This is a genomic window from Saliphagus sp. GCM10025317 (assembly GCF_042663665.1).
Classification (GTDB): Archaea; Halobacteriota; Halobacteria; order Halobacteriales; family Natrialbaceae; genus Natronosalvus.
Window position 1 is genome coordinate 396,011 of the sequence record NZ_JBHTAQ010000007.1, and the last position, 55,802, is coordinate 451,812.

50 protein-coding genes and 1 pseudogene (1 of these 51 cut by a window edge) are annotated in these 55,802 nt (G+C 65.1%); 26 read left to right on the plus strand and 25 right to left on the minus strand.

The window, feature by feature from the left end; genetic code table 11:
• Positions 1–289, plus strand: the end of a protein-coding gene (uppS, locus tag ACFQS4_RS16510) for a polyprenyl diphosphate synthase (RefSeq protein ID WP_500194495.1). The gene continues 677 nt to the left of window position 1, outside the view; the window shows 289 of its 966 coding nt (coding positions 678–966); the start codon falls outside the window, past its left edge; its stop codon occupies positions 287–289.
• A gap of 121 nt (positions 290–410) precedes the next feature.
• Here the strand turns inward: uppS and ACFQS4_RS16515 are convergent, their stop codons facing one another.
• From ACFQS4_RS16515 to ACFQS4_RS16540, 6 genes are all read right to left on the minus strand, one after another.
• Entirely contained in the window at positions 411–1,055 is a 645-nt protein-coding gene (locus tag ACFQS4_RS16515; protein WP_500194498.1) for a DUF7344 domain-containing protein, read from the minus strand.
• A gap of 573 nt (positions 1,056–1,628) precedes the next feature.
• Entirely contained in the window at positions 1,629–3,062 is a 1,434-nt protein-coding gene (locus ACFQS4_RS16520; protein ID WP_500194500.1) for an ATP-binding protein, read from the minus strand.
• Positions 3,059–4,549 carry an ATPase domain-containing protein gene (locus tag ACFQS4_RS16525; RefSeq protein ID WP_500194503.1) on the minus strand — a complete coding sequence of 497 codons (1,491 nt, stop codon included), beginning with the start codon at positions 4,547–4,549 and terminating at the stop codon, positions 3,059–3,061. The genes ACFQS4_RS16520 and ACFQS4_RS16525 overlap by 4 nt, the downstream gene beginning before the upstream one ends.
• Positions 4,550–4,661: 112 nt before the next feature.
• On the minus strand, positions 4,662–5,249 hold the full coding sequence (locus tag ACFQS4_RS16530) for a response regulator transcription factor (RefSeq protein WP_500194505.1): 588 nt from the start codon (positions 5,247–5,249) through the stop codon (positions 4,662–4,664).
• A gap of 178 nt (positions 5,250–5,427) precedes the next feature.
• Positions 5,428–6,741, minus strand: coding sequence for a helix-turn-helix transcriptional regulator (locus tag ACFQS4_RS16535; RefSeq protein ID WP_500194507.1), 1,314 nt, complete (start codon positions 6,739–6,741; stop codon positions 5,428–5,430).
• Between the two features lie 606 nt (positions 6,742–7,347).
• Positions 7,348–7,953 carry an undecaprenyl diphosphate synthase family protein gene (locus tag ACFQS4_RS16540; RefSeq protein ID WP_500194509.1) on the minus strand — a complete coding sequence of 202 codons (606 nt, stop codon included), beginning with the start codon at positions 7,951–7,953 and terminating at the stop codon, positions 7,348–7,350.
• Positions 7,954–8,208: 255 nt separating this feature from the next.
• Between ACFQS4_RS16540 and ACFQS4_RS16545 the strand changes: the two genes are divergently transcribed.
• Positions 8,209–9,522, plus strand: a complete 1,314-nt coding sequence (locus ACFQS4_RS16545) for a DUF92 domain-containing protein (protein WP_500194511.1) — start codon at positions 8,209–8,211, stop codon at positions 9,520–9,522.
• Between the two features lie 45 nt (positions 9,523–9,567).
• Here the strand turns inward: ACFQS4_RS16545 and cgi121 are convergent, their stop codons facing one another.
• Positions 9,568–10,137, minus strand: coding sequence for a KEOPS complex subunit Cgi121 (gene cgi121, locus ACFQS4_RS16550; protein WP_500194513.1), 570 nt, complete (start codon positions 10,135–10,137; stop codon positions 9,568–9,570).
• Entirely contained in the window at positions 10,137–12,530 is a 2,394-nt protein-coding gene (locus ACFQS4_RS16555) for an ATP-dependent DNA helicase (RefSeq protein WP_500194516.1), read from the minus strand. Before ACFQS4_RS16555 ends, cgi121 begins: the two co-directional genes overlap by 1 nt.
• Positions 12,531–12,629: 99 nt before the next feature.
• Here ACFQS4_RS16555 and ACFQS4_RS16560 point away from each other — a divergent pair, with 99 nt between their 5' ends.
• Positions 12,630–12,905 carry a hypothetical protein gene (locus ACFQS4_RS16560; RefSeq protein ID WP_500194518.1) on the plus strand — a complete coding sequence of 92 codons (276 nt, stop codon included), beginning with the start codon at positions 12,630–12,632 and terminating at the stop codon, positions 12,903–12,905.
• On the opposite strand, the gene ACFQS4_RS16565 is transcribed toward ACFQS4_RS16560, so the two are convergent.
• The gene (locus ACFQS4_RS16565) at positions 12,863–13,639 is read right to left on the minus strand and encodes a hypothetical protein (RefSeq protein ID WP_500194520.1); all 777 of its coding nucleotides are present in this window, start codon (positions 13,637–13,639) and stop codon (positions 12,863–12,865) included. The genes ACFQS4_RS16560 and ACFQS4_RS16565 overlap by 43 nt on opposite strands.
• Before the next feature lie 177 nt (positions 13,640–13,816).
• Here ACFQS4_RS16565 and ACFQS4_RS16570 point away from each other — a divergent pair, with 177 nt between their 5' ends.
• The 3 genes from ACFQS4_RS16570 (at position 13,817) to ACFQS4_RS16580 (ending at position 16,994) form a co-directional block, all read left to right on the plus strand.
• Positions 13,817–14,689, plus strand: a complete 873-nt coding sequence (locus ACFQS4_RS16570) for a TIGR01548 family HAD-type hydrolase (RefSeq protein ID WP_500194523.1) — start codon at positions 13,817–13,819, stop codon at positions 14,687–14,689.
• 76 nt (positions 14,690–14,765) lie between these two features.
• Positions 14,766–16,316 (plus strand): FAD-dependent oxidoreductase, encoded by a 1,551-nt coding sequence (locus ACFQS4_RS16575; protein WP_500194525.1) that lies wholly within the window; start codon positions 14,766–14,768, stop codon positions 16,314–16,316.
• 93 nt (positions 16,317–16,409) lie between these two features.
• Positions 16,410–16,994: an L-threonylcarbamoyladenylate synthase gene (locus tag ACFQS4_RS16580; protein WP_500194527.1), complete on the plus strand. Its 585-nt coding sequence runs from the start codon at positions 16,410–16,412 to the stop codon at positions 16,992–16,994.
• Positions 16,995–17,024: 30 nt separating this feature from the next.
• On the opposite strand, the gene ACFQS4_RS16585 is transcribed toward ACFQS4_RS16580, so the two are convergent.
• Both ACFQS4_RS16585 and ACFQS4_RS16590 read right to left on the minus strand, forming a co-directional pair.
• The gene (locus tag ACFQS4_RS16585) at positions 17,025–17,762 is read right to left on the minus strand and encodes a CRISPR-associated protein Cas4 (RefSeq protein ID WP_500194530.1); all 738 of its coding nucleotides are present in this window, start codon (positions 17,760–17,762) and stop codon (positions 17,025–17,027) included.
• Positions 17,763–17,899: 137 nt separating this feature from the next.
• Positions 17,900–18,490, minus strand: a complete 591-nt coding sequence (locus ACFQS4_RS16590; RefSeq protein WP_500194532.1) for a conditioned medium-induced protein 4 — start codon at positions 18,488–18,490, stop codon at positions 17,900–17,902.
• 177 nt (positions 18,491–18,667) lie between these two features.
• On the opposite strand from ACFQS4_RS16590, the gene ACFQS4_RS16595 reads away from it, so the two are divergent.
• Positions 18,668–20,815: a heterodisulfide reductase-related iron-sulfur binding cluster gene (locus tag ACFQS4_RS16595; protein ID WP_500194534.1), complete on the plus strand. Its 2,148-nt coding sequence runs from the start codon at positions 18,668–18,670 to the stop codon at positions 20,813–20,815.
• Here ACFQS4_RS16595 and ACFQS4_RS16600 read toward each other — a convergent pair whose 3' ends face one another.
• Complete coding sequence (locus ACFQS4_RS16600) at positions 20,816–21,535, minus strand: type 1 glutamine amidotransferase (RefSeq protein WP_500194536.1); 720 nt, start codon at positions 21,533–21,535, stop codon at positions 20,816–20,818.
• Between the two features lie 317 nt (positions 21,536–21,852).
• Positions 21,853–22,695, minus strand: coding sequence for an alpha/beta fold hydrolase (locus ACFQS4_RS16605; RefSeq protein ID WP_500194538.1), 843 nt, complete (start codon positions 22,693–22,695; stop codon positions 21,853–21,855).
• A gap of 173 nt (positions 22,696–22,868) precedes the next feature.
• Here ACFQS4_RS16605 and ACFQS4_RS16610 point away from each other — a divergent pair, with 173 nt between their 5' ends.
• Positions 22,869–24,029 carry an HD domain-containing protein gene (locus ACFQS4_RS16610; protein WP_500194541.1) on the plus strand — a complete coding sequence of 387 codons (1,161 nt, stop codon included), beginning with the start codon at positions 22,869–22,871 and terminating at the stop codon, positions 24,027–24,029.
• Positions 24,030–24,296: 267 nt separating this feature from the next.
• Positions 24,297–24,926 carry a DUF8528 domain-containing protein gene (locus tag ACFQS4_RS16615; protein WP_500194543.1) on the plus strand — a complete coding sequence of 210 codons (630 nt, stop codon included), beginning with the start codon at positions 24,297–24,299 and terminating at the stop codon, positions 24,924–24,926.
• A gap of 30 nt (positions 24,927–24,956) precedes the next feature.
• Here ACFQS4_RS16615 and hisB read toward each other — a convergent pair whose 3' ends face one another.
• Complete coding sequence (gene hisB / locus ACFQS4_RS16620; RefSeq protein ID WP_500194545.1) at positions 24,957–25,544, minus strand: imidazoleglycerol-phosphate dehydratase HisB; 588 nt, start codon at positions 25,542–25,544, stop codon at positions 24,957–24,959.
• A 268-nt stretch (positions 25,545–25,812) separates the two neighbouring features.
• Here hisB and ACFQS4_RS16625 point away from each other — a divergent pair, with 268 nt between their 5' ends.
• Positions 25,813–26,082, plus strand: coding sequence for a DUF8028 family protein (locus ACFQS4_RS16625; RefSeq protein ID WP_253430712.1), 270 nt, complete (start codon positions 25,813–25,815; stop codon positions 26,080–26,082).
• Positions 26,083–26,224: 142 nt separating this feature from the next.
• Here the strand turns inward: ACFQS4_RS16625 and hisA are convergent.
• Positions 26,225–26,962, minus strand: a pseudogene (gene hisA, locus ACFQS4_RS16630) (1-(5-phosphoribosyl)-5-[(5-phosphoribosylamino)methylideneamino]imidazole-4-carboxamide isomerase).
• 187 nt (positions 26,963–27,149) lie between these two features.
• Between hisA and ACFQS4_RS16635 the strand changes: the two are divergent.
• Together ACFQS4_RS16635 and fer are read left to right on the plus strand one after the other, a co-directional pair.
• Entirely contained in the window at positions 27,150–28,331 is a 1,182-nt protein-coding gene (locus ACFQS4_RS16635; RefSeq protein ID WP_500194549.1) for an inorganic phosphate transporter, read from the plus strand.
• A gap of 94 nt (positions 28,332–28,425) precedes the next feature.
• On the plus strand, positions 28,426–28,815 hold the full coding sequence (gene fer, locus ACFQS4_RS16640; RefSeq protein WP_312910167.1) for a ferredoxin Fer: 390 nt from the start codon (positions 28,426–28,428) through the stop codon (positions 28,813–28,815).
• 118 nt (positions 28,816–28,933) lie between these two features.
• Here fer and ACFQS4_RS16645 read toward each other — a convergent pair whose 3' ends face one another.
• Positions 28,934–30,028 carry an SDR family oxidoreductase gene (locus tag ACFQS4_RS16645; protein WP_500194551.1) on the minus strand — a complete coding sequence of 365 codons (1,095 nt, stop codon included), beginning with the start codon at positions 30,026–30,028 and terminating at the stop codon, positions 28,934–28,936.
• Positions 30,029–30,254: 226 nt separating this feature from the next.
• On the opposite strand from ACFQS4_RS16645, the gene ACFQS4_RS16650 reads away from it, so the two are divergent.
• The 3 genes from ACFQS4_RS16650 (at position 30,255) to ACFQS4_RS16660 (ending at position 32,641) form a co-directional block, all read left to right on the plus strand.
• Positions 30,255–30,824: a type 1 glutamine amidotransferase domain-containing protein gene (locus ACFQS4_RS16650; protein WP_500194553.1), complete on the plus strand. Its 570-nt coding sequence runs from the start codon at positions 30,255–30,257 to the stop codon at positions 30,822–30,824.
• Positions 30,825–30,886: 62 nt separating this feature from the next.
• Positions 30,887–31,552 carry an LUD domain-containing protein gene (locus ACFQS4_RS16655; protein WP_500194555.1) on the plus strand — a complete coding sequence of 222 codons (666 nt, stop codon included), beginning with the start codon at positions 30,887–30,889 and terminating at the stop codon, positions 31,550–31,552.
• 72 nt (positions 31,553–31,624) lie between these two features.
• Positions 31,625–32,641: an A24 family peptidase C-terminal domain-containing protein gene (locus ACFQS4_RS16660; RefSeq protein ID WP_500194557.1), complete on the plus strand. Its 1,017-nt coding sequence runs from the start codon at positions 31,625–31,627 to the stop codon at positions 32,639–32,641.
• 26 nt (positions 32,642–32,667) lie between these two features.
• Here ACFQS4_RS16660 and ACFQS4_RS16665 read toward each other — a convergent pair whose 3' ends face one another.
• The 4 genes from ACFQS4_RS16665 to ACFQS4_RS16680 form a co-directional block, all read right to left on the minus strand.
• Entirely contained in the window at positions 32,668–34,530 is a 1,863-nt protein-coding gene (locus ACFQS4_RS16665) for an asparagine synthase-related protein (protein WP_500194559.1), read from the minus strand.
• A 104-nt stretch (positions 34,531–34,634) separates the two neighbouring features.
• Entirely contained in the window at positions 34,635–36,605 is a 1,971-nt protein-coding gene (locus tag ACFQS4_RS16670) for an AMP-dependent synthetase/ligase (protein WP_500194561.1), read from the minus strand.
• 189 nt (positions 36,606–36,794) lie between these two features.
• Positions 36,795–38,777 (minus strand): AMP-dependent synthetase/ligase, encoded by a 1,983-nt coding sequence (locus ACFQS4_RS16675; RefSeq protein WP_500194563.1) that lies wholly within the window; start codon positions 38,775–38,777, stop codon positions 36,795–36,797.
• A 273-nt stretch (positions 38,778–39,050) separates the two neighbouring features.
• Positions 39,051–39,506, minus strand: a complete 456-nt coding sequence (locus ACFQS4_RS16680; RefSeq protein WP_500194566.1) for a universal stress protein — start codon at positions 39,504–39,506, stop codon at positions 39,051–39,053.
• Positions 39,507–39,621: 115 nt separating this feature from the next.
• Between ACFQS4_RS16680 and ACFQS4_RS16685 the strand changes: the two genes are divergently transcribed.
• The 3 genes from ACFQS4_RS16685 to glmM all read left to right on the plus strand — a co-directional run bounded on the left by ACFQS4_RS16685 (position 39,622) and on the right by glmM (position 43,033).
• Positions 39,622–40,362 carry an SDR family NAD(P)-dependent oxidoreductase gene (locus ACFQS4_RS16685; protein WP_500194569.1) on the plus strand — a complete coding sequence of 247 codons (741 nt, stop codon included), beginning with the start codon at positions 39,622–39,624 and terminating at the stop codon, positions 40,360–40,362.
• 225 nt (positions 40,363–40,587) lie between these two features.
• Positions 40,588–41,562, plus strand: a complete 975-nt coding sequence (locus ACFQS4_RS16690) for a hypothetical protein (RefSeq protein WP_500194571.1) — start codon at positions 40,588–40,590, stop codon at positions 41,560–41,562.
• A 154-nt stretch (positions 41,563–41,716) separates the two neighbouring features.
• Entirely contained in the window at positions 41,717–43,033 is a 1,317-nt protein-coding gene (gene glmM, locus ACFQS4_RS16695) for a phosphoglucosamine mutase (RefSeq protein ID WP_500194574.1), read from the plus strand.
• Positions 43,034–43,097: 64 nt separating this feature from the next.
• Here the strand turns inward: glmM and ACFQS4_RS16700 are convergent, their stop codons facing one another.
• Positions 43,098–43,271 (minus strand): hypothetical protein, encoded by a 174-nt coding sequence (locus ACFQS4_RS16700; protein ID WP_500194576.1) that lies wholly within the window; start codon positions 43,269–43,271, stop codon positions 43,098–43,100.
• A 239-nt stretch (positions 43,272–43,510) separates the two neighbouring features.
• Here ACFQS4_RS16700 and ddfA point away from each other — a divergent pair, with 239 nt between their 5' ends.
• Entirely contained in the window at positions 43,511–43,852 is a 342-nt protein-coding gene (ddfA, locus tag ACFQS4_RS16705; RefSeq protein WP_500194578.1) for a DdfA family disk-determining factor, read from the plus strand.
• A 56-nt stretch (positions 43,853–43,908) separates the two neighbouring features.
• Here the strand turns inward: ddfA and ACFQS4_RS16710 are convergent, their stop codons facing one another.
• Positions 43,909–44,841 carry a class I SAM-dependent methyltransferase gene (locus ACFQS4_RS16710; RefSeq protein WP_500194580.1) on the minus strand — a complete coding sequence of 311 codons (933 nt, stop codon included), beginning with the start codon at positions 44,839–44,841 and terminating at the stop codon, positions 43,909–43,911.
• Positions 44,842–45,045: 204 nt separating this feature from the next.
• Between ACFQS4_RS16710 and dnaG the strand changes: the two genes are divergently transcribed.
• Positions 45,046–46,419 carry a DNA primase DnaG gene (gene dnaG, locus ACFQS4_RS16715; protein WP_500194583.1) on the plus strand — a complete coding sequence of 458 codons (1,374 nt, stop codon included), beginning with the start codon at positions 45,046–45,048 and terminating at the stop codon, positions 46,417–46,419.
• 88 nt (positions 46,420–46,507) lie between these two features.
• Here the strand turns inward: dnaG and ACFQS4_RS16720 are convergent, their stop codons facing one another.
• On the minus strand, positions 46,508–46,750 hold the full coding sequence (locus ACFQS4_RS16720; RefSeq protein ID WP_500194585.1) for a DUF7533 family protein: 243 nt from the start codon (positions 46,748–46,750) through the stop codon (positions 46,508–46,510).
• Positions 46,751–46,869: 119 nt separating this feature from the next.
• On the opposite strand from ACFQS4_RS16720, the gene ACFQS4_RS16725 reads away from it, so the two are divergent.
• Complete coding sequence (locus tag ACFQS4_RS16725) at positions 46,870–47,496, plus strand: riboflavin synthase (RefSeq protein ID WP_500194587.1); 627 nt, start codon at positions 46,870–46,872, stop codon at positions 47,494–47,496.
• A 24-nt stretch (positions 47,497–47,520) separates the two neighbouring features.
• On the opposite strand, the gene ACFQS4_RS16730 is transcribed toward ACFQS4_RS16725, so the two are convergent.
• Positions 47,521–48,531, minus strand: coding sequence for a PrsW family intramembrane metalloprotease (locus ACFQS4_RS16730; RefSeq protein ID WP_500194589.1), 1,011 nt, complete (start codon positions 48,529–48,531; stop codon positions 47,521–47,523).
• A 120-nt stretch (positions 48,532–48,651) separates the two neighbouring features.
• Between ACFQS4_RS16730 and ACFQS4_RS16735 the strand changes: the two genes are divergently transcribed.
• The 5 genes from ACFQS4_RS16735 (at position 48,652) to ACFQS4_RS16755 (ending at position 54,481) form a co-directional block, all read left to right on the plus strand.
• Complete coding sequence (locus ACFQS4_RS16735) at positions 48,652–48,906, plus strand: hypothetical protein (RefSeq protein ID WP_500194591.1); 255 nt, start codon at positions 48,652–48,654, stop codon at positions 48,904–48,906.
• A gap of 154 nt (positions 48,907–49,060) precedes the next feature.
• The gene (locus ACFQS4_RS16740; RefSeq protein ID WP_500194593.1) at positions 49,061–49,438 is read left to right on the plus strand and encodes a DUF7532 family protein; all 378 of its coding nucleotides are present in this window, start codon (positions 49,061–49,063) and stop codon (positions 49,436–49,438) included.
• The gene (locus ACFQS4_RS16745) at positions 49,435–50,907 is read left to right on the plus strand and encodes a ribonuclease FAU-1 family protein (RefSeq protein WP_500194595.1); all 1,473 of its coding nucleotides are present in this window, start codon (positions 49,435–49,437) and stop codon (positions 50,905–50,907) included. The genes ACFQS4_RS16740 and ACFQS4_RS16745 overlap by 4 nt, the downstream gene beginning before the upstream one ends.
• Positions 50,908–51,161: 254 nt before the next feature.
• Positions 51,162–52,685: a phenylalanine--tRNA ligase subunit alpha gene (pheS, locus tag ACFQS4_RS16750; RefSeq protein ID WP_500194597.1), complete on the plus strand. Its 1,524-nt coding sequence runs from the start codon at positions 51,162–51,164 to the stop codon at positions 52,683–52,685.
• Complete coding sequence (locus tag ACFQS4_RS16755) at positions 52,685–54,481, plus strand: tRNA ligase subunit PheS family protein (RefSeq protein ID WP_500194599.1); 1,797 nt, start codon at positions 52,685–52,687, stop codon at positions 54,479–54,481. Before pheS ends, ACFQS4_RS16755 begins: the two co-directional genes overlap by 1 nt.
• Before the next feature lie 34 nt (positions 54,482–54,515).
• Here the strand turns inward: ACFQS4_RS16755 and ACFQS4_RS16760 are convergent, their stop codons facing one another.
• Positions 54,516–55,769 carry a GNAT family N-acetyltransferase gene (locus ACFQS4_RS16760; RefSeq protein WP_500194601.1) on the minus strand — a complete coding sequence of 418 codons (1,254 nt, stop codon included), beginning with the start codon at positions 55,767–55,769 and terminating at the stop codon, positions 54,516–54,518.
• Positions 55,770–55,802: the final 33 nt, after the last annotated feature.

The following is a 55,802-nucleotide window of genomic DNA, read 5'->3' on the forward strand; positions in this document are numbered from 1 at the left end:
CTTCTGTGCGCCGTACTGGCCGGAGTTCTCCAAAGCCGACTTCCTGCGCGGGATTAGGACCTACGAACACCGCGAGGCGTCCTGGCGACGGACGCGCGCTCGACGGGCGCTGGCGCTGCTGGGTGCCGTGAGCGAACCCGAACTCGCCGATGCGCGGGCGATCCTCTCGCGGTTTCGCGATTCCTTGCCGACGGCCGAACAGTCGGCAGTCGACGAACTCGAGAACCTGAGCGCCGATGCCGACGGACGGGTCGAAACGGTCGACTCGAACGGACGGGTGGCGGATTGATCGGCTCCGCTACCCGGTGAGAATTCGCGTAACCGCGAGTCGGCGTACCGTTCTGCGGCCTACGTACAGTTGCAACTCGAGTAGCCGTAGCGTCACCGCGACGAGCGACGATAAAAGATACTTACGACTGGTCGGTTCGGCCGAAGACGCCGTCGTTGAACTTCTCTGCCGTCATCAGGGTGTATCCCAGGAGCGCGACGGCGAACAGGATGGCCATCGAGAGCGGCGAGAAGGCCGTGACCTCGAGGATGGCACCGAGGAATACCATCGCGGAGACGCCGGTGAAGCCCACGAAGCGGCCCGACGCGAAGTCGGGGCTCGTGCTGGCGTCCGGCCCCTGGTCGTCGCCGTCCCGCTCGGCGTCGATGTATCGGTCCATCTCGTCGGCGAGGGGTTTCCGCTCGACGATGCCGCGACTCTGGTTGTAGTCGATAATCCCGGCCTTGTCCAGCTTGGGCAGGTGGGACTGGTAGAGCGGGATGTACACGCGCTGGCGCTCCTGTGAGGACAGTTGCTCGACAGTCGTGTCGTTCTCCCAGGCAGCTACCTGTTCCGCGATGTCAGGCATGCGTACGGAGTCGTCTTTCCCCTGCAAGTATTGCAGGACGAAGCGACGACGCTCGTTTTGCAGCAGGTGGAAGATTTCGTCCTTCGAAAGGGTGAGCTCTTCCTCCGCGTCTGCGTCTTCGGGCGCGGATCCGCTGATGGGGGATTCGTCGACGGCCGGTGTGTCGTGCGTCGTGGATGCGGTTCGTGACTGACTCATCATCAGGTACGATAGCGGAGAGGGTAATAAAGCGATAAACCTCATCCAGTAAATTTCGAACAGTTGCAGTGGCCTCTACAATTGTTTCCGCCGCTCGAAAACTGTTGCAGAATCCAAAACCCGCAGCAGTGGCGGCAATACCTGGAAATCGTAAACGGTGCTTACCGAGGTGTAAACGTTGCTTGCAATTTGCGTTTTTCGCGCCATTTCACGCTCTTTCGCAAACTTGCCGTGCAATAGCCCGGGACAGACGAAAGATTTATTACTGGGCTTCGGATCGGGCGCTATTAGTCAGTGTTCCTGTGTGAGGCGCGCGTTCGGCCCGTCGTCTCTACGTGTCGCGACAGGCGTCCCACGGCGGAGCCACATCGCCCTCGAGGAGTGTCGAATTCGTCTCGTCGCGCTCTCGGGTTGCAACTCACACAACGTTACACTGCGACGATGGATCGGCGCTGTACAGTACAAACTCTCTCGAGACGACGCCACTCGAGATTCGAGAGACGAGTTCTCAACCCTATGGTGCCGTGCCAGGGTACTCGCTCGTAAGACTGCCGTCGAAGCCGAGACCCCTTCTCAGGAAGGATGCAGTCCACCGATCTCGAATCGCGCGCCGGTTTCGCGCTCGCTGTCGACCGCTTCGATCTCCCACCCGTGTGCCTCGACGATTTGCTTGACGATCGGGAGGCCGAGGCCGGTCCCGTTGCCTCCGGTCGTGAACCCCCGGTCGAAAATCGTCTCGCGGTCGTCGGGGTCGATGCCGGGACCGTCGTCCTCGACGAACACGCCCGATCGTCCGTTCTCGAGCACCCCGACTCGCACCGTCACGTCGTCCCCTGCGTGCTCGATGGCGTTTCGAAACAGGTTCTCGAACACTCGCTCGAGCCGATCGACGTCCGCCTCGACGGTTCCCGACAGCGACTCCGTTCGGAGCGTTGCCTCGGGCGCGGCCACCTGCGACCAGGCGTCGTCGACGACAGCATCGAGTGAGACCCGTTCGGTGACGTCGAGCGTTTCGCCCTCTCTGGCGAGCGAGAGCAGTTCGTCGATCATCTCGCTCATCCGCTCGAGCGAGTCGTCGACCTGCTCGAAATCCTCCGGTTCGTAGCTCTCTCGAGCGATGGAGAGGTACATCTGGGCGATGCCGAGCGGATTTCGCAGTTCGTGAGCGAGAATGCTCGCGAACTCGTCGAGGCGCTTGTTCTGGCGCTCGAGTTCGCGTTTCTGTCGGCGCTGCTCGGTCACGTCGCGAAACGTTCCGATAATCTCCTCGGGTTCGTTCGCGGTGTCGATCCTGGCTGTGTTGACCTCCGCAATTCGGCGGCGTCCGTCGACGGTTCGGTACGCAACTTCGCGTTCCTCGTCCCCTGTCTCGTCCACCGGACGGAGCTGTTCGAGGACGTCGTCCGAAAACGTGTCCAGGTCCTGTAAGCACTCGCCGACGACCTGAGTGGGCTCGAGGCCCGTCTTCGCACAAAATGCCCGATTGACCTCCCTGACGAGGCCGTTGGCTCGAAAGACGAACGCCGGATCCGGTGCCGTGTGAAAGAGCGTCTGGAATCGCTCGCGACTTTGCCGCTTTTGCTCGGTGAGCGCGACCGACTCTCGCCGTTTGGCGAGGAGATCGTCGATCTGTTCGCGCAACTCGGCTTTCCTGACCGGGACCGTCACGACCGCGTCGATACAGTGACGGTCCAGCGCGACCGGCGTGTGGGACCGATTCGTGACCAGCAGGTACGGCAAGAACGTCGGTCGGACGGCTTCCTTTCGGGACGTACACCACTCCTCGAGCCGTCTAAACGCCCCTTCGTCGACGATACAGAGGTCGAACGCGACGTCGACCGTCTCTACGACGTCGGGGACGACGACGTCGTATCTCGGTGTCAACCAGTCGACGAGCAACTGCCGGTTCCGGTCGTGATCGACGAGTAACAGGACTCGCGTTCGGGGCGTGACGGCCGACTCGTCGTCGCTCGCTCCCTGCCGTTTTCCGGTCGACGGTGGAGTCATTCGCCTGGATGGAGGGTCGAATCGGGGTGGGCAGGTCGTTCGTCGGTTCGCGTCGGAATCCCGCTGAGAATGCCCTGGAGGTTCCTGAGCGGCTCGCCGACTTTGATACCGTGACTCGAGATCTCGAACTCGCGCATCGTCCGTTCGAAGTCACTCGTCCGCTTTTTCAACACACCGATGACTTTCTTCATCTCACCATCGACCTCGATATATCGCAGGAAGATGATGTTATCGGAGAGATAGCTAATGTCGACGTCGGTCGCTTCGAACTGACTCGCCACCGTCCCGACCTCCTCGACGAGAATTACGGTTACCCCCCTGGACTTCAGGTATCGGCCCAGCGAATGAAGCTTCCGAATCAGTCGTTCTCGCTCGCCACGTAGCGACAGTCGGTACCCGTTGATGCCGTCGATCATCACGATTTTCGTGTCGTTTTCCTCGACTTCGCGTCGTACCTCGTGTGCGAACTCCTCGGCGGAGCGGTTGAGCGGTTCGACCTCTTCGACGGCGAGCGTTCCGTGTTCGACCATGTTCGTGACCGGGATGTTGACGTTCTCGGCTCGCGTGAAGAACGTCTTCTTGGTCTCTTCGAACATGTAGATGACCGACCGCTCACCACGTCCGGCGGCCTCTTTCATGAACTGGGCACCGGTCGTCGTCTTGCCGACGCCAGTCGGCCCGCTGATGACGGTAATCGTCCCCCGGTCGATACCGCCCATCAGCAGTTCGTCGAACGTCGGGACGCCGGACTGGACCGTTCCCAACCCCGCATCGGCGGCCTGCTCTGGAATTGTGAGGCGGGGAAACACGTCGACGCCGTCGTCTCGAATTCGAAGCGAGTGTGGGCCCCGCCTGGCGTCCGAACCGCGAAGTTTTGGGACGGAAATCGTCCGCCCGTGTTCGGTGTTTTCGAGGTGAAACGTCCCGTCGCTCAGGAACTGGAGATCGTCGTCGGAAGCCCCCACCATGTGCTGGGACGTGAACATCACGGTGGTATCCATATTCTGTAAAAACCGCATGAAGGAGATGACCTGCTGGCGGAACTGGTACTCGTCAGGGACGAGGTGACGAAGTCGCGTGATCGGATCGATGAACACGCGACTGGGCTCGATCTCCTCGATCCGGGCGGTTACTTCGTCGGCGAACGACTCCTGGTCTACCTCGTCGGGGGAGAAGATGCTGTAGTTCTGTGACTCGCGGAACAGATCCGAACTCGGGCTCATGTCCAGAAACTCGACGGGGGACAGATCGAGGCCGACGGACACGGCGTTTCGTGTGATGTCCGCCGTGGACTCCTCGAGATTAATACAGAGGACGTCCTCTGGATCGCCGTTTTCGGTTCCTGCGAGCAAGAAGTGCAGGCCGATCATCGTCTTCCCCGTTCCGGGGCTTCCTCGTATCAGGTAGCTTCTGTTCGGGATCAATCCGCCGTCGATAATCGTGTCGAGACCGGCTATTCCGGTCGAGATTCGATCTGCTGGTGGCATGGATACGCTCGTTTCGTCGGTGTGGTGTGTGGGTATTCGTCTCTATGTCGATCAATCCTCGAGCGGTCTCACGAGATCCGATGCGTTCGGCGTCCGATGACCGACGGACGAATCAGTGGTTGCGGAACTCCGCACGGAGATCTTCGTCGTCCAGCTCTGTCGCTGTGGCCGAGAGGTCTTCCCGCAGAGAATCGACCTGTTCGGCGAGTTTCTGGTACTCTTCGTTCGAAGAGAGGTCGTCTTCGCTCTTTTTCGCCTCGAGGGACGCCTTCTTCGAGGCGAGCGAGAGGAACTGTTGCATCTGTTCGTCGTACGTCGACCGATCCAGCAGTTTCGAGACCGTCTCCCGGAGTTCGTTCGGCTCCGAAACCGGTTTTTCGAGGTACATATCGAACCCCATGTCGATGATGTCGAAGTCCGGCTCGACGGCCGAGACGATCGCAACCCGACAATCCAGGTCGCGCTCCCGAATCGTCTCCAGGAGTTCGTCACCGGAGACGTCCGGCATGCGCCTGTCGAGCAGGACGACGTCGACCCTCTCGTCGAGGTTCTCGAGCGCATCCGGGCCGCTGTTTGCGGCTTTGACCTCGTAACTCCCCTCGAGCCACCTCGCGTACGCACTGGTAATTGCGGGCTCATCGTCGACGATGAGCACCGTCCCCCCATTCGAGTCGTCCGATGTGTTTGTTGATGTCGCCATGTATTATACAGGAAATATGTTGTCGCTCGTGTCGTATTTGACGCTCTTTGGTATCTGCTTCCATACCTTAGTAATTTCGGCCATCCCAACCAATCCCGGTCTGTCCCATCCAGCGTTACCGGCACGTACACCCGATCTCGAGCGCGGCTGTGCAACCGTCAGACCGACAGCAGACGACCTATTCGCCTTTCAGCGGCGTCGTTCGTTCGCTCGACGTGCCGGATGGAGAGACGGCCGCGTCGGGTTCGTAGCCGGCGAGGAAAACGAGATTGCCGCGGCCAACCTGCACGCGCGTGATCAACCCATCTTCTTCCATGCTCGAGAGCTTGCGACTGACGGAGGAACTCGACCATTTAGTTTCCTCGACGAGGTCCGACTGTCGCATTCGGCCGCCAGACTGGGCGATCAACTGCTGGATCTGTTCTTGGTCCGTCAGCAGCGGATCGTCCGACTCGGGTGCCGCCGACGATTCGATCGATTCGCTGGTTCCGTTCGATCCGTTCTGGGATGGTGTTGGCGGTTCGGTGTCGACGTCACGGGGTGGCTGGTCCGTCTCCGTATCGGGCGATCCGTTAGTCGCAGGGCCGGTTTCGCCGCCGTCGAGCGTCCGGTCGCGTGTTTGCTTCCGAGCACTGCTACCTCCACCGTCTCCGTCGATTCTGTTGCTTCCATCGCCTGACCAGAGCGAGCTAACCCAGGTCTTGAACTCGGTGAGCGGCGAGTGTTCGTCTCCGCCGCTGTCTCGTCGCGGTTCGTGGTGGCGTTCGATGTCGGGCGCACGTTCGTGGGTCGATTGATCCAACTCTTCTCGCTCCGATGTCAACGCTGCGGCGTCTTGATCGCGATCGGGCTCGTGGGGGGCGTCCGCGCGTGACTTGCTCCCGACGAGTGTCCAGTCGTCTTCGCCGGTTTCGGTTTGACTGACCTCGGCAACGATGTCGAAGAGTACCGAGAGCGTGTTGATCGTTTCCTCGTCGTGGATCGTGGGATCCATCTGGTAGTACCCGATCGCTCCAGCAGCCTGCACGCGGTGGATGAGAATGTGCAGATATCGAAATGCAGTGTCGAAATCGATGTACTCGAGCAGGATCGTCAACGTCTGGACGGAGATGACCGACTGCCTGCCGTCGTCTTGCCAGCGTTTCAGTTCGTCGCCGAGATGGGTGACGACGTCGATGGGGTCCTGTGGGCTTGCACGGACCGTATTTATCGTTCCAGACCGCTGCTGGTCGGTACTAATCTCCTCGCCAGGTTCCGATCCGTTGTGGATGAAGGTAATTTCGTTTGGTGGGCCGTTATCGGCGGCTTCCCAGTCGGTCAACCACATGCTCGGTGGCTGCGTGTACGTCACGACAGCCATGTTCGTCCTGGACGGGTTGGTAGTCGAAAGCAGCTCCGTGAACGCTTTCGTCCCATGGGGGGTGAGCGGCGAGAGAACGAGAACGTTCGTCCCCTCTTGAATGTGCTCTCGTTTGAATTCCTCTAATTTCATACGCGTTTTAGTCACCGGTTATCATCTGACTGCTGTCCCGACAGGGACAGGGTTCCGTGTGCCCCTCATCGGTGCCTCTGACTGACCATCACCCGTCGGCTCCGTCGATGGCCGTCGCGAACGTTCGTGGTCGTACTGTCGTTTCCTCTGACGGTACCTGGCCGCCGCTGGATTACGTCGCCCATCGTTCGGTGGACGACTCGACTGAACCGCGTTACCGTTACGTTTTCTTGCCATTTGTCCAGACAGCACGCGTCTTGTCGTGATTGTACTCGTGTAGCCGTTCTCCGCTCGTCGAGGATTGGTCGCACCGTCAACCTGATCCGGATACACGCTTCCCCGGCCCACTCACGCCATCCTACGGGGGTGCTCGATATTCGTGAGGGGCCTTCCGATAGACTTGCTATCTCTGTTCCAATTCTGGGAACTGAGGGGGCTTTGTCCTTGTCCCAAAATGTTTCGGTATATCCGAGAGTGACACCATTCCGTCCCGGAACGAGGTATTCGCGCCACCGTCCCACCCGTTCCCGTGGAGATGATCACGTGTCGCCCTCTCGAGAACACTGTCCGGCCCCGTCGCGGACACGAATCAAACCGTGCTGGCCGTCACCGCCCGAACCGCCTCGAGCGATTACAGAACTCCCGGACTGCTCGGAGGAAATCCCGCTTTCGAACGTTGCGCCAGTTGACGTCGGTGAAGTACAGTTCGGAGTAGACCGACTGCCAGATCATGAAGTCCGAGAGCCGTTCGGCACCGGTCTTGATCACGAGATCTGGTTCGTCCGGGAAGATCAGGTGTGTTTCGACATCGTCGTCGTCGATCATCGACGGCTCGAGGTCGCCTGCTTCGACGTGCTCGGCGAGCGTCCGGACTGCACTCGTAAATTCGTGTTTTCCACCGAGCCCGATTCCGATCTGGATTGGCGTGTCCGCCGATTGTCGGTCGTCCGGTCCTCGGACGGCTACCGCTCGAGGGGCGTCGATTTCCTCGAGTTCGCGTCGCAGCGTCGGTACGGCCGCCGCGTCGAGCACGCTCACATAAACGGTGACGCGCTCGGCGTACTCGAAGGCCCAGGTGAAGAACTCCGCGAGCGTCTCGTAGGCACCGCGCTCGAGGAGGTCACGTTCGGTGATCACGAGTGCGACGTGAGCCGGCGGCTCACCCTCGTGGTGACGGATCCGTGCGGCGAGATACCGTTCGTACAGGCCCACGACGTCTCGTATTCCCGGCCGGCAGATACCGATTACGGTGTGAGCTCGTTCGGTGGGCGGGTTAGCAGTAGGGCGATAGTAGGGCAATAGGCGGACAGAAGTGGGACGATAGGAGGCGAGAGTGGGACGATTTTCGAATCGGCCAACCGACCGATCTGGGCCGGTTGAGCACTCGAGCGACCGAATGCGTCGCCTCGACACGCCCGGGGCAGTTGACGAACCTTCAAGTACCCCCCACAGAAAGGAATCGACACCGTGACGACACCGGTTCGACGGGCAGGAGCCTTCGCCGCACTCTGTACGCTCTCGCTGGCCGTTCCGATTCTCGGCCCGGAGCTGTCGGCCCCGATCGCCCTCGTCCTCGCGCTGGTGGCCGTCGCCGTCACCGACGGCCCCGTCTTCGATCTCTTCGCGTTTCCGGACGACTACGCCGAGGGACGCCTGTTCGGGCTCCTCACGTTCGTTCTCGCCGCGACGACGCTCGGTCTGCTCGCCGTCAACTGGTCGCTCCCGCTCTCGATTTTCGTCGGCGTCGTCTTCCTCGTGGGATACGGCAGCCTGGCGGAGACGTTCGTCCGAACGCGAACCGACGCCGACATCCTCCAGACGATCGCGTTCGGAGCTGTCGGTTCGGTCGCCGCCATCGCCGGACAGCTCGGCGCTCGGCTGGCCATCGATGCCCCGCTCGAGAGCGCGTTCCCGGTGGTCGTGTTTCTGGCCGTGAGCGGCACGTTCCTCGCGGCGTTGCTCCGCGACGTCCTGATCAGCTACGACGACCCGATCGTCCTGCTCACCGTCGGCCTCTCGCTGTGGCTCCTGTACGAACTCGAGCCGAGCGTCGGCGTTGCGGGGATATTCGTCGCCATCGCGATTACGATGGCAATCGGATACGTCTCCTACGCGCTAGGTGCGGCCTCTATCGCCGGAATGCTCACCGGTATCTTGCTCGCGCTCTTGACCATCGTCCTCGGCGACTACGGCTGGTTCGCCGTCCTCATTACGTTCTTCGGCGTGGGAAGCCTCTCGACGCGGTTTCGGTACGAGCAAAAGACCAACCGTGGCGTCGCCGAGGAAAACGACGGCGCACGCGGGAGTTCGAACGTGATCGGCAACACCGCGGCCGCGCTGGTCGCCGTCGTCGGCTTCGCCGCCAGCGAGGCCGGCCTGCTCGCCGTCGACCCCGACCTCTTTCTGTTCGCGTTCGCCGGATCGATCGCGACCGCGCTCAGCGACACGCTCTCGAGCGAAATTGGGTGCGTCTTCGATTCCCCGCGACTGATCACGACGTTCGAGCGCGTCGAACCGGGAACCGACGGCGGCGTCACCTGGCAGGGCGAACTCGCTGGCGTCGTCGGTTCGGCCGCGGTTGCGGGCGTGAGCTACGTGGCGTATCCCGGCGTCGGGCTCACGGGGGCGCTCGTCATCGGCGTCGCCGGCTTCCTGGGGATGACCGCCGACAGCATTCTGGGGGCGACCCTCGAGGGCGACGTTCTCGGCAACCAGAGCGTGAACTTCCTCGCGACGGTCACGGGTGCGCTCGCTGGTGCGGTGCTTTATGCCGTCGTCTGACCCACTTGACGCCGTCGTCTGGTTCGCTGTCCGCCGTCGTCCGAACTACTTCTCGACCTCGAGCAACGCCACCCGCTCGCAGACGAGGTCCTCGAGGCTCGCCGCCGTCGCCGCTCGCTCGGCGTAGCTGATTTCGAAGAACGAACGCAGGGTGTTCAGGTTCGGGTCCACGTTCACGTCTGTGTCTGCATCTACGTCTACATCTCCATCCGCGTCTGCGCCCACGCCTCCTTCTACCGTTTCGAGCGCCGACACGGACTCGAGACCAAATCTATCCTCGAGGTCGGTCCGGGCCGCGAGTTCGTCGCCTTCTCCGTCGACCAGCACGACCACGTCGGAGCCCCCTTCGTCGACGCCCATCTCGAGGGCGCGGTCGATCTGGCGACGTCCGGCGGCGTAGCACAGAATTTCGACGGCCCGGTCACGGGCGACGTTCTCGCCGCGCTCGGTGGCCCGATCCGCGAGGGCGACGGCTTGCTCGAGGTGGCGTCGACCCGCGACGTACCGGGCGTCGAACGCCTGGATCGTCACGTCGTGTGTCTCGCCGATTTCGCCGAGGTCCGCGATGAACGAGTCGAGGTCGTCCACGCGGAGTCGGCCCTCGAGGAGCTCCATCAGAAATCACCCAGCGATGCCTGCGTTTCGTCGTCATCGTCTTCTGCATTGGCGCCGGCGGATTCGACGCCCTCACTCTCGCTGGCGCCACCACCACTGCCGCCACTTCGGGGCGACCCGTCCGGCGCTCGCGGCTCGACGCCGTCCATCGATGGATCCTCGCGACCGGCGTTCTCGAGGACTGTTTCGGCGGTCTTCTCCCCTCTAAGTGCGCCGAGCACGATGCCCTTGTCCGCCGCCCGGAGATCCGCGGGCGTCTCGAGCCCCGCGGCGTACAGCTGCCGGGCGCGCTTGCGACCGACGCCGCGGATCCCGACCAGTTCGAGCAGGTCCTCGCGGACGCCGTGTTCGACGCGGGCGCGGGCCTCCCGCACTGCGACCGTCCACTCGCTGCCGATTTCGCCGGCCAGCGATTCGGCCGCGCCCAGGAGCCACTCGGCCGTGTCGACCTTCCCGCGAAGGTCGCCTGGCCCGATCTTGTAGCGATCCGTGAGCCGATCCTCGTCGTCCTCCTCGGCCCAGTCCTCGAGCAGCTTTCCGGTCTTGAGGGCGGCGAGCCAGTCCTCGAAGCGGGCGTCCTCGTACTCGCTCGGGGCGTCGCCGAGCAACTCGGCCTCGCGTTCGTAGAACAACTCGCCGAATTGCTCGTCCTCGCCCGACCGGAGGTAGAGTTCGTACATGTCCGGCGTGCGGGCGATCAGCTGGTACAGGCCGAGGGGCGTCGGTCGTTCGTCGGCGGATTCGAGCCCGTGGACGATTTCGGCGGCGCTCATCGGGTCGAGGTAGAGCCGCGAGACGGTGTGGCCGAGGCTCGTCGCCCGGAGCGTGACCGCCTCGTCGCTCGAGTCCGACTCGGCGAGGTCGGCCGCGGAGACGAACGCGCCCTCGTCGACGGGTTCTGTTTCGCTCTCGTTCCCGCTCCCGATCCCGCCCTCTCGTTCGATGAAGTCGTTCCGCTCGAGGTAGCCCAATACGTCGTCGGTGACGGTCTCGAGGCGGCCGGCCTCGCCCGACTGGCTGGCGTAGAGCGTATCCGAGAGAAACGAGAGTAGCCCCCCGCGCGTAGTGGCGAACCCGGACGCGACCGTGGCCAGCACGTGCGTTCGGAGGGCGGGTTCGGCGGCGAGCTTCGAGCGAACGTCCTCGGGCTCGGCCCAGACGTAGCGCTCGAAGAGGTCGTCCATCTCGTCGTGGTTCTTCGCGAGCAGGACGGCTTCGCCGTAGGGGTCCAGTCCCGGACGGCCCGCTCGCCCCATCATCTGGTGGACTTCGAGAACGTTCAGGGGCGCCATTCCACCGGCGGTGGCGTCGAAGCGCCGCCAGTCGCGAACGACGACGCGGCGAGCGGGCGTGTTGACGCCGGCGGCGAGAGTCGGGGTCGCCGAAATCACTTTCAGCAGGCGGTCGCGAAAGGCGCCCTCGACCAGCGTCCGGTGCTCGCTCGCCAGGCCGGCGTGGTGAAATGCCGAGCCCTGCTCGACGCAGGTCGCCAGGTCGTCGCTCGTCTCGGTGTCGCTCACGTCCCGAATTTCGGTCGCCAGGTCGACGAGTCGTCCTCGCTCGTCGGTCGTGAGTTGGGGACCGCTGGTCCGCGCTAACCGGCGGGCTGCCGCCTCCGCATTCCGTCGCGAGTTGACGAACACGAGCGAGGAACCGCCCTCCTCGAGAATGTCCCTGACGAGGGCTTCCTCTTGCTTCTCCGAGCCCTCGACGGGTACCTCGCGGGTCGTTCCGTCGTCGAAGTGGAGCGCGTTGCCGTAATGAACCCCCGTCTGGAGGTCGATTGGCCGCCAGTCGCTGTCGACCAGCTCGGCGTCGAGCCAGCCCGCGATCTCGTCGGCGTTGCCGACCGTCGCTGAGAGTGCGACGACCTGGAGAGTAGGGTTGAGTTGCCGCAGTTTGGCCAGCGTCACCTCGAGCGTCGGTCCCCGGTTGCGGTCGTCGATCAGGTGGACCTCGTCGCTCACGACGCAGGTCAGTTCCGAGAGCCAGTCGGCGCCGTTGCGCACGAGCGAGTCGACCTTCTCGCTCGTGGCGACGATCAGGTCCTTCGTGGCGAGCCAGTCGCTCGTCGACTCGTAGTTGCCCGTGGTGACGCCCGTCGTCACGCCGAACCGTTCGAACGCGTCGAACTCGGCCTTCTTCTCGCTTGCGAGCGCCCGGAGCGGGACGATGTACAGCGCCTTCCCGCCGCGTTCGATAGCCGACAGCATCGAGAGGGCGGCGATCATCGTCTTCCCGCTCGCGGTCGGCACCGCGGCGACGAGGCTATCGCCCTCGAGGATGCCCGCCTCGACGGCCTCAGCCTGGGGCGGGTACAGCTCCTCGATCCCCTCCTCACGGAAGTGCTCGCGGGCGCCGGGGGGCAGTCCCGCGAGGTCCTCGACGTTCATTGCCGTTCGTTGGGCCGTGCCCGGGTTTAAACTGTCGTCTCTTGGCGATAGGAGACGACGGCGAATGCGTCCGTGCTCGATGCTCGAGCGACTGGTACGATGGTTGACGACGATTCGGAGAGCAATCCGGTGGGTACTCTCGAAGGTATGGAGATAATTCACGACGAGGAAGGGGGAGAGAGCAAAGACGATAATACGGTCAAAAGCCGTGAAGAGACCGGCGATGACCGGTACGAGTCACTGAAAGGGGAGAACGCACTGGAGTCCGGGCGCGTACAGCGAGAACGCGAATCGCGTCTTGTGGCTGCATCTCGGCGGGAAATTACCATCGGTCACTCGGCTTCGTTGAGAATCGTTTCGGGTACCTCAACCTGAACCGGTTCGTTGTACTCCTCGTACTCTACGTGAACAGTGATGTTAGTGGTGCCGAACGACTTGGTCGTTGCGTTCAGTTCAACCGTGGCATGCGTGATGTACCCGTCGGTGATCCCAATTTCAGCGGAGAGTGACTCGATTTCACCGATTTCGTGCTGGTTCTTGTTCAGGTCGAACTCGGCAGCACCGCCGAGCGTATCGAGAATCTCGTCTCGGGTCTCCTGGTCATCAGGATTCGCTGTGTAAATGTACGTGTCTCCGTCCTGCTCGGGATCAGTGTCGTCAATTACGCTAAGTAAGGCTGTTGAGTCGATGTACTCCGCAGATACATTCTCCCACGGGAGTTCTTTCACGTACACTTGCTCTTCCGCGGATCGGTTCTCTTTGTATACCGTGTAGCCGTGCCCATCTTTGTACCACACTTCTCCCTCGCTCAATTCGTCGCTGTTCCAATCCCACCAATCCCTTTCAACGACTGCGAGCAGTTCCTCGTTTTCGAGGTCGTACACGACGTTGGCAGTTCTCGTGTGTCCCCATTCGTATTCACTCCCACTCCCCTCTTCGAACCGCGTGACGGTGACTGTCTCTGTAGTCGTGGCGGAGTCAGCATTCTCCACGTTATCGATGACTGCGTCTGTATCAGGAGGCCCAGGATTTCCGGCAGTGCGGTCTATGCAACCCGACGTGACGATCAGGACGGCGAGAAGAAAGACCGCAAGCGTAACGCGACTCATTAGTGATTCTAACTGATTTTTCTTCTGACTAAAACCTTAGGTAGTGAGTACTATCCGGGGACGTCTCCGAGGAGAATCTCAACCTTGTTGGCGTTTCGTCGATGAGTGAAGGCTCGAGCAATCGATCGAAATGTGAAAGTCGATACGTCCATACGGAAGGCCCACCAGACGTCAGCCATGCACGCAGACGCCGTCGTCCTCGACATCGACGGAGTGATCGTCGACGTCGCTGACTCCTACCGGCGGGCCATCGTCGAGTCCATCGATCACGTCTACGGCCGGACCATCGAGAAAGACGACATTCAGCTGTTCAAGGACGCGGGCGGCTTCAACAACGACTGGGAACTCACCGACGCTGCGGCGCTCTACCTATTGGCCAACGGCGAGGGTTTCCAGCGGTCGATCGAGGACTTCACCGACGCCATCGCCGACGCGGGCGGCGGTCTCGAGGCCGCCGAATCCGTCGTTCGCGAGGAGTGCGGCGCTCGAGCGACCGAACGAATCAAGCAGCGGTGGGATCGCGAACGGCTCCGGGACGTCTTTCAACAGCTCTACCTGGGAAGTGACCTCTACCGCGGCCTCGAGGGCGGTGAACCGGATACAGACCTCGAGGCTCGGGGGTTCATCCACGACGAGCCCCTGTTGCTCGCCGATGAGACCCGCGAGCACCTCACCGGGCGCTACGACGTGGGAATCGTCACCGGCAGGCCGGCCGCCGAAGCCGAGATCGCGCTCGAGCGCGCGGGGCTCGGCATTCCGGCCGAACACCGCTTCACGATGGACGACTGGAAGGAGGGCAAACCGCACCCACGAGCCCTGACGACGCTCGCCAAGCGCTTCGACGCCAGCGAGGTCGTCTTCGTGGGCGATACGCTCGACGACGTCCGAACTGCGACGAACGCCGACGAGGCCGACCCCGACCGCGATTACCATGGCGTCGGCGTTCTCACCGGCGGACTGACCGGTGAGGAGGGCCGCCGGAAGTACGACGCCGAGGGGGCCGCCGCGGTCCTCGAGTCGATCGACGAGTTGCCGGAATTGCTCGAGTAATCGTACCCAACCAGGTCGTCCCATCGGGGCGCACACCCGTTTTTTCTCCCTCGACGACGAGTATCGAGGCGAGACGATGGTCGAGCCCCCACCCTTCCACGATGACGAGACGCTCCCCGGCGAACCGACCTCCCCGTGGCTCGCGACGACCCCCGATGCGACCTACCCGTCGCTCGAGGGTAACGCGACGGCCGACGTCTGTATCGTCGGTGCCGGAATCACCGGCCTCTCGACGGCGTACGAACTCCGGGAGCGCGGGCTGTCGGTGATCGTCCTCGAGCGCGACCGGATCGCGTCCGGCGTGACGGGCAAGTCGACGGCGAAGGTCACGAGCCAGCACGGCCTGTGCTACGACCACCTGCGCCAGGAGTTCGGCCGGGAGACGGCGCGGACGTACGCCCGGGTCAACGAGGCGGCCATCGACACTGTCGAGTCGCGAGTCGACGACCTCGAAATCGACTGTGGGTTCGAGCGCCAGCCGTCCTATTGCTACGGCGACGACCCCGACGAGTTCCGACGAGAGGCCGACGCCGCTCGGCAAGTGGGCCTCCCCGCATCCTTCGTCAAATCGGTGCCGCCGTTCGAACGCGCCGCCGCGGCCGTCAAGTTCGACGACCAGGCCTGGTTTCACCCGCGGAAGTACCTGCTCGGCCTCGCCAGCGCGCTCGAGGGAAAGGACGGGGTCCGCATCCACGAACGAACGCGCGTGACCGACGTCACACCGGGGAACCAGCCACGCGTCGAGACCGACGGGGGAACTGTGCGAGCAAACCGAGTCGTCCTCGCCACCGGCTTCCCCCTCCTCGATCGGGTCGGCTTCTTCACCCGACTGTACCCGAAACGGTCGTACGTCCTGGGCGTTCGGCTCGAGGACGAACCACCCGAGGGGATGTACTACCGGGACGGCGACCCGTACCGGTCCGTCCGAACGTACCGCGACGATGACGAGACGCTGTTGTTAGTCGGCGGCGAGAACCACAAGACCGGACAGGGCGGGTCGACCGCCGACCGGTACCGCCGACTGGCGCGCTGGACGCGCGAGCACTTTCCCGTGGCGTCGATCGAGTACCGCTGGTCGACGCAGGACTACGTCTCGGTCGATTCCGTGCCGTTCGTCGGCCCCGCGGGTCCGGGGGCGAAACACGTCCTCGTCGCGACCGGGTTCGGGGGCTGGGGGATGACCAACGGCACCGCCGCCGGTCGGTTGCTGGCCGAGACCATCGCCGATGAGGAACCAACAGCACAGGCCCTCGAGACGTTCGACCCACTCCGATTCACGCCGAAGCCCTCGCTCCCGAAGACGCTCACCGAGAACGCCGACGCCGCGAGCCAGTTCGTCACCGACTGGGCGCGGACGCTCCTCTCGCCGGCGGTCGCGTCGATCGAATCGGGGGAAGGCCGGGTCCTGCGGCGGGGACCGAAACCAATCGCGGCCGCGCGCGACGACGAGGGCGACCTCCACGCGGTGTCGGCCGTCTGCACCCACACCTACTGCGTCGTCGACTGGAACGACGCCGAGTGCACGTGGGACTGTCCCTGCCACGGGTCACGCTTTTCACCGGACGGGACTCTGCTCGAGGGACCGGCGACCGAGGACCTCGAACCTGCAGAACGGGACCTCGAGTGACGTCGCCACGCTCGACGATCGGTGAGTGAACCGAGCCGACGGCCGTGGGACGGTACGTTTTTGCTCCTGACGACCCGACGCTCGCACACGCACATGTCCGACCTCGAGCGAGCGGCAACGGCCATTCGGAACGGGAGCCTCATCGTCTACCCGACCGAGACGGTGTACGGCCTCGCAGCGAACGCCCTCGACCCCGCGGCCGTCGAGCGCGTCTTCGAGGTCAAACACCGGGATCGATCGAAGCCGATCTCGCTCGCCGTTCCGTCGGTTCAGGCGGCTCTCGAGCACGTCCGGGCGAACGATCGCGAACGCCAGTTCATGGCCCGGTTTCTCCCCGGTCCGGTGACGGTGCTCTGTCGTCGCCGCGAGACCGTCCCCGACGTGCTCACCGCCGGCGACGAGCGCGTGGGCGTTCGGGTTCCGGATCACGACCTCGCACTCCGCCTCTGTGAACGCGCCGAAACGCCGATCACGGCGACGAGTGCCAACGTCAGCGGCCGCGGGAGCGTTCGACGTCTCGCCAACCTCGATCCCGAGGTGCGAGAGGCCGTCGCCGTCGTCCTCGAGGCCGGCGAGACGGCCGGCACCGAGAGCACCGTCGTCGACGTCGCCACGGGGACAATCCACCGGCGTGGCGCACTCGCCGACGAGATCAAGGCGTGGCTCGCCGCCCACTGACGACGCCCACGTTCTCACCGCCGGATCGCGTCACCCGAACCCAAGCAACGACCGGAGGCTCCGCGTCCGGACGCCGCAGGTGTCGGCGTACTCGCAGGCGGTGCACTTCTCGCGATTGCTGAGCCGCGGCGGTGGCTCCTCGAGTTCGCGAACGGTTCGGAGCGCCCGTCGATACTCGGCCTTTCGGCGCGTCGTCATCGGAACGTATCGAATCTCTCCGTAGGCCGGATACTCGAGCCAGGCGCCGCCGACTGGCCGCTGGTGTTCCCAGGCGAGTGCCTTCGCTGCGGCGACGGCGTGGACGCGCTGGGGTTTCCAGACGCCCTGGTCGGGCGGTTTGCCGGCGGATACGAGCGCCGGTTCGAGCGGGTCGGTCAACACCTTGTGCACGATACCGCGGCACTCCCGACCGGTGACGAGCGCGTCCACGGTAGAAGGGTCACAGGTTGCCTTCCACCGATTCCCGTTCACTGTCGTCACGTGGCGGTCGCGATTCGGCGGCGGCTGGAACCGCGTCTCCTCGGCGGCGTTCGTCAATCGATCACGGGTTCGACAGAGTCTGGCGCGATAGACGGATGGCTCGAGTTCGATCGGCTCGTCGGCGAGTGCCTCGTCGGTCGCCGTGAGGAGGGATTCGTACCGGGTCGCGAGGTCGCGGACGGCGGCGACTCCGGGTGGCGGCTCGCGGTCGTCGGCGCGTCGGGCGTAGTAGAGCTTTCGCGGACAGTAGGTGGCCGTCCGGAGGTCGCTGAACGCGACGTGTGACATGGGCGGTCTGGCCGCGTGTTACTATATAAACTGTCGGCTCGGTGGGGACGAATCGGACTGCACGGACGTGGCGCGGTCAGAAGAAACAGTCGTGCGGAGTGGTCAATCAGAAGGGAACAGCGGTACGAAGTGGCCGATCAGAAGGAGACGTCCGTTTCCATGCCCTCGGTCGCGTCCTCGAGGCCATCCTCCCGGACGTCGCTCGCCATCTTGGAGGCGAGTTCCGAGTCGGCCAGCAGGCTATCGAACTCGTCACGATAGCGGTCGTTCGCCGCTCGCGATTCCGCTTTCGCGGCCGCAACCAGACGGTAGCGCCGGATCGTCTCCGGGTCGACGTCGTACTCTTCGGCGAGGGTCGCGTCGGATTCGTCCCGTTCGCGAATCGCTACCAGGTCGATTTCGTCGGCATCGCCTTCGTCCACGAGGTGAAGCGCACATCGGGCCTCGAAGACGTCCTGTGGGTTGACCTCGAGGTCGGCGGCGATCTCGTCGTCACCGTCGCGTTCGTAGTAGCGTCTCGCGACGGTCTGTAGCTCCGCCTCCGATAACGGCGTCTCGAAGCCGTAGCGTTCGCGCATCTGTGCGATCACGTTTTCGAGGCGCTCTTCGACGGTTCGCTCGTCCTTCTCGAGCGATCCACGGGTGTCTTCCTGGGATTCGGTGACGGTCTCTTCGCCGTCGGTAACGCTGGTGAAGATGTCTCGGAGTTCTTCGGTTTTCTCGTTCATGGATGCACACTGGAGACGGGTGGATATTTAAGCCTGTTGCCGTATAGCGTTGGCCGACGGGTGAGCGAACCGTTCTCAATAAACTCTCAACGGCGTATCGATTCTCGGACGACGGCTCCGGGACACCCCGTGGACGGTGTGACAAGAGTTAAGTACGTTCTCTCCGCGTCATAGTACATGAACGTTGTCGCACAGACGGAGGTGACCAGGGAAACGTACTACGGTGTCTCCTCCGTGGAGAAGGTGCTGTTTTACTTCCTCGCCGCCGTCGCCATCCTCGTCTTCCTGTTCGGCGTCTACGCGCGGTTCGCCCGCTACGCCGAGGGAGACGACGACCCCTTCCCTCGCGTCGACGACCTCGCGAGTCGAGTCGTGGCCGCGGCGAAAATCGTCCTGACGAACGAAAAGCAGTTCAATCGCGACCTCTACGGCGGACTGATGCACGCCTTCATCTTCTGGGGCTTTCTCTCGCTGTTCATCGCGACCTCGATTCTCGCCTTCGACGAGTACGCCTACGGCCTCGTGCTCGACGCCTCCTTCTGGCACGGCGACTTCTACCTGGCCTACCAGTTCATGGTCGACGCGATGGGCCTGCTGTTCGTCGTCGGCCTCGGGATGGCGATGTACCGCCGGTACTGGGTGCAAAACGAGCGCCTGTGGGGTCGACACACTTCCCTCGAGGACACCGCGTTCGTCTGGATTCTCTTTCTCCTGGGCCTCGGCGGGTTCGTTCTCGAGGGGATTCGGATCTACGCGACCGGCATGCCCGAGTTTGAGGTGGTGAGCTTCGTCGGCTACGGCCTGGCGATGGGCCTCGGGGCGCTCGAGTCGATGGGCATGAGCGAGTCGCTCGCGACCTCGATGCACTGGTGGGCCTGGTGGTCGCACTCGCTGCTCGCGTTCTTCTTCATCGCGTGGATCCCCTACGCGAAACCGTTCCACATGCTCTCGTCGTTCGCCAACGTCGTCACGCGCGACGAGAAGGCCGGCAAGCGCCTGCCCGGCGTCCCCGCCGACCTGGACGCGACGAACGCCGAGTCTATCGACGACTTCACCTGGAAGGAGATCCTCGACCAGGACGCCTGTACCAAATGTGGGCGCTGCTCGGCGGTCTGCCCCGCGAAGGCGTCCGACCGTCCGCTCGACCCGCGAAACGTCATCCTCGACCTGAAGTCCTACCGCGAGAGCCTCGACGCCGGTGGCGAGGAACGACCGATCATCGCCGACGGGGGTACCTCGGTCATCGACGCGGAGACGATGGAATCGTGCATGGCCTGTATGGCCTGCATGGACGCCTGTCCCGTCGAGATCGAGCACCTCCAGTCCTTTACGCGACTCAACCGCCAGCTGGTCGACCAGGGTGACGTCGATTCGAACATGCAGGACGTCTTCCAGAACGTCATGCAGAACGGCAACACCTTCGGCGACTCGCCCCGGAATCGCGCCGACTGGGCCGACGAACTCGAGTTCGACCTCGCGGACGCTCGCGAAGAGGAAGTCGAGTACCTCTGGTACGTCGGCGACTACCCGAGCTACGACGAGCGCAACAAGCGGGTCGCCCGCTCGCTGGCGACCATCCTCGAGGCCGCCGACGTCAGCTTCGGCATCCTCTTCGAGGACGAGAAGTACGACGGCAACGACATCCGCCGCATCGGCGAAGAGTTCCTCTATCTCGAGCTGGCGGGCCACCACGTCGAGTCGTTCGAGGCCTGTGACTTCGAGAAGCTGATCTGCACCGACCCGCACAGCTACAACACGTTCGAGAACGAGTACCCTGAGGTCGACTTCGCGGAGTTCGCGGACGATCCGATGATGCCGTTCGAGTACGACGAGTACTGGAATCAGCACGGGGAAATCGAGGTACTCCACTGGACGCAAGCCGTCGAGGAGCTGGTCCGGGACGGCAAACTGGCGCTCTCGGGCACCGAACTCGACTACACCGTCACCTACCACGACCCCTGTCACCTCGGGCGGTACAACGACGAGTACGAGGCCCCGCGCGAACTCATCCGGGCGACCGGCTGTAATCTCCAAGAGATGCCGCGCAATCGCGCCGACTCGTTCTGTTGTGGCGGCGGTGGCGGCGGCCTCTGGATGGACTTCGACGAGGAGCCGAAACCGAGCGAGGAACGGCTTCGAGAGGCGGTCGAGGACACCGACGCCGGAGCTGGCGTCGAGAAATTCGTCGTCGCCTGCCCGATGTGCATGACGATGTACGAGGACGGGCGCAAGACCGGCGGGTTCGAAGCGGACATCGAGATCGTCGACGTCGCGGAACTGCTCGTAGAGGCGATCGGTCAGCGCGAGGCAGCGGGCCTCGAGTGATCACGCCGAGACGTTTCGAGCCCCGTCGTCCGCGGCCGCTCGCTCACGAACTTCGCGCACGAAATCGACGAAGTTCTCGAAGACGAGACTCGCCGGACGCGTCTTCGCGTGATTCTCGTCGGTGACCTCGGCGAGTAGACGCTCGCGGATTTCGGGCTCGAGGTCCTTGTTCTCGAGCAGCTTTCGCATCGTCGGCTGGTCGAACTCGGGGTGGAACTGGACGCCGAAGACGCTCCCGAGGCGATAGCCGTGGTTCGAGTACTCGTTTTCGGCCAAGGGCTCGGCATCAGGGGGTAACTCGAGGACGGCGTCGGAGTGGCTCGTGTAGGCGACGAACTCGCGGTCGATTCCGTCGAACAGGGGCGAGTCGCCGGTGTGCTCGATATGACTGTAACCGACTTCGTACTCGCCCATGTCGTCGACGGACCCGCCGAGGACGTCAGCCAGGAGTTGGTGGCCCCAGCAGATGCCCAGAAACGGGACGTCACGGTCGATGGCTTCGGCAACCCACTCCTTTACCGGCGCGATCCAGTCTTCGTCCCAGTAGACCGAAGCTCTCGAGCCCGTGACGACGACGCCGTCGTAGTCGTACGTTTCGGGGAGTTCACCGTCGGTGATGTCGAACTCGGCGAGCGAGGCGTCGAGTTCGCGTCGAAAGTTTCGTCGCGTGCTCTCACCCTCGTAGGCGGCGTTGAGCAGCGCGAGACGCACCTGTGTCATAGGTCTGTAGATGTCCTCCGGATAGTAAGGCCTTCTGCCCGCTCGCTCACGGAAGTCGCTCCCGAGAAAAACACGGGGGATGTGGTGGTTGATAGGTGGTGTGGGTGGAACGTTGACGAACGATTCGACAGACTGATCCCGCCCGTCCCCGTGCAGATTCTACTCCGGAGCGAGCGAGCATGAATTCACCGGATACCGTCAGTTCCCCAGCCGATTTTTGGTGTCAGCGCCCTCGTCTGCGACTGACACCGCTAGGGCGCTCACCGCTCGAGGCGCTGTTCAAGCCCCTCGCTCTAAGCAATCCTCGCTCGAGGCACTCACTGCTCAAGGCCATCGGTGTGGTCCTCGAGGAACCCGAACAAGTGATCGTTCACCGTCCGCGAGCGTTCGACGTTCGCGAGGTGGCCAGCGCCCTCGAGCGGAACGAACGTCCCCCTCGGAAGCCCGTCGGCGAGGTCTCGCCCGGTGTCGGGTGGGACGAGCGCGTCGGCCGTGCCGTGGAGGACTAACGTCGGCTGGGTCACCTCCACGAGCCACTTCTGGGCGTCGAACTCGGCGAGAGCGGCAAGTTGCGCACGTCGCCCGGCGGGCTCGGCGTCGCCCTCGAGACGCCAGTCCACGATGCCGTCGACGACGTCCGGCTGGCGGTCTCGAAAGTTCCCGGAGAGGGCGGACTCGAGGGTGGATCGAATCGCGTTGCGTCGGTCGTCTTGGGCGGTCGTCGCGTCACCACTCGTTTCTTCGCCGCCGTCTTCCAGCGGGTCGAACAGCGCCTCGAGGTCGAACGCCGACCCGTGTGCGGCGGTTCCCAGGAGCGTTAGCGTCTCGACGCGCCCGCTCGAGCGAGTGGCCTCGAGGGCGATGGCGCCGCCGAGTCCCAGGCCGACGACGTGGACGCTCCGGCTCCCGAGCTCGCGGCAGATGGCTTCGAAATCGCTCGCGAGCGTCTCGAGGTCGTACGGCCCGGTCGTCCCCTCGGAGCGACCGGTGCCCCGGAGGTCCCAGACGACAGTCTCGAAGGGGCCTGCCAGGGAGGCGTGTTGCCAGCCCCAGAGCCAGCCGCCGAGGCCGGCCTCGTTGACGAAGACCACCGCTGGCCCCTCGTCGCCGCCCTCGGCGCTGTAGAACAGCGACGCACCGCGGTTCCGTACGGTCGGCATGCGGTATTCGAGGGGGCGGGAACACAGGGGCGTTTCGGTTCGTGCACGTCGACTCGAGAACGAAACCGAGACCGTGAACGAGAACGAAACCGAGACCGTGAACGAGAACGAGAACGAAAACCCGGTCGCGACGGTTCCGATTTCGTTTTGACACTCCCGCCGCGAGTACGCCCATGAACGCGATCAAAGACGCCGTCCACGACTACGTCGAGGTCGACGGCGTCGTACAGGATCTCCTGGACACGGCGGCGATGCAGCGACTCCGGTACGTCAAACAGCTCTCGACCGTCCGACTGGTCTACCCCTCGGCCAGCCATACCCGATTCGAACACAGTCTCGGGGTCTACCACCTCGCGCGCCAGGCGCTCACCCACCTCGGCGTCGAGGGGGCCCGCGCGGAGGCCGTCCGCGCGGCGGCGCTGCTCCACGACGTCGGCCACGGTCCCTACGGCCACCAGACCGAGCGGATCATCGAGCGTCGCCTCGGCCGCCACCACGACGACGTTCACCACCTATTCGAGGACTCGGAACTGGCGGCCGTCCTCGAGTCCCACGGTCTCGCCCCGGAGGTGGTCGCGGACCTGATCGCCGGCGAGGGCAAACTCGGCCAACTCGTCTCGGGCGACCTCGACGTCGACCGGATGGACTACCTCGTGCGCGACGCCCACCACACGGGCGTCCCCTACGGTACGGTCGATCCGGGGCGGCTCGTTCGGGTCCTCCGGTTCGTCGACGACGCGCTCGTCCTGGAAGAGGGCAACGTCGCCACCGCCGAGAGTTTGCTGGTCGCCCGCGCGCTGATGAACGCGACCGTCTACCGCCACCACGTCTCCCGCATCGCCGGGTCGATGCTCGAGCGTGCCTCCGAGACCCTGCTCGAGGAGACCGACCTGACGGCCGAGCGATTCGCCCGGATGACCGATGCGGACCTCCTGTCGGCGCTCCGGGAGTGCCAGCCCACGACCGATTTCGCGGCTCGACTCGCGGAACGGCGCCTCTACAAGCGAGCGGCCTGGGCCGAACTCGAGGCGGTGCCGGAGTGGCTGCTCGAGGCCGACCACGACGAGGTTCGAGAACTCGAAGACGACGTCGCCGACCGGGCAGACGTCGATTCGCGGTCGGTCGTCGTCGACTGTCCAGGTCGGCCGAGCATGCCCGAGACCGAGACGCGCGTCGTCGTCGGCGGCTCCGTCCGCAGGCTTCACGAACAGTCGCCGCTCGTCCAGGGGTTACAGGCCGCCCAGCGCGCCCAGTGGCGGCTCGGTGTCTACGCCCCGGAGGCCGACCTCGAGGCGGTCGAACGGGCGGTCTCGTCAGTGCTGGCCCTCGAGTGACCACGGTCGACGTGTCGTAGAATACGGGGGGATGGGCGACGCGTGTGACGCCGCCATCGTACTGGATTTGTGGCCCGTCGCAGGTACCCCTACCCAGGACAGGCTCTATGTTATATGGTCTCAAGGAACATGATTCTATCGCTCGCTGTCGGCCAGTGAGACACGAGGGCGACGCTCCGTGGCGAGACCACGTTTGCTCGATTCGTCGAGACTCGACCCAATCGCGTCTGACTCACGTTTTTGGTCGTCCGGTTCGGACGAACGTTCATGCGCGCAATCCAGAGCTGTGACTTCTGTGGCGAACCGGCTGCCGGCACCTTCGAGATCGTCCCGGCGGCGCTCGAGCCGAGCGAGCGCGAACAACGTCGCGCGGTTCTCTGTGACGCCTGCCACGACCGCCTGGAGACGCTCCTCGAGCCGTTACTCGACCGACTTGAGGACGGGAGCGAGAGCGGGCACGACGGAAACGGACGTTCCTCGCGCGACGACACGCCTCCCGAAACCAATGACGTCGCCGTATCGATCGGCGGAAACGACGAAACCCGTACCGCCGACGGGAGCCGAAGCGACGGCGTCGAGGCCGCCGCTCGAGCGAGCGGACAGGGCGTCACGACAGAACCGAACGTCGACGCCGAACGAGAGTCAGCCGGAGACAGTGCTGAACCCGACGATAAAGATACTGAACCCGCATCGAACAACGACTCACAGCCGCCGGCCGCCTACGGCAAGGTCCTTCGACTCCTCCGCAACCGCGAACTCCCGATGGACCGCGCCGACCTCGAGGGGCTCGCCGCCGGCGCCTACGACCTCGAGAACCACGAGGTCGACGCGATCATCGACCACGCGCTCGCGGAGGGGAAACTCGTCGAGGACGGCGACCAGTTGCGACGGCCGTAGCGGGCGCCGTCGTCATCGTTATCGCCATCGCTAAAGCGTTCCTTTGGTGCTCGGCGTCCCCTCGCGCCGCTCGTCGAGTCGCGTCGCGTCGTCGAGCGTTCGCGCGAGGGCCTTGAACAATGCCTCGACTTCGTGGTGGGCGTTCTCGCCGTCGACGGCCAAGTGGAGGGTGAGCCCGGCGTGCATCGCCAGCGACTCGGCGAAGTGACGCGCCATGTCGCTCGTGAACTCCCCTACCCGATCCTGTGAGAACGTGCCGTCGAAGTAAAACCGGGAGCGCCCGCTCACGTCGACGACTGCGTCCGCGACCGCCTCGTCGAGCGGGACGCGCCGGTCGGCGTACCGGACGATTCCCGCGCAATCCTCGAGCGCCTCGTCGAATGCGGTTCCGATGACGATGGCGACGTCCTCGACGGTGTGGTGGTCGTCGACGTGGAGGTCGCCGTCGCAGTCGAGTTCGAGGTCGAACAGGCCGTGCTCGGCGAAGGCGGTACACATGTGATCGAAGAAGCCGATCCCGGTGTCGATCTCGGCGGTTCCCGACCCGTCGACGGCGAGGGTGCACTCGATAGTCGTCTCGCCCGTTTCGCGGGAAACGGTCGCCGTTCGCTGACTCATGCTCGAGGTATGCGGCGGCCGATACAAGGCGATTGCGCTCGAGGCGGTGTCAGATCGGCTCGAGTTTAGTCCTGTTTGTGGCGAGATTCGACGACAGAAATTACCGCCTCTAATGGAGTTTTAAAATTTTAGGAGCGTTCTAAACGCGTTTCAGGCACCTGATACCCCAGTCGATAATCGGTGAAACGGACCGAAACGACCTCAATGTTCGTCCCCCTATATGATGGGTGCAGTGAATGTCTCTGCTACCCAGAGGTGTTCGATGACCATGCCAAATCCGTCCCCGCCCTCGACTGAATCGCTCACGCCCTCCCCCGAAGCGGTTAGCCAGTACAGTTCCCGACTTCGCCAGACGCTCGGCGTCGTCAGGCCCTCAGCACAGTTCCTGAGTTTCTGGATCGCCATCGCGCTGCCGTTCGCGTACCTGCCCCTCCTCGCGAACGGCCTGAACGATCCGACGATCGCCCTGACGTTCGTGACGCTGCTGGTCGTCAACGTCTTCGCTCTGTACGCCGGTCACGGCTACAATCAGCACTGACGGTCGACACTGCTGGGGCCCTCCACTCCTCCAACTTCGACCCTCCACTCCTCCAACTCTGTCTTCCTTCTCGACCCACGTACCGCGCTCCACTCCACTTTTCGCACGTCGTCGGTGAACGACCGTTTCGCCGCTCGCCGGATTACCCGCCGTCAGCCACTCGCTGGGCCGCCTCGAGCGTGAGCGCCCCCTCGTAGAGCGCGCTCCCGACGACGACCGCCGCGGCCCCGGCCTCGCGAAGCGCCACGACGTCCTCGAGCGACGCCACCCCGCCGCTGGCGACGATCGGGATGTCGGTTGCGTCGACGAGGTCGCGGACCGGTTCGGTCCGGACGCCCTCGAGTTGCCCCTCGACGTCGACGTTCGTGAAGAGGATCGCCGCGGCGCCGAGGTCGTCGTACCGCTTCGCGGCGTCGACGGGCGTGATGCCGGCGCCTTCGGTCCAGCCCTCGACGACGACCTCGCCACCTTTCGCGTCGAGGCTGACGACGACGGAGTCCGGGTACTCGGCGCTGATCTCGGCTACGATGTCGGGATTCTCGACGGCCGCCGTCCCCAGGATGACCCGGTCGAGGCCGCGCTCGAGGAGGTCGAACGCGTCGCTGGCGGTTCGAATGCCGCCGCCGAGCTAGGTCGGCACGTCGACGGCCTCGAGGACGGCGTCGATGGCGTCAGCGTTCGCTCGCTCGCCCTCGAACGCGCCGTCGAGGTCGACCAGGTGGAGACTGCGCGCGCCGGCGTCAATCCACCGCTTCGCGGCCGCCACGGGGTCCCCGTAGCGTTTCTCGGTGCCGCGCTCGCCCTGGACGAGCTGGACGACCTCGCCGTCCTGGACGTCGACCGCCGGAATCACCTCAAAGTTCGCGAACTGCTGGCTCATGCGGAGTACGCAGAGGGCGACGCGAGTAAAGCCCCCGGTTTTCGGTTACGGTGCGGTCCCCGGTCGTCGTTTTACTACTCCTGTTGACGCTCGTGACGACTCCCTGAATCGTCGCGCTCTGAAGCGTCTGACCGTCCGACCGACCCAAATAGGCGTGTTTTTAGGCCCCTGCCCCATACGTTCGTCCGTGTCGGAGATACTGTTATACGCAGGTGTTCTCGTCGCGATTTTCGTCGGCTACAACATCGGCGGCGCGACCACGGGGCCCGCGTTCGGTCCCGCCGTCGGCGCGAACGTCATCACGAAAGTCGCCGCCGCGGGACTGATGTCTATCTTTTTCTTCGTCGGCGCCTGGACCATCGGCCCTGCCGTCGTCGACACGCTCGGCAACGACCTCATTACCGACAGCGACATCTTCACGCTCGAGGCCAACGTCGCCGTCCTCTTTTTCATCGGCGGCGCGCTCTTCATCGGGAACTACGCGGGCGTCCCCGCGTCGACCTCGATGACCGCCGTCGGCGCCATCGCTGCGCTCGGCTTTGCGACCGGCGAATTGAACGTCGCCGTCGTCCTCGAGATCGCCATCTGGTGGGTCGTCGCGCCCGTCATCGGCTTCTGGGTGTCGGGCGTCATCGGCCGGTACTTCTACCCGCAGATCAACGCCTGGGTCGCCATCGAGTCCAAACGCAGCGGCGAGCCGATGCTCTCGCTCGACCGCTCCGGGCTGGTCCCGCGGGTCGCCTACCGCACCGGTTCGGGCCGTCGACAGCGAACCGGTGCGATAGTCGTCGTCGTGATCGGCTGTCTGATGGCCTTCAGTTCGGGAACGAGCAACATCGCCAACGCCATCGCCCCGATCTACGGCGCCGGCGGCCTCGACCTGGGCCCGCTCATCGTCATCGGTTCGATCGCCGTCGCCGTCGGGGCGTTCACCATCGCCCGTCGAACCCTCGATACGCTCGGCAACGACATCACGAACCTGCCGCTGACGGCGGCGATCGTCGTCGCGGTCGTGGCCTCGGCGATCGTCATCTTCCTCTCGCTCATCGGGATCCCCGCCAGCTTCGTCGTCGTCGCGACCATGTGCATCGTCGGGCTGGGCTGGGGGCGTGCAACCCGGACGACGACGCTTTCGGACGCCGCCCGTGGCGAGGAAACGGCCGTCTCGATCGGCGCGCTCACGGCCGACGAAGAGGGCGAACGACCGCCCGAGATCGGCGAGGAGAGCGCCGAAGACATCCCGAAAGCGGCCGACCTGTTCGACCCGTCGACGACCGCTCGAGTCATCCTGATGCAAAACGTCGTTCCGCTCATCTCGACGGTCGCGGCGTTTCTCACCTTCCGATTCGTCCCGCTGTTCGGGTTTTGAACCCATACTCCTCACAACCGGAGACTGTCCGAACTGATAAACCGTTGCAAATGAACAGCAAGCTATACCAGTACGGGCCTCGAAGCGCCACCTGATGCCCACGGTAGAATACCTCAACTACGAAGTACTGGACGACCAGGGATGGAGTGTCGACGACGACGACGTCTTCGAAAAAGCCGCCGACGCCGACTTCGACGCCGAGGACTACGGCACCCTCGAGGTCAACGAGGGCGAGTACATCCTCGAGTCCGCCGAGGCCCAGGGCTACGACTGGCCCTTCTCGTGCCGTGCCGGCGCCTGTGCAAACTGTGCGGCCATCATCAAGGAGGGCGAAATCCAGATGGACATGCAGCAGATTCTCAGCGACGAGGAAGTCGAGGACAAGAACGTCCGTCTGACCTGCATCGGTACTGCCGAGTCCGAGGAGGTCAAGATCGTCTACAACGCCAAGCACCTCGACTACCTGCAGAACCGCGTCATCTAATCCGAAACGCGCTTTCCAACCTTTTCTAGTATCACGGGTAAACGCATTTGTATCCGATCGGCTCGAGTCGAGAGTGGGTCGTCTCGAGAGACACGGGTCGGAAGCTACAGGCTGGAAGCTACGAACGCCCTCGAGCGAGCACAGACGCCAGTCGAACGGGTCGTTTCGGTATCCGGTGATCGTTCTCACTACTTGGGTTCGCGTTCCGGATCACCCTGTATCCGAGATACGATGCAACCGCGAACCCGATCGCGGCGACCGCCGCCCCGGACGTCCGCCGTCGCTGGAAGAGCTGGGTATACCGGCTCGTCTCCGCGACGTGGCCGTCGTAGTCGCCTCGCTCCTCGAGGTCGCCCGAGGGGCTGTCGAGACCGTGGTGTTCTCGCGGCCGTGGCGGTTCGTCCTTGCGCTCCTGCTTCGAGAACACCGTTTCCATCAGCGTATCCATGAGCCCCGGGGCGAACTGGCCGAGAACGGCCAGCTGCTTCCCCCCGGCGCCGACCGTCACCTCCCGCTGGGGGTTCTCCGCGGCGTGGAGGATCGCCCGTGCCGCCGTCTCCGGCGCGTAGATCGGCGGCGGGAGCGTCGCCGCGTCGTCCATGTAGTTTTTCGCGTGCTCCGGATACGGCGTATCGATCGCGCTCGGTTTGACGAGCGTCACCGAGACCGGCGCGTCGTCCTCGCTCAGCTCCATCCGCAGCGCGTCGGTGAAGCCCTTGACGGCGTGCTTGGACGCCGAGTAGCTTCCCTGGAGTATCATGGCGCGCTCGGAGACGACACTCCCGACGTTGACGATCGCCCCGCCGCGGTCTCTCAGGTGGTCCGCCGCCTCGAGCGAGCCGTAGAGGAGGCCCCAGACGTTCGTATCGAACTGTGCGCGCATGTCCTCGACCGGAACCTCCTCGAGTTTCCCGTAGATGGAGATTCCGGCGCCGTTGATCCAGGTGTCGAAGCCACCGTAGGCGTCGCAGGCCACTTCCGAAATCTCGCGGACGTCGTCCCGGTTTCGCACGTCGGCGACGACGTACTCCGCCTCGCCGCCGTCGTTTCTGATCTCTTCGACCAGGTCCGCCAGCGCGTCCTCGCTTCGAGCGGCCAGTACGAGCCGTGCGCCGCGGTCCGCGGCCATTCGCGCGGTCGTCAAGCCGATCCCCGACGACGCGCCGGTAATGACGATCACCTGTTCCTCGAGGGGTTTGAGTGCTGGATCCATCGTTGTAACGTATTCGACGGAGGGTGTTCGACGCCGCTATGCGTCTATCGCTCACCACACCAACCGTGCGCTTGTGCCCGGTCCCTGTATACGCATGGCTTCTCGAGGTACCAGCCTTCGTCGAGTGCGTCGAAGAACCACCACTCTCGAGACCCCGACGAAGGGCTGACGCGACCTTTCACAGACAGGGCCGGCCGTTTTCCCCGCCTGTATCGAACAACCGGCGATGAGCGAAACCGAAAATCGACTCGAGGACGTGACGGTCGGCATCTTTCTCGCACCGGCCGGCACTGAGGAAGTCGAGTTCATCGAATCGAAACAGGCCGTCGCCGACGCTGGCGCCGCGGTCGAAGTGCTCGGCGTCGACCGCGAGGCGGGCCAGACGGTCAACGACGACCTCGAGGGGAGCGAATCGTACGAGGTCGATCGATCGTTCGACGACGTCTCCGCCGAGGAGTTCGACGGGCTGATCGTCCCCGGCGGGACCGTCGGTGCGGACAAACTCCGCGCGGACGAGGACGCGGTCGCCCTCCTCCGGGAGCACATCGAGGCGGGCAATCCCGCGGGCGCCATCTGTCACGGCCCGTGGACGCTGGTCGAGGCGGACGTCGTCGAGGGGCGAACGCTCACCTCCTATCCCAGCCTGCGGACGGACGTCGAGAACGCGGGCGGGGAGTGGGTCGACGAGGAGGTCGTCGTCGACGACGGACTCGTCACCAGCCGGAACCCGGACGACCTCGAGGCGTTCTGTGCGGCGATCGTCGAGGAGTTCGCGGCCGGGCCGGACGACGGATGAACGCGAAGGTGAACGTGTCTGAGACAGGACGAAACCGCGTACGTGACCGCCAAACACACCCCATGACGGACGACTACTACACGAAAGACGACTTCGACGACGAACTGGATCTCGAGGAGGACCGCTTCGATCAGGTACCCGACGAGGACGTGATCGAGGAGACGATTTCGAACGTCGAGGAGGGAAACGTCGACGTCCACCGGTTCGAATCGGCCGAGGCGGCCCGCGACCACCTCGTCGATCAAATCCCGGAGGGGGCGACGGTGATGGACGGACACTCCACGACGTTGGAGGAGATCAGCTTCACGGACGTTCTCGAAGCGGCCGACGGGTTCGAGTACCTCGGCAACCGGATCGCCGACATCGACGACGACGAGGAGCGCGCGGACGCGCGCCGCGAGGCCGCCACCGCCGACGTCTTCTTCGACAGCGTCAACGCCATCGCCCGGAGCGGCGAACTCCTCGGCGCGAACGCGCTCGGCAACGCCGTGAGCGCCTGGCCGTTCGCCGCGGAACGCCTCGTACTCGTCGGAAGTGCGAACAAAATCGAACCCAGCTGGGCCGCCGCCGTCGAGCGCGTTCGGGAGTTCGCCCTGCCGCTCGAGGACGCCCGCGCGGAGGAGGTCTACGGGCAGGGGAGTACCGTCGGGAAACTGGTCTCGCTCGAGCGAGAACGGGTCGAGGACCGGACGCAACTCGTGTTGCTCGAGGATCGACACGGGTTCTAAGCACCCAGCGATTGACGTTGTTACCGAGCCGCAGCCGTAACACCTACCACCCATCGGGACGCCGTAGCGAACGTGTACGACGTCGTCCCGATCGCCTCGACACCCGACCTCCTCCGGCTCGTCGCCGTCCCCGTCTTCGCCTGGGCGGCCGTCCGCGACGTGAAGACCCGCCGGATCTCGAGTTCGGTCTGGATTCCGCTGTCGGCGCTCGCCGCAGTCCTGTTCGTCTGGGACGGCTGGGTCGCCTACCGGGCCGGCGGGGTCGTCTGGAGTCACGAGTTTCTCGTCCCCTCGGCGCTGAGTCTCGGGGTCGTCGTCCCGCTCGCGTACCTCTTCTGGTGGTTCGGCGGTTTCGGCGGTGCCGACGCGAAGGCCTTGCTGGTGCTCGCGTTGCTGTTTCCGACGTATCCTGCCTACGAAATCGGCTCGTGGACGCTCCCTGTCGTCACCCCAGAGATCGCCAGCGCGTTCTCGCTCGCCATCCTGACTAACGCGGTCCTCCTCGGCGTCCTCATCCCGGTCGTCCTCGCGATTCGAAACGCCGCCGCCGGGCGGATCGCGCCAGTGATGTTCATCGGCTGGCCGGTCAACTGGCGGACCGTCTCGAGCACCCACGGACGACTCCTGGACGCCCCATCGGGGCGGTCCCTGAGCGGCCTCGACCTCGACGCCCTCCGGATGTACCTTCGCTGGCGGGGGCTCAGCCTCGAGGAACTCCGGGCAGACCCGGAGACGTATCGCGACCCGGCGAGCCTCCCCGACGAGCCGAATCCGCCGACCGACGGCGCGGTGACGGCCGAGGTTCGGAGCGACGGCGGGTCGAGTCGCGTCCAGGACAGCCTCGAGCGCGATACCGACGCACCAGCCGACGTCGAAGTCGAGGACCCCTGGTGCGCCGAAGCGTTCCTCGAGGACATCGACGGCACGGCCTACGGCACCGATCCTGACAGCCTCCGCGACGGCCTCGAGGTCCTCGCCGAACGCGACGTCGTCTGGATCTCGCCGGGAACGCCGTTCCTGGTGCCGATCTTCGCAGGGCTGGTCGTCGCGCTCGTCTACGGGGACCTCCTGTTTACCCTTCTGTTCTAACTCCTCGAGTCACTCGAGAGCGACGATCACTCGAACCACGTCTCGCCCACGTCGGCGAGCCACGACGGATCCCCGAGGTCGACGCCCTCGACCCGCGCCAGCGTCCGCAGCGCGTAGAGGTTTCGGCTCGAGGGGGCGGCCTCGAGAATCGCGTCGTCGACGATTCCGTGCCAGGCGAGCGGGTGGGAGCCGGGTTCGCGCCACTGTTCGCGCGGGGCCAGAAACGGCGGCGCCCAGTCGCCACCTCGCTCGAGGAACTGCCGAGCGGGGGTGTGACGGACGAGCGAGAGCAAGCGATCTTCGGGTTCGAGCGTTCGATCCGTCACCGCGGCCCGGTCGTGAGCGATACCGGCGACCCGCCAGTAGACGGCCGTGGCGAGGTCGGCGTGGAGTCCCTTTCCGCGGCGGAAGGCGAGGGGGACCGCCTCCCAGGCCCGAACGTAGGCGGGATCCCACAGCGGGAGCCACCACCCGAGGCCGGCGTCCTCGTAGACCCGGCAGTCGCCGTTGGTGAACGTCGACATGCGCCCGCGCCACTCCCAGCGCTCGTAGGCTGCGGCGGCCGTCGCGGGGTCCGAGATCGTCTCAGGGTCTCGGTGGCCGAGGAGGCCGCGTCGAATGCGTTCACGAAACGCGTCCTGGATGTTTTCTCGGTCGTCCGTGGGTCCATTCACGGCGTCGTCCATATCCCAGAGCACGTAGTGCGTCTCGAGGACGTACTCGACCAGCGCCTCGAGCGTGGGGTCGGTCGTCTCGAGTGCTTCGTCGACGGTTCCCCGTTCGTCGGCATCCACGGCGGGCCCGCACCCGACAGCCCTCCGAACGGGTGCGTACGGGGGCTCCCCGACGAACCGCGGCAGTCGTTCGCTGGGTGTCGCCACGGTGTGACCTGGACAGTAGAGCGCGTCTTCTGGAAGCCGGCCGTCCTCGAGCAACCCGTGGACGGCGGGCCACTCGGCCAGAAACGGGAGGGCGTCCCCACCGAAGGCCCACTCCCGGTAGTGGCGGCCGGCCTCGCCGTGGTACTGCTCCCGCCACATCGCTCGCAAGTAAGGGTAGAACTCCCAGCGGATCCCGAGTTCGGCCGCGACCTCCCGGCTGACCTCGACGTCGGGGTGGCCCGAGCGGCCGAAGGTGAAGCCGATCACCTCTCGTCCACGCTCGACGAGGGCTGCGGCGAGCAGTCGGGAGTCGTACCCGCCCGAGAGCGGGAGGACGACGGGGCGGTCACCGGCGACGATTTCGAGTCGGTCGAGCGCGGTCTGGAGGCCGGCCTCGAGGCGCGCGAGAGGAATCTCGAGTTGGTCGCCTGAACACTCGTCCTCGGCGGTCGGCGTCTCGGCGGCGGGCCAGTACTCGCGGTAGGTGTGGCGAGTGACGGTTCGGTCGCCGTCGCCGGTGTCGTCGGGGGCACCGTCGACGTCGCTCGACTCGAGCCGAACCACTTCACCCGGTTGCACGGCGAACACGTCCTGCCAGATGGTGTCGGGACCGGTCACGTACCGCGTCAGGAGGAACTCGCGCTCGGTGACCGGGTCTCGAGGCGCGTCGACCGCGTCCCTGACGGCCCAGCCGCGGTCGCTGACGACGGATCCGGCGGCGTCGTACCAGAGGGGAATCGAGCGAGCGCCGTCAGCGACGAGGTACGTCTGGTCGGCGTCGAGCCCGACGACCGCCGCGAAGAATCCCTCGAGGGAGTTGGCGCAGTCGGCGACGGCCTCGAGGTGAGCGTCCCCGTCTTGATTCCGGCTGGCTCCGCCCTCGAGCGCCCGTGCGAACCGCTCGGCGATGGCCGGCGCCTCGAGGAGGTCCGTCCCCTCGAACGCCTGGCCCCGGACGGCGACGCCGCGGCGGCGCACCCACCCCTCGTCCCGTAGTCGAACGTTCATTCGTCGATGTATTCACTACCGAAACCACTCAGTTATACTTCTCGACTGGTCACTACCAACGTACTATAGATAGTATAGCTAGAACGGTGCTCGCGATCGCCCGCTCAGTCGGCCGCCTCGGCCGGCCGATCCGACGCGCGCTCGGGATAGATGTCTGCCACCTCCTCGTCGAACTTCTCGAGGATCACCCGGCGCTTCTTCTTCATCGTCGGCGTCAGCATCTCGTTTTCCTCGGTGAACTCCTCGGGCACGAGCTGGAAGCGCTTGATCTGCTCGTGTTTCTCGAAGTTCTCGTTCACCGCGTCGATCTCCGCCTGGACGAGGTCGTGAGCGGCCTCGCTGTCGACGATTCGCGCGTCGTCCTCGAGCTCGAGTTCGTCCCGCAGGTACTGGAAGTTGGGGACGATGAGTGCGCCGACGAACTTCTCGCCGTCGCCGACGACCATGCACTGTTCGACGACCTGGCTCTGGGCGAAGCTGTCCTCGATGGGGGCGGGGGCGACGTTCTTCCCCGTCGAGAGGACGAGCATCTGTTTCGAGCGCTCGTGGAAGACGAGGTAGCCGTCGGGCCGGATGGTGACGATGTCGCCGGTGCGGAACCACCGTCCCTCGTCGTCCTCGACGAACGCCTCGGCGGTCTTCTCGGGCTTGTTCCAGTACCCCTTCGCGACCTGTGGGCCCTTGACGAGCAACTCGCCAGTCTCGCCGATGGTGGTGTCGGTGCTCTCCTCGGGGACGACGGTCTCGTCGACCTTCAGATCGGTGTCGACGAGGGCGGGGCCGATCGTCCCGATCTTGGGCTCTTCGGGCGGATTGGTCGTGACCACGGGGGCGGTCTCGGTCAGGCCGTACCCCTCGTAGATAGGCAGCCCCATCCCGTGATAGAGCGTACAGAGCTCGGCCGAGAGGGTCCCGCCACCGCTGACGAGCATGTCGATGTTGCCGCCGAGGGCCTCCTTGACCTGCGAGAAGACCAGCGTGTCGGCGACCGCCATCTTCAGCTTCAGGCCGGGTCCGGGGCTGTCGGCGCGGTAGTACGCCCGGCTGACGTCGGTCGCCCACTCGAAGATGCGCTCCTTGATCGGCGATTCGCTCGCCTGTTCGCGGATGGCGTCGTAAATCTTCTCGTAGACCCGCGGCACGCTCGTCGCCGTCGTCGGCGAGACGAGTTGAAAGTCCTCCTTGAGCGTGTCCGAATTCTCGGCGTAGGCGACGCAGGCTCCGCTGGCGAACATCAGGAAGTGTCCCGCGGTGCGCTCGAAGACGTGGGCCAGTGGGAGGAACGATACGCTTTGTGTGTTGCTGTTGATCGAGGGCGTCCCCGCCGGTTTCCCCGGACGCGGCCCGAACCGCCGGTAGGTCTGGTTGACGTTTTCCCGGAAGTTCCGGTGGGTCAGCTGCACGCCCTTCGGCTGGCCGGTCGTCCCGCTGGTGTAGATCAGACTCGCCAGATCGTCCGGCGTGCGTTCGGCGAGCCAGCCCTGATAGGCCTCCTCGTCGTAGGCCTCATCTCCATGGGCGTAGACATCGGCGAGGGTGTAGACGTCGTCGCGGTCGTCGTACGTGTCGGAGAGCGTATCCATCGAGACGACGAACTCGAGGTCGAGGTCGTCTTCCACCTCGAGGACGCGCTCGAGCAGTGCTTCGTTCTCGACGACGACGCCAGTCGCCCCTGGGTCGTCGAGCAAGTAGCGGACCTTATCGGGCGACGAGTTGCGGTAGACAGTGGTGACCACGGCGCCGGCGGAGAGCAGCGCGAAGTCGGTCTGGGCCCACTCCATGCGTGTCCCGGCGAATATGGCGACGCGATCACCGGCGTCGACGCCGAGGTCGCGAAACCCGGTCGCGAGTCGCTCGACAATCGCCCCCATCTCGGCGTAGCTGAGCACCGCGTAATCGCCGTCGGGTGCGGGATCGACCACCGGGCCCGCGAGTGAGCGGTCGTAAATTCCGCCCTTGTAGCGCTGGGCCGGCGCGTCCCTGTTGCGCTCGACCGTCTTCGCGAACAGCTGTCCCAGTGTGTCCATCTCGAGTACGTCGTCGTCGAACTGTCGTTCGGATTCCCTCCATCCCATGGTATGGTTCCTCAATGCACATGCCACCTCTTGAACTATTCGGCTGTTTTGAGTGGTTCGGGCGGTAGCGGCGCTTGAATGGCGACGGCGCTTGGACGGCGGCGGCGCCCTGCTGCCAACGGACGACGATCAACTGACGGCGGAACGGAAGAACGAACCAGGGCGGGGTCGAGAGCGTCGAAATCCCGGTCAGGCGTCGGCGTAGAGTTCGTCGACCCGGTCGTCGAAGCGCTCGAGGATAACGCGACGTTTCTTCTTCATCGTCGGCGTCAGCATCTCGTTTTCCTCGGTGAACTCGACGGGGACGAGGCGGAACTGCTTGATCGTCTCGTGTTTCTCGAAGTTCTCGTTCACCGCGTCGACTTCCTCGCCGACGTAGGACCGAACGCGCTCGTCCTCGCAGACGGCTTCGGCGTCCTCGGGGAGGTCGATTCCCCCGCGGTCGGCCCACTCGCGGACGTGCTCGAGGTTCGGGACGACGAGCGCGCCGACGAACTTCTCGCCGTCGCCGACGGCCATGCACTGCTCGACGACCTCGCTGGCGGCGAAGGCGTCCTCGATGGGGGCAGGGGCGACGTTCTTCCCCGTCGAGAGCACGAGGATCTGTTTGACCCGCTCGCGGAATTCGACGTAACCGTCCGGGCGCAGGTGGACGATGTCGCCGGTGCGGAACCAGCGTCCCTGGTCGTCTTCTTTGTCCCCATCCCCGTCCTCGCTCTCGAGAAACGCCCGGTCGGTAGCGCTCGGCTTGTTCCAGTATCCCTCGGTCACGTTCGGTCCCCGGACGAGCAACTCCCCGACCTGGCCCGGGTCGTCGAAGACATCCTGGTCGGCGACGGACTCGTCGATGCGAAGCGTGACGTCGGGCAGCGCGGGACCGATCGTCCCGATTTTGGGTTCCTCGGGCGGGTTGACCGTCACCACGGGGGCGGTCTCGGTCAGGCCGTACCCCTCGTAGATGGGCAAGCCCATCCCGTGATAGAGCGTACAGAGGTCCTTCGAGAGGCTCCCCCCGCCGCTGATGAGGAGTTCGACGTTGCCGCCGAGGGCCTCCTTGACCTGCGAGAAGACGAGCCGGTCCGCGAGGGCGTGTTTCGCCCGGAGAGCCGGTCCTGGCGCGTCCGCCTCGGCGTACTCGACGCCCACGTCGGTTGCCCAGTGGAAGATCCGTTCCTTGATCGCGGACTCGCTCGCCTGTTCGCGGATGGCGTCGTAGATCTTCTCGTAGACCCGCGGCACGCTCGTCGCCGAGTTCGGCCGAACCGCGCTGAAGTCTTCTTGCAGGGTGTCGGGGCTTTCGGCATAGGCGACGCAGGCACCGCTGGCGAACATCAGGAAATGTCCCGCGGTGCGCTCGAAGACGTGGGCCAGCGGCAGGAACGAGACCGTCTGCACCGACTCGTCGATCACCGGTAAGTCGGGGGACTTGTCCGACCGCGGCCCGTAGCGCTTGCGAATCTGGTTGACGTTCGCTCGAAAGTTGCCGTGGGTCAACTGCACGCCCTTCGGCTGGCCGGTCGTCCCGCTGGTGTAGATCAGACTCGCCAGGTCGTCCGTTCCGGGTTCGTCGACCCAACTCTGGTAGGCCTCGAGGTCGAAGGTTTCCTCCCCGCGCGCGTAGACATCCGCGAGGGTGTAGACGTCGTCGCGGTCGTCGTACGCATCCGAGAGGTCGTCCATGGAGACGACGAACTCGAGATTGAGGTCCTCCTCCACCTCGAGGACGCGCTCGAGCAGGGCTTCGTTCTCGACGACGACGCCCGTCGCCCCGGGATCGTCGAGCAGGTAACGGACCTGATCGGGCGACGAGTTGCGGTAGACGGTCGTGACAACCGCGCCGGCCGACAGCAGGGCGAAGTCGGTCTGGGCCCACTCCATGCGGGTGTCGGCGAAGATGCCGATCCGGTCGCCGTGGTCGACGCCGAGGTCGCGAAATCCGGCCGCAAGCTTCCGGACGACGTTGCGCATTTCGGCGTACGAAATCGCGCGGAACTCGCCGTCGGCAGCGGCCCGCAGCACCCCACCGGTGAGCGAGCGGTCGTAGACCCCGCCCTTGTAGCGCTGTGCCGGGCGATTGGGGTGTCGTTCGGCGGCGTCCTCGAACAGCCGACCCAGGCTGGTCGTGCCGATGACCGCGTCGTCGTACTCGCGTTCTGCGTCCCGCCAGTTCATACTCTCGTGGCAAGGACTCCCGGGCGATAAAACGTGAGGGAACGCTTTTCACGCGACGGACGGTTTATTCGTCGCCTCGAGCGACGTGCGGGGAGCGCCGCGAGGGACGACGGCGGTTTTGTGGGTAAGTAGTGCGTCCATACCCGTCACACCACAGACGACGTCATAATCCGGCGGGGTGGCTCTCCGAAAGAGAACTGGGCCGCTCGAGAACGCCGGAGCGACGGCTCGTTCACCGTGGCCGGTCACTCGAGGTCCAAAACCGGGACTCGATCAGTCGGAACTGCGGACGAACGTCACGGGGCAGGGCGCCGAGAGCAACACTTCCTGGGCGGTCGAGCCGAAGACGGCCTTCCCGGTCGGGGAGCGTTTTCGCCCGCCGACGACGACGCGGTTGGCGTTCACGTCGGTCGCCAGGTCGACGATCGCCTTGCCGTGATCGCCCACCGAGCCGCGAACATCGTAGCTCACGCCCGCGTCGTCGAGCGGCTGCCGCAGGTCGCGGATGGTCGCGTGTCGGCCGGCGACCTCGTTCGGATCGGCCTCCTCGACCTCGGGGTCGAAGGAGAGCTGGTCCAGGACCTTCTCGTACTCGTCGTCGGTGAAGACGTGGGCGAGTACGACCGTCGACTCTGCGGGTGCTGCGACTTCGATGACTGCCTCGGCGAGTGCGTCAGTCCGTTCGGCATCGCCCGGACCAACCGCGAGCAGGATTGTTTCGAGCGTCATATTCAGTACGTATACCCTCCACTACCTTAAGCGTTCATACTCTTACTCAATATTGAGTAAAAACTTTCACCTGCCGACCCCGGCGACTTTTCGTGCTCCTGAGCGAGGATGGGATATGGAGGAACCAGACCTTACCGGTCGAACCGTACTGGTCACCGGCAGCGCTCGCGGCATCGGTCGGGCGTTCCTGCTGGCGCTGGCCGAACGCGGCGCGAAGACGGCCGTCCACTATCACACCAGCGACGCGGCCGCCAGGTCGGTCGCCGACGAGGCTCGAGACCGCGGCGCCGAGGCCGTCACGACGGTTCGCGGCGACGTAACCGACCCCGGAAGCGTCGACGACCTGTTCTCGAGCGTCGAGGACGACCTGGGGACCGTCGACGTACTGGTGAACAACGTCGGCGACTTCGCGCCCACACACTGGGCCGATCTCGAGTTCGAGACCTGGAACCGCGTCCTGGAGACGAACCTCAACGGCACCTACCTCTGCTCGAAGCGCGCCCTCCCCGGCATGCGCGAGAACGGGTTCGGCCGCATCGTCAACCTCGGCAACGCCTCGAGCGAGAAGGGACTCGTCAACCCGGTGAATTTCCCGTACTTCGTCGCCAAAGCGGGCGTGATCATGTTTACGCGGATGCTCGCCGCCGACACCCAGGATGACGGCATCACCGTGAACGCCATCTCGCCGTACGTCGTCGAGAACTCCGAGGCGTTCCCCGAGGAGATCCCTCGGGACCGCCCCGCCAGTTTCGACGACCTCGTCCGTCCGCTCCTGTTCTTCGTCGACCCGGAGAGCGACTACGTGAGCGGTCAGAACCTCGAGGTCGACGGCGGGTGGCTCCCGGAGACGGTCTGAGGACGATCGGTTCTGGAGGCAATCTGATGGCGGTCGGCTCGAGTGACGCGCCGTCTCGATTCGACCCCGTTCATGCGCTGTCGCTCGAGCCTCGGCAAACACCCGAACCGGTCTCCGGACACGGTTTTCCCCGTCGGTGAACTCGACTATGAAGTGGTTATATGGCGACCAAGGTGACTTATCAGGGCTATAATGATGTGACGGAAGCCGATACAGACGTCCACGATGCAGTTCAGAAAACTCGCTGTGATCGGCGTCGTCTTGCTCGTCGCCCTCTCGGGGTGTACGTCCCTCGGGGGGTTCGGCGCGGGCGACTCGCCGAACGAGACACAGCCCGACGGAGAGGATCCGTCGGAGAACACGTCAGAGAACGATACCGACGAGAACGATTCGCCGAACGAGAGCCAGGATGCCGAAGACAACTCGGACGAGGATGATTCCACCGACGACGCAAACGGTGACGGTTCCACCGACGACGGGGAAGACGACGAGTCGACCCAGTCCAGCTGGTCACCGCCACAGCAGCCGAACATGCCGCTCGAATGGAAAGACGAGAGCTCGACCCGGATCAAGAGCGTCGAGTTCGTCGACAAAGTAGAGGCAGAAAACGGCGAGGGCTACTCGGACTTCAACATCGAGGTCGTCGCCAACACGAGCATGGAGGACGTCGACCCACCGGAGTACGGTAACGTCATCGGTGAGCCGTACTTCTTCGTCAAGATCAACGAAGGGGAAGGCAACCGGAAGATCGTCGAACGCACCGGTCAGGTCAAGATGACCGAAAACGGGACGTTCCACATCGAGGTCCGGCCAGGCGGTCTCGAGGAGTTCGGCGAAAACGAGCGCCTGACCGTCGAGGTCTTCTTGATGGACGAAGACAAACAGTACGACGACATCTACGGTGCGGTCTCCAAAAACATCCACTTCAACCCGGACGTGGAGTCCGACTCGAGTGGGGAGGACTCGAGTGAGGAGACGGACGAGACCGAGTCTGACGAGGCCGACGATTCCAGCGAGAGTGACGAGACAGACGGCACAGACGGTGACGCTGACGACACCGAGGATACCAACGAGACCGACGAATCGAACGATACCTCCGGGTCTGACGATACCTCCGGGTCTGACGGCACCGACGACACCAACGACACAGACGACACTAACGAAACAGACAAGGCCACGGAAAACGAAACCAGCGACTGACGACCGCTTCGCTCGAAACCCTATCGCCTCTTCGACTTTCTTCGATCGTAGCGACGAATGCCTCTCGAGATATACCCTCGAGCGCCGGCAGTCGCCGGCGCTCTCGACAGGTCCAATCGACAGTATAACGTAACCGTACGTCACACTCCTCGCTATGTTCGGAACGAGCGGTATTCGCGGTGCCGTGGGTAAGGAAGTCACGGCCGAACTCGCGCTCTCGGTCGGCCGAGCGGTCGCCTCCGAGGGCTACGAACGGGTCATCCTCGGCCGCGACGCCAGGGAGAGCGGCAGGGTCCTCGGCCGGGCGCTCGAGGCCGGCCTCCGCGAGTGCGGCGCGGACGTCGTCGACCTCGGACTCGCAGCCACGCCCACCGTCGCCCGCGCTGTCGGCACGCTCGAGGCCGATGCGGGCGTTGTCATCACAGCCTCGCACAACCCGGCGACCGACAACGGAATCAAGCTCTGGGCCCCCTCCGGGAAGGCGTTCGGACCCGACCAGCGAGACGCGATTTCGGCCCGCATCGAGCGGGGCGACTACGACCTCGCAGGCTGGGACGGCCACGGCACCGTCCGCGCGTACCAGGACGCCGCCACGGATCACGCCGACGCCATCCGGGAGGCCGTCTCGCTCGAGACGCCGCTCTCAATCGTGCTCGACCTCGGGAACGGCGCGGGGCGAGTCACCGCGGACGTGCTCGCCGACCTCGGCTGTACGGTCACGACGCTCAACGGCCAGCCAGACGGCTCGTTCCCCGGCCGGCCGAGCGAACCGAACGAGGAAACCCTCGAGACGCTGCTCGAGACGGTCGCCGCGACGGACGCCGACCTCGGTATCGCCCACGACGGGGACGCCGACCGGATGGTCGCGGTCGACGAGACGGGGCGGTTCGTCCCGAAGGACGTCCTGCTCGCGCTGTTCGCCCGGGAGGCTGCGGGCGAGGGCGACCGGGTGGCCGCGCCGGTCGACACCAGCCTGACCGTCGACGACGCGCTGGCTGCCGTCGGTGCGTCCCTCACGAAGACGCCGGTCGGCGACGTCTACGTGGCCGAGCGGGCGACCGACGCGGACGTCGTCTTCGGCGGCGAACCCAGCGGCGCCTGGATCTGGCCCGCGGAAACGCTCTGTCCGGACGGGCCGCTCGCGGCCGCGAAACTCGTCGAACTGGTCGCCGAATCCGGTCCGCTCTCGGCGCTCGTCGATAGCGTCGACACCTATCCCATCCGGCGGGATTCCCTCGAGGTCGACCGAAAGGGCGCCGTGATGAACGCAGTTGCGGAGTCGGTCCTCGAGCGCTACGACGACGTCGACACTCTCGATGGCGTGCGCGTCGACCGCGGCGACGGCTGGTTCCTGCTCCGAGCGAGCGGCACACAGCCGCTGATTCGGGTTACGGCCGAGGCGCGGTCTGCCGACCGGGCGGACGAACTCCGGGCCGAGGCGATCGAGTTGCTCGAGTCGGCGAAAAACTGAGATTGAGGCTGAGACTGAAACTGAGATTGAGATAGGGATTGGTACTGATTTCTGCCCCCGACGCCTACGCGAGCACGGAGTACGCCAGGTACGCGAGCGCGACCACCACGGCGAGGACGACGAGGCTGATCACGAGACTGACGACCGCCGAGACGATGCCGACGACGACCTCGAGTACGACCCAGAGGACCACGAGGGCGAGGAGACCGAGTCCGGCGAGGCGGAGGAGCGAATCCATACGGTAGTCTTTCCAGTCGGCGACTATGAACGTTGCGTCCGTCCTCGTCGTGCGACTGCCCCCTCGAGGCTCTCCGAAACGCCGTGTAGACCCTCCTCAGTCGCACGAACGTCGACTCGTCGTGCCCGCACGCACTCTCCTCGGGAAGGCGGTATCGTGACGCCATCTCGAAAGGTAGCACTTAAAGAATCAATATAATCAGCACCAGAGACATGGGGGCGACTCGAGTGGATGCGTGTATGGATTCCGCTGACGATTCGCTCCCTCCCTCCGCGACTGTCGATCGAACGAAACGCACACACACTGAGTCGTTCGATCCGGCGGAAGGGCCGGTCGAGACCATCGTCGACCTGGTCGCCGCGGCCTCCGGGCGATCGCTGGTCGAGATGCCGCCAATCTACGAGGTCATCGATCCGGACGCGCTCAACGCGCTGTTCCGTCCACGAAACAGCGGCGTCGACCTCGAGGACAGGGTCTTCGAATTCACGTACGAAGGGTACCGGGTCAGCGTCCACGGAGACGGCCGTGTCCGCCTCACCGAACCCACCAATCCCGCGAAGGTGACCAAGCCGCTCGAGTGAGCGGCGCCAATGCTATTGATTCTATAGTAAAGTAGATCAACAACAATAGCGAGCACTCAGACTCGAGCGACCGCCAGGATGTGATTCGACCAGTCGACGACGGCGGGGTCCGTCCGCAGACCGCGAACGGCCTCGGTGACGGCCTCGATCACATCCGACTCGAGGTCCTCTATATCTTGTCGCTCGCCGACGTTCGCCGCAATTCCCTCAAGGCCGACCAGCGCCTCGACCTCGAATCCGGCCGACTCGAGGACGGCCTCGAGTTCGGCAGCACGGAAGAAGTGACACGCGGTGAAGCCGGGTTCCTCGAGGTGGGCGAGGTGCTCGCGGGCGAAGTCGGCGTCGTAGGTGCCGCTCTCGACCATCGCGGGGACGCCAGGGGCGTACTCGGCGGAGCGGACGAGGTTCTGGAGGACCGCGAGTCGACCCATGACGGAGACGAAGATGGGGCTCATGGGACGAGCGACGCGGCGGAGTTCGGCAAGCGCCCGCTCTCGGCTGGCCTCGTCGGTGAGGTGCGAGAGCGGTCCGCCGGTACAGCAGACGGCGTCGAACCGGTCGTCGGCGAACGGCAGCGCGCGTAGGTCGGCGTGCTCGACCGTCACGCGGTCGGCGACGCCGTGCTCGCGGACCTTCTCTCGGGCGATCTCACACTGACGACGGCTACGATCGACGAGCGTCACCGAGTACCCGCGCTCGGCGAGCCAGACGGCGTACCGCCCCGCACCGCCGCCCGCGTCCAGGACGTGGCCCGAGTTCGGCAGGTAGCGCTCGAGATAGGTCGTAGTGCCCTCGAACTCGAGGTGGCCGCCCAGGGTGGCCTCGAGGCGGTCCCACTCCTCGTGGCCGTACTCGTCGTAGTAGGTTTCGGGCTCGAGCGATGACAGGTCCTGCGCTCGAGTGGGGTCGTCTTCGTCGTTGTGGTCCGAACGCCCGCCGTGCTCGCACCGTTCGGCGCCCGAACCGGTGTCCTGCGTCTCCTCGCTCATACGTTCTCTCGAGTCGACGGGCCTATCAAGGCATTGGGGGTGTGTCACTGTGTGGCATCCGACTGACGACGTTTCGACTGGATCAACTGCCCTTCGAGGCGAACCTGCCGGTCAACAGGTATTTGCCGTCGAGTACCTATATACGAGTAAACAGTCAACGGGCGCGATGTTCGCGCCGCAGGTCCCACGCGGACCGGATCTCCCATGGAAGACACGTCAAAATATCTCATCCGGGCGAACGTCACGGCCGACGGGGTGGTCGAGCGCAGCGACGTCGTCGGCGCCATCTTCGGCCAGACCGAGGGTCTCCTCGGCGACGAACTCGACCTCCGCGAACTTCGCCAGTCGGGCAAGGTCGGGCACATCGACGTCGAAATCACCAGCACTCGCGGAACGTCGCAGGGGCACCTGACGATCGCAACCAGCCTCGACAAGGTCGAGACCGCCACGCTCGCAGCCTCCCTCGAGACGATCACCCGGGTCGGCCCTTGCCGAGCGAACCTTGAGGTCGGCGACATCGAGGACGTCCGCGCGGCAAAGCGCAAGGACGTCGTCGAGCGGGCGAAGGAACTCCTTCGGACAGGCTTCGACGACTCCGTCATGTCCTCCGACGAGATCCTCGAGGAGGTGCGCGAGTACGTCCGCGTCGCGGACATCACCGAGTTCGAGGGCCTGCCGGCCGGGCCGCGAGTCGGCGACAGCGACGCCATCATCGTCGTCGAGGGGCGCTCGGACGTCCTCACCATGCTCAAGTACGGCGTCAAGAACGCCATCGCCGTCGAGGGAACGAACGTCCCCGACGCGGTCGCCGAACTCACCCACCATCGCACGGTCACGGTGTTCCTCGACGGCGATCGCGGCGGCGACCTGATCTTCGAGGAACTCTCCCAGGTCGGCGACATCGACTACGTCACGTTCGCGCCGGCGGGGACGTCGGTCGAGGACCTCGATCACACCCAGCTGTTCACGGCCCTGCGAAACAAGGTCCCCTTCGAATCCGTCTCCGGGGCCAACGAGCCGCGGGACGCGATCGCCGCGACCGACGGCAGCCAGACGCCCGCGCCGCCGGCGAGCACCGAATCATTAGCCGATGGCCCGGTTCAGCCCGACTCGAGTCCGGGCCTCGAGGCTGATTCCGATTCTAATTCTGATTCCGATTCCAATTCACCGTCGCTCGAGGGAGACGTCGACGACGGTTCGACGTCAGCTCCAGGTACCGAATCCGCTCCCAAATCCGGGGCGACGTCCACCGATTCCGCGGAACCAGTACCGCGAACCGTCTACGACCACGCTACCGAGGTGATCCGTAACGGGACCGAGCGCGTTCGATTCCTCGACGCCGACGGCGAGGTTCTCGAGGAAGGCGAGGCGAGCGACGCCCAGGCGTTGCTCGAGGCGGCAGAGTCCGATTCGGTCTCGACGATGCTCTTCGACGGGGTCGTGAGTCAGCAACTGCTCGACGTCGCCGCGGACGCGGGGGTCGACCGCCTCGTCGGGCGATTGCTCGGGCAGTTCACGAAGCGGCCAACGAGCGTTCGCGTGTACGCGATCAACGACATTGCGGAGTCCGCTCCCTGACGCTCCCGTTCGGTCGGTGATCAGTGTCGACGCCGATGTCGACGTCGGCCAGGTCCTTCATCCGAGGCGTTTGCCCGAACTCCGACCGTCACTCCTCTGACTCTTCGGGGTCCCGAACCGCCTTTCCGGCCACTTGACTCGCGATCATCCCCGGAATGTCGCCAGGCGTCGTCAGATAGTGGTCGATGACGACCAGCATGATTGCCAGGCCGACGAGCGCGCCGCCGACGAGCGTGTTTCCCCGCAGAGCGAGCTCGAGTCCGGCGAGTCCTGCGGGGATGGCGAACACGAGGATACCGGCGAGTTTGATCGTATCGATGAGGCCACCCATTGCGGGTCTATTCGTCGGGAAGCGGGAAAAACACGACGACTACGCCCGAGAACCGTAACGAATGTGGGATGCATTACAGATCCGGAACGTATTTGGTCGCGAGCGCGCGAGTCTCGAGTATGTTCACCGGCATCGTCGAGGAGACGGGCGAAATCGTCGATCGAACCGAGACGGACGAGGGCCTTAGACTCCGGATCGGTGCGGACGAAGTCGCCAGGAACCTCACACACGGGCAGTCGATCAGCGTCAGCGGCGCCTGCCTGACCGTCGAGGCGTTCGAACCCGGTACCTGGTTCGAGGTCTTCCTCGCCAGCGAGACCGTCGAGCGGACCTACCTGGGCTCGCTCGCGGTCGGGGATTCGGTCAACCTCGAGCGGGCGATGCCCGCTGACGGTCGCTTCGACGGCCACGTCGTCCAGGGGCACGTCGACAGTGTCGCGACCGTTCGCGACGTGGAGTCCGTCGGCGACGACTGGTTCTTCGAGTTCGACCTCCCCGCGGGCTACGACCGCTACGTCGTCGAGAAGGGGTCGATCACGCTCGACGGGATCAGCCTCACCGTGGCCGACCTGACCGACGACGGCCGGGTGACGGTGGCGATCATCCCGACGACTTACGACCTGACGACGCTCTCGGAAAAATCGCCCGGCGACCCCGTCCACCTCGAGGTCGACGTCCTCGCGAAGTACGTCGAGCGGTTGCTCGAGGGACACCTCGAGCGCGACCGCCTCGCGGCTACGCAGTAACGGAACGCAGTCAATTTCGCGTGGTCAGCGCTGACCCGGTTCGAACTCCGTCATCTCGGCGCCGTGGTCGCCGCCGTCGTCGCGGACGGCGCGGTAGGTTCGTCGATAGCGATTGAGTTTTCGGTAGAGGTAGAAGGCGGCCAGTCCGTCGTAGACGACGACGTAGACGATCACCGCGAGTGCGGGGCCGATCCCCCAGAGTGCGGCGATCACCGGCGGAACGATCTGGACGGTGACGTTGTACGTCGCGTGGATGAACGAGGCGACGAGCAAGCCCTTGACGACGATTGGCCCGGCGTTCGCCGGGTTGAACTTCGCGAGCCCGAGGTAGTAGCCGGCGACGGCGGAGTAGATGACGTGGCCGGGGCCGGCGAGCGCGCGGGTCGTCGTGATCCCGCCCGCGGCGGCGAACAGGCTGGTCTCGGCGCCGACGGTGCCGACGGACTGGGTGATGTAGAGGGCGTTCTCGATGGCGGCGAAGCCAAGCCCTGCGACGGCCCCGTAGACGGCGCCGTCGATGACGGCGTCGAAGGAGTCGCTCCGGAAGGCGAAGACGCGCACGGCGAGGAGTTTGACCGCCTCCTCAACGGGGCCGACGATCAGGTAGAAGAAGAGGATCGTTCCGACGATGGGGACCGGCCGCAGGAAGGAGCCAGCGAACGTATTCGTGACGGCGGCGAACGTGGCGAAGAGGACGGCCAGGACGAACGTGCTGACGAGGAGCGAGAGCGGTTCGCTCGTGGTGATGTCCGCGTACCAGATGTACGCGGCGAGGAGCGCGGCGGGGACGACCGAGAGAGCGAAGAACGCGCCGATGAGTGGCTCGTCGAGCACGAGAAACGTGGGCGAAGCCAGGAGCGAGATCGTGATCAACAGGGCGACGGCGAGCACGATGGCGTGGAGTCCGTAACTGATCGCGGCGTACAGCCAGGCGGCGAAACGGTCGAGTCGCGAGCGAGGTTCCCAGGTCGAGACGTCGTAGAGGTCGGCCGAGGAGCCGGCCGCCCGTTCGATTGGGTCGCGCTTGCTGGTCATATCCCTTATACACTAGCCAGCGATCAAATACGTTCGTGGACGCGAATACCTTATATGGGATTATATGACAATAGGTGTTTAAGGATCGGCTTTATGCGGAATGAATGCCCATCCTCGACCATGACTCGACCCATCCGTGGGGTCCTCCTCACGTCGCCGCCCTCCCCGGAGGACACAACACACGTACGAAACCTTCCGCCGGCGATCGCCGGCACACTCAAGAAAGAGACCAAACGACTCGAGGACGAACCTGAACCCGAAACCAAATCCGAACGCATCGAACCCGACCGACCCAACGCCGACCCGACGCCGACGACGTCCCTGTCGTCCGAACCGACCTATTCTTCGCTGACCGGCGCTCACGCCGACGACTGATTTCGACAGCGAGCCGTCGCTGCCAACACCGCCGTCTCGAGCCGCCGCTGTGTCCGCTGTTGCTGTTGGGTCCGTACCACTGAACTCACAAACTCGAGTCGCCGTTCGCCGCGAACCCACAATCCACAAACACTCCCGGTGCTAACCGTCGTCTATGCACTTCGATCAGCGAACCCAGCGGGCCCTCCGGGAGGTCGGACTCGAGACCGACGACCTCCAGCGGGCCTCGGAACTCGTCGTCAAGGCCGTCGCCACAGACGCCGCGGCCCTCGAGTCGTTCTTCGAGCGCCACGGCACCGTCTACTCGGATCTCGACATGGCCCACTCGAGCGCCGAGTACCCCGAGCACGCCGTAGAGGACCTCGACCTGACCACCCACGCCGCCGAGATGCGCGGCTGGCTCCGGTTCGACACCTGGGGCGTCTATGTTGAGGACGGTCGGGTGCTCGACGACGAGTACGTCGAACTGACGCTCGGCCCCTCGATCAACGACCGGGTCCGATTCGCTGCCGACCGGGAGCTGCTCCGATGAACGAGGAGGGTAGCGACACCGACGGGTCGGCGGATCCAGGTACCGTCGTCGACGTTCGCGTTCGCGTCCGCGGTATCTACACCACCGCCGTGACCCAGCGGCTGCTCGAGGCCGGCCATACGGTCGTCCAGGCCTCGGAACCCATCCGTGCGCGGTTCGAGACCGACTTCCCGTCGGCGCCCGCCGACGTGAGAATCGAGACGACCCGCGACCGCCAGGGACTCGAGGTGTCGGGCGACCCCGAGTGCGTCGACCGCGTGCTCGAGCACCTCGAGTCGCTGGCTATCGATACGTTCCCCTGGGCAGATCCCGTCCCTCGAGGAGCGGTGTTCGACGGCGCGGTCCGCGAGGCCGACGGCGGCCGCGGCACTCCCGTCTCCCTCGGCAAGGGACGACGGGGCTACCTCGCGTACGACGACGCCGACGGCTACGTCGATGCCGGCGACCGCTACCGCCTGCAGGTCCGCGAGCCGACGCCGCCGTGGGACGACGACGCTCCTCGCCTGCAACCGGGACTCGCCGTCGAGGGCGGCCTCTGTACCCTCTCCCGGGAGCGAAACGGCGTCGGTGCCGATTTCGAGGGGGCACGGGCCGAGGAACTCGTCGGCATGACGGACCTGCTCTCGCCTTCGATTCCGAACGGTTGGGGTCTCCGGTGGCACCGCAGCGCCGTCGATGCCGACCTTGAGGCGATGACCGCGGCCCTCGAGGACGCGGTTTCTCGTTCCCGGACGCTCGAGGCCCATCTCGAGGACGTGCCCGGAGAACCGGGCAACCCCGCGCGACTCGCCGACCCGCAGGCAACCGCCTGGCTCTGGTTCGGCCGCGAGTCGCGGTTCGCCCTCGACGAGGTGCGACGAACCGCCGAGACCACGATGGTCGGCCACCACCGGATCAAGGCTGGCGACCGGTCGGCGAGCGCGGCCGTCGACTTCGCCGAGGCCGTCGCCGAGCCGACGGGTGAGGAGGAATTCCCCTTCGCCGCCGTCTCCCGCCAATTCGGCCCGGCGGCGGGCGACCGCCTCGCGCTCGGCCACGGCAAGCCCGACGGTCGACTCATCACCCTCGGGACCGGCGAGGTCACCGACTGGAGCGAGGACGGCAGCCTGACACTCGAGCGAAGCATGCGCGGGGGCGGGACCTACGACGCCCTCGAGGTGCCCATCGAGGACGGCGACGTGGCGATCACCAAACTCAAGGAGGGGCGCTGGTGGTACCCGACGACGTACAAGGCGGCCGACGGGACGACGAAGGGCACCTACGTCAACGTCTGTACCCCCGTGGAACTGTTTCCCGACAGCGCCCGGTACGTCGACCTTCACGTCGACGTGATCCGCTGGACCGACGGTTCGGTCGCGGTCGTCGACGAGGACGAACTCGAGGCGGCCGTCGATGCCGGCCAGATTTCGCCGGAACTCGCCGAGAAGGCCCGCAGCGTCGCCACCGCGGTCGAGCGAGCGCTCTCCTGACCACAACGCTTTTGACACAACTCGCCGCAGTAGCGGGTATGGCACCCGAATCCCGACTGCGTGCCCGCACCGACGCTCAGCCGACCAACCGTCGTACGGGATTCGGCTTTTTTACCCGGTGACCGGCCGGTGGACCTCGAGCGGGACCGATCACCCTCGAGTCGAAACCGGTCGGAGGACGCCCCGACTCGCGTAGCTGGGGCCGCGACTTCGGAACCGCTAACTGACCGACACCCAGTCATACGAGCAAGCGAATGCAGCTACCCACACCACAGGCCGCGGTCGTCCAGGCCGCGAGCGCAGACGAGGCACGGAGCGTCGACGCCCTCGCCGACGCGACCGACCTGCCCTCCGAGACCGTCACCGGCGCGGTCTTCGAACTCGAGGAGGCGGGTCTGGTCGACGTCACCGAGCGAGTCGACGAAACGATCGCCCTCACCGACGAGGGTCGCGAGTACGCCGCCGACGGCCTTCCCGAGGTGCGCCTCTACGAGGCCGCCCTCGCGGCCGGGGCCGACGACGAGGCCGTCGAGATGGGCCGCGTCATCGGCCAGTCCGGACTCGAGGGGCCGCAGGTCAACATCGCGCTGTCGAACTACGCGCGCAAGGGCTACGGCGCAATCGACGGCGGCGAGATCACGGCCGATCCGAACGCTGACCCCGAATCGGACGCCGAGGCGAGCGCGCTCGAGTCGCTGGCTGACGGCGACAGCGGGGGCGGTTCGGGAGAGATCGACGACGACACCCTCGAGCACCTCGAGCGACGAGGTCTGCTCGAGCGAAGCGAGTTGACCGTCCGCGAGGCGACCCTCACCGAGGCGGGCGTCACCGAGTTGATGGCAGGCATCGAGACGGCCGAGACGGTCGGCCAGGTCACCCCCGACCTCCTGACCAGTGGCGACTGGCGCGACGCCGAGTTCACCGAGTACAACGTCGAGGCCGACGCGGCGGCCGTCGACGGCGGCAGCGTCCACATCCTGCGCCAGACGGCCGAACGGGTCAAGGACACCCTCGTCGGCATGGGCTTCCAGGAGATGGACGGCCCCCACGCGGACGCGGACTTCTGGATCAACGACTGCCTGTTCATGCCCCAGGACCACCCGGCGAGAACGCACTGGGACCGGTTCGCCCTCGAGCATCCGACCCACATCGACCACCTCCCCGAAGACCTCGTCGAGCGCGTCGAGCGCGCCCACCGCGAGGGCGTCGGCGAGGACGGCGAGGGCTACAACTCACCGTGGGACGAGGACTTCGCGCGGGCCATCGCGCTGCGCGGGCACACGACGTCGCTGTCGGCGCGGTACCTGTCGGGCCACCAGATCGGTGACCTCGAGCCGCCACAGCGGTACTTCAGCGTGGAGAAGGTGTACCGGAACGATACGCTGGATCCGACCCACTTACTGGAGTTCTTCCAGATCGAGGGCTGGGTGATGGCCGAGAACCTGTCTGTACGGGACCTGATGGGCACCTTCGAGGAGTTCTACGCCCAGTTTGGGATCACGGACATCGAGTTCAAACCCCACTACAACCCCTACACTGAACCGTCGTTCGAACTGTTCGGCACGCACCCGACGACGGGCGAGATGGTGGAAATCGGCAACTCTGGCATCTTCCGCGAGGAGATGCTGGAACCGCTGGGCGTCGACTGTGACGTGATGGCCTGGGGGCTCGCCCTCGAGCGCCTGCTCATGTTGATGTACGGCTTCGAGGATATCCGGGACATCCACGGGACGCTGTGTGACCTGGAACTGCTGCGCGAGACGGAGGTGACCTACTGATGCCAACGGTCGAAATCGACCCCGACGAACTGCGCGAACTGACCGGCCACGAGGAGAAAGGCGACGAGGAACTCAAGTCGGACCTGTTCGGCCTCGGCCTCGAGTACGAGGGCCGTACGGACGAGGGAGAGTTCGAACTCGAGTTCGCCCCGGACCGCCTCGACCGACTGTCGGTGGAGGGCGTCGCCCGCTCGCTTCGCTACCAGTACGGCGACGCCCGCGGCGTGTACGTCCCGACGACGAACGCCCACGACTGGACCATCGTCGTCGACGACTCCGTGCCCGACGAGCGCCCGTACGTCACGGGCGCGGTGATCCGGGACGTCGACCTGGACGAGGCGGCCCTCGAGTCGCTGATCCAGCTCCAGGAGAAGCTGCACGCGACGATGGGGCGCAAGCGAGCGAAGGGGGCCATCGGGATTCACGACCTCACCATGCTCAAAGGGAGCGCGGCAACCGAGGGCAACCCCACCATCGAGTACGTCGGCGTCGAACCCGACGAGGACCGCTTCGTGCCCCTCGATTCGGATCGGGAACTGACGCCCGCAGAAGTGCTCGAGGAACACCAGACGGGCAAGACGTACGCCGATCTCGTGAGCGGCTACGAGCGCTACCCGGCCATCTACGACGACCTGGGCCTGTTCTCGTTCCCGCCGGTAATCAACGGCCGCCGGACGGAGATCTCGACTGACTCCCGCGACCTCTTCGTCGAGATGACGGGGACCGACCAGTGGACGATCGACCGGATGCTCAACATCGTCTGCTACGCGCTGTCGGCTCGCGGGGCGACGGTGGAGGAGGTGGCGGTCGAGTATCCAGACCAGCGAGTCGTCCGTCCCGACTTCTCGACGAAGACCAAGACCGTCCCCCACGCCCGCATCGAGTCCATCCTCGGGATCGACCTCGAGCCCGAGAAGGTGGTCGATCTGGCCGAGCGTTCGGGACTCGAGGCCGAGCGCTCCGACCGGTCGGAACCCGCGGAACCTGCGGGAACCGCGGGAGCCGCAGACGGCGAGGGTGAAGAAGGAAACGAGAACGCCGAGAGCGACGAACACGAGGACCTCGCCTACGAGGTCACCATCCCGCCCTACCGCGTCGACGTACTCCACCCCCTCGACGTCATCGACGACCTCGGGCGCGCCTACGGCTTCAACGACCTCGAGCCCCGCTACCCCGACGTGGGGACCATCGGCGGCCGCCACGAGCGCTCCCGCCTCGAGAACGCCGCTCGGACCCGACTGGTCGGCCTCGGCTTCCAGGACCTGTTGAACTTCCACATGATCAGCGAGGACGAGAACTTCGATCGGATGGGTCTCGAGCCCGACGACGGCGCCTACGGCGCGGGCGAACCCGCGACGATCAAGGGACCCTACAGCGAGGACTACACGATGCTGCGCACCTGGATCACGCCCTCGCTACTGATGGTCCTCGAGAACAACACCCACCGCCGGTATCCCCAGGATCTGGCCGAGATCGGGTTCGCCGCGCGGGTCGACGACGCCGAGAACACGGGCGTCGGCGAAGGACGGTACGTCGGCGCCGTCCTCGCCCGCCACGACGCCGCCTACGAGGACGCAAAGTCCCGCCTGCAGGCACTCGTCCGGAGCTTCGACGGCGACCTCGAGACGCCACCGACGGAGCATCCGTCGTACATCCCCGGTCGGACCGCGGCCGTCGTGATCGACGGCGAGGAGGTCGGCGTCATCGGGGAACTGCATCCGGAGGTCCTCGTCGAGCACGACCTCGAGGTTCCCGTCGCTGGCTTCGAGTTCGACCTCGAGGCGCTGGCGGAGTGAATCGTCTCGACCTGCTCCGCCTGTAGAACCCGGCTCAGGTCGTGTCCAGGTCCAGTCGCGACAGGTGCCAGTCGTCGACCGTGCTTGAGGCGAGTCGCCGACTCACTTCGTCGTCGAGCCCCCGGGCGTACAGCGTTCGCGTGGTCGGCCGGAGGATCGGCTCCAGGGGCACCCGGGTGTCGGGAAGGAACCGGTAGTGGAGCGGATCGGGAAGGACGTCGCCGAACGCCGTGAGAAACGGCTTCTCCCGGTACGCCTCGAGCACCGCGAGGAGCAGGTGCTCGAGCGCCGGTACGGCGGGGTCGTTCGCGTCGACGCCGCGCGGGAGGGCGTCGACCAGTCGGACGTGGTCGTCCTGTGGCGAGACGATCATCGCGGCGATCGGGAGTCCGGTGTCCGCTCGCCTCGCGAGAACGGTCACGTACTCGTGGAGGGGATTATCCAGTCGCCACCGGTAGAACGTCGACGACCGGTGGACGCGGAAGCCGTCCAGTCGTGACCGGCGCGCGAGCGTCTCGAGCGTTCCAACTGGTGCCAGATCGTACCGTTCGACGTTCACGTCGACGTCCGCGTCGCGCAGTGATCGCCGTGCGAGCAGTCGATCACCCAGCCGGTGGCCCGTCGTCACGGCGCTGGTGAGGCCGCGGGCGAACGCGTCTGTCGGCCCCGTTGATTCGCCCGTGGTCGATCGATCGGTCGGTTCGGAGTCGACGTTTGTGTCGGCTGAACCGGTTGAACCGGTTGAACCGGCGGTAATCGGCACGCGGGAGTCGACAGTCGAATCGACCGCCCGGAGCCATCGAGCGAGGACGGCCACGGGATTCTGGACCCGGTAGTACATCGGCACGGGTCCGACCGGGCGCCAGCCGAGTCGTTCGTTACCCGGTTTCGCCTGCGCGTTCGGGAAGTTGAAGAAGAAGGCCGGGCCGTCGTCGTCGTATCGCTCGAGGCCCCAGCGGTTCATCGCCGTGAACAGCCCGCGGCGGCGGTGGTCGGGGTGGACCATCGTATCGCAGGGCTGGAACGCGAGGTGCGTCTCGTCATCGACGCTGACCTCGAGCGGAAAGTAGGCTCGACAGCCGACGACGGTCCCCGAAGGTTGTCGTCTCGCGACGGCGATGGGAACGTGATCGACGTAGGGATTGGCCTCGTACTTCCATCGAAACCACTCGGCGGTTCGCTGGCGGTCGAAGACGGTCGCGTAGAGGTCCAGAAACGACTCCCGGTCGTGTTCGCGAAACCAGTCGATTGCGTACCCGGAGAGGGTCGACGAACGTGTGTGTGTCACGATGTGGTTGGTGGGGAGTCGCGTGGTACCCTG

Excerpts from the sequence above, each read along its gene's own strand:
- glmM (WP_500194574.1), top strand. The coding sequence starts at position 41,717 with ATGTTCGGAACGAGCGGTATTCGCGGTGCCGTGGGTAAGGAAGTCACG.
- ACFQS4_RS16755 (WP_500194599.1), top strand. The coding sequence starts at position 52,685 with ATGCCAACGGTCGAAATCGACCCCGACGAACTGCGCGAACTGACCGGC.
- ACFQS4_RS16675 (WP_500194563.1), bottom strand. The coding sequence starts at position 38,777 with ATGAACTGGCGGGACGCAGAACGCGAGTACGACGACGCGGTCATCGGC.
- ACFQS4_RS16735 (WP_500194591.1), top strand. The coding sequence starts at position 48,652 with ATGACTCGACCCATCCGTGGGGTCCTCCTCACGTCGCCGCCCTCCCCG.
- dnaG (WP_500194583.1), top strand. The coding sequence starts at position 45,046 with ATGGAAGACACGTCAAAATATCTCATCCGGGCGAACGTCACGGCCGAC.
- ACFQS4_RS16740 (WP_500194593.1), top strand. The coding sequence starts at position 49,061 with ATGCACTTCGATCAGCGAACCCAGCGGGCCCTCCGGGAGGTCGGACTC.
- ACFQS4_RS16525 (WP_500194503.1), bottom strand. The coding sequence starts at position 4,549 with ATGCCACCAGCAGATCGAATCTCGACCGGAATAGCCGGTCTCGACACG.
- ACFQS4_RS16590 (WP_500194532.1), bottom strand. The coding sequence starts at position 18,490 with ATGAACGAGAAAACCGAAGAACTCCGAGACATCTTCACCAGCGTTACC.
- ACFQS4_RS16605 (WP_500194538.1), bottom strand. The coding sequence starts at position 22,695 with ATGCCGACCGTACGGAACCGCGGTGCGTCGCTGTTCTACAGCGCCGAG.
- ACFQS4_RS16730 (WP_500194589.1), bottom strand. The coding sequence starts at position 48,531 with ATGACCAGCAAGCGCGACCCAATCGAACGGGCGGCCGGCTCCTCGGCC.
- pheS (WP_500194597.1), top strand. The coding sequence starts at position 51,162 with ATGCAGCTACCCACACCACAGGCCGCGGTCGTCCAGGCCGCGAGCGCA.
- ACFQS4_RS16645 (WP_500194551.1), bottom strand. The coding sequence starts at position 30,028 with ATGGATCCAGCACTCAAACCCCTCGAGGAACAGGTGATCGTCATTACC.
- ddfA (WP_500194578.1), top strand. The coding sequence starts at position 43,511 with ATGGATTCCGCTGACGATTCGCTCCCTCCCTCCGCGACTGTCGATCGA.
- ACFQS4_RS16650 (WP_500194553.1), top strand. The coding sequence starts at position 30,255 with ATGAGCGAAACCGAAAATCGACTCGAGGACGTGACGGTCGGCATCTTT.
- ACFQS4_RS16655 (WP_500194555.1), top strand. The coding sequence starts at position 30,887 with ATGACGGACGACTACTACACGAAAGACGACTTCGACGACGAACTGGAT.
- ACFQS4_RS16745 (WP_500194595.1), top strand. The coding sequence starts at position 49,435 with ATGAACGAGGAGGGTAGCGACACCGACGGGTCGGCGGATCCAGGTACC.
- ACFQS4_RS16595 (WP_500194534.1), top strand. The coding sequence starts at position 18,668 with ATGAACGTTGTCGCACAGACGGAGGTGACCAGGGAAACGTACTACGGT.
- ACFQS4_RS16610 (WP_500194541.1), top strand. The coding sequence starts at position 22,869 with ATGAACGCGATCAAAGACGCCGTCCACGACTACGTCGAGGTCGACGGC.
- ACFQS4_RS16565 (WP_500194520.1), bottom strand. The coding sequence starts at position 13,639 with ATGAGTCGCGTTACGCTTGCGGTCTTTCTTCTCGCCGTCCTGATCGTC.
- ACFQS4_RS16560 (WP_500194518.1), top strand. The coding sequence starts at position 12,630 with ATGGTTGACGACGATTCGGAGAGCAATCCGGTGGGTACTCTCGAAGGT.
- ACFQS4_RS16570 (WP_500194523.1), top strand. The coding sequence starts at position 13,817 with ATGCACGCAGACGCCGTCGTCCTCGACATCGACGGAGTGATCGTCGAC.
- ACFQS4_RS16520 (WP_500194500.1), bottom strand. The coding sequence starts at position 3,062 with ATGACTCCACCGTCGACCGGAAAACGGCAGGGAGCGAGCGACGACGAG.
- ACFQS4_RS16690 (WP_500194571.1), top strand. The coding sequence starts at position 40,588 with ATGCAGTTCAGAAAACTCGCTGTGATCGGCGTCGTCTTGCTCGTCGCC.
- fer (WP_312910167.1), top strand. The coding sequence starts at position 28,426 with ATGCCCACGGTAGAATACCTCAACTACGAAGTACTGGACGACCAGGGA.
- ACFQS4_RS16530 (WP_500194505.1), bottom strand. The coding sequence starts at position 5,249 with ATGGCGACATCAACAAACACATCGGACGACTCGAATGGGGGGACGGTG.
- ACFQS4_RS16615 (WP_500194543.1), top strand. The coding sequence starts at position 24,297 with ATGCGCGCAATCCAGAGCTGTGACTTCTGTGGCGAACCGGCTGCCGGC.
- ACFQS4_RS16670 (WP_500194561.1), bottom strand. The coding sequence starts at position 36,605 with ATGGGATGGAGGGAATCCGAACGACAGTTCGACGACGACGTACTCGAG.
- ACFQS4_RS16625 (WP_253430712.1), top strand. The coding sequence starts at position 25,813 with ATGCCAAATCCGTCCCCGCCCTCGACTGAATCGCTCACGCCCTCCCCC.
- ACFQS4_RS16700 (WP_500194576.1), bottom strand. The coding sequence starts at position 43,271 with ATGGATTCGCTCCTCCGCCTCGCCGGACTCGGTCTCCTCGCCCTCGTG.
- ACFQS4_RS16680 (WP_500194566.1), bottom strand. The coding sequence starts at position 39,506 with ATGACGCTCGAAACAATCCTGCTCGCGGTTGGTCCGGGCGATGCCGAA.
- ACFQS4_RS16685 (WP_500194569.1), top strand. The coding sequence starts at position 39,622 with ATGGAGGAACCAGACCTTACCGGTCGAACCGTACTGGTCACCGGCAGC.
- cgi121 (WP_500194513.1), bottom strand. The coding sequence starts at position 10,137 with ATGGAGCTCCTCGAGGGCCGACTCCGCGTGGACGACCTCGACTCGTTC.
- hisB (WP_500194545.1), bottom strand. The coding sequence starts at position 25,544 with ATGAGTCAGCGAACGGCGACCGTTTCCCGCGAAACGGGCGAGACGACT.
- ACFQS4_RS16725 (WP_500194587.1), top strand. The coding sequence starts at position 46,870 with ATGTTCACCGGCATCGTCGAGGAGACGGGCGAAATCGTCGATCGAACC.
- ACFQS4_RS16665 (WP_500194559.1), bottom strand. The coding sequence starts at position 34,530 with ATGAACGTTCGACTACGGGACGAGGGGTGGGTGCGCCGCCGCGGCGTC.
- ACFQS4_RS16535 (WP_500194507.1), bottom strand. The coding sequence starts at position 6,741 with ATGAAATTAGAGGAATTCAAACGAGAGCACATTCAAGAGGGGACGAAC.
- ACFQS4_RS16575 (WP_500194525.1), top strand. The coding sequence starts at position 14,766 with ATGGTCGAGCCCCCACCCTTCCACGATGACGAGACGCTCCCCGGCGAA.
- ACFQS4_RS16720 (WP_500194585.1), bottom strand. The coding sequence starts at position 46,750 with ATGGGTGGCCTCATCGATACGATCAAACTCGCCGGTATCCTCGTGTTC.
- ACFQS4_RS16585 (WP_500194530.1), bottom strand. The coding sequence starts at position 17,762 with ATGTCACACGTCGCGTTCAGCGACCTCCGGACGGCCACCTACTGTCCG.
- ACFQS4_RS16580 (WP_500194527.1), top strand. The coding sequence starts at position 16,410 with ATGTCCGACCTCGAGCGAGCGGCAACGGCCATTCGGAACGGGAGCCTC.
- ACFQS4_RS16710 (WP_500194580.1), bottom strand. The coding sequence starts at position 44,841 with ATGAGCGAGGAGACGCAGGACACCGGTTCGGGCGCCGAACGGTGCGAG.
- ACFQS4_RS16555 (WP_500194516.1), bottom strand. The coding sequence starts at position 12,530 with ATGAACGTCGAGGACCTCGCGGGACTGCCCCCCGGCGCCCGCGAGCAC.
- ACFQS4_RS16515 (WP_500194498.1), bottom strand. The coding sequence starts at position 1,055 with ATGAGTCAGTCACGAACCGCATCCACGACGCACGACACACCGGCCGTC.
- ACFQS4_RS16600 (WP_500194536.1), bottom strand. The coding sequence starts at position 21,535 with ATGACACAGGTGCGTCTCGCGCTGCTCAACGCCGCCTACGAGGGTGAG.